Annotated in this window: 62 protein-coding genes and 1 tRNA gene (1 of these 63 only partly in view); 31 read left to right on the top strand and 32 right to left on the bottom strand. The window is 68.3% G+C overall.

What is annotated here, in order from left to right; genetic code table 11:
* Nucleotides 1-23 precede the first annotated feature (23 nt).
* Together C438_RS15615 and C438_RS15610 are read right to left on the bottom strand one after the other, a co-directional pair.
* Nucleotides 24-2,033: a hypothetical protein gene (locus C438_RS15615; RefSeq protein WP_004970627.1), complete on the bottom strand. Its 2,010-nt coding sequence runs from the start codon at nucleotides 2,031-2,033 to the stop codon at nucleotides 24-26.
* Between the two features lie 154 nt (nucleotides 2,034-2,187).
* Nucleotides 2,188-3,021, bottom strand: a complete 834-nt coding sequence (locus tag C438_RS15610; protein ID WP_004970626.1) for an MBL fold metallo-hydrolase — start codon at nucleotides 3,019-3,021, stop codon at nucleotides 2,188-2,190.
* Between the two features lie 266 nt (nucleotides 3,022-3,287).
* Here C438_RS15610 and C438_RS20120 point away from each other — a divergent pair, with 266 nt between their 5' ends.
* Entirely contained in the window at nucleotides 3,288-3,410 is a 123-nt protein-coding gene (locus C438_RS20120) for a hypothetical protein (protein WP_275039886.1), read from the top strand.
* Between the two features lie 190 nt (nucleotides 3,411-3,600).
* Nucleotides 3,601-4,050, top strand: coding sequence for a TIGR00725 family protein (locus C438_RS15605; RefSeq protein ID WP_004970624.1), 450 nt, complete (start codon nucleotides 3,601-3,603; stop codon nucleotides 4,048-4,050).
* A 43-nt stretch (nucleotides 4,051-4,093) separates the two neighbouring features.
* Here the strand turns inward: C438_RS15605 and C438_RS15600 are convergent, their stop codons facing one another.
* From C438_RS15600 to dph2, 3 genes are all read right to left on the bottom strand, one after another.
* On the bottom strand, nucleotides 4,094-5,698 hold the full coding sequence (locus C438_RS15600; protein WP_004970623.1) for a hypothetical protein: 1,605 nt from the start codon (nucleotides 5,696-5,698) through the stop codon (nucleotides 4,094-4,096).
* Nucleotides 5,699-5,777: 79 nt separating this feature from the next.
* Nucleotides 5,778-6,338, bottom strand: coding sequence for a hypothetical protein (locus C438_RS15595; protein WP_004970622.1), 561 nt, complete (start codon nucleotides 6,336-6,338; stop codon nucleotides 5,778-5,780).
* Between the two features lie 159 nt (nucleotides 6,339-6,497).
* On the bottom strand, nucleotides 6,498-7,532 hold the full coding sequence (gene dph2 / locus C438_RS15590) for a diphthamide biosynthesis enzyme Dph2 (protein ID WP_004970621.1): 1,035 nt from the start codon (nucleotides 7,530-7,532) through the stop codon (nucleotides 6,498-6,500).
* A gap of 163 nt (nucleotides 7,533-7,695) precedes the next feature.
* Between dph2 and C438_RS15585 the strand changes: the two genes are divergently transcribed.
* From C438_RS15585 to C438_RS15570, 4 genes are all read left to right on the top strand, one after another.
* On the top strand, nucleotides 7,696-8,349 hold the full coding sequence (locus C438_RS15585) for an alpha/beta hydrolase (protein WP_004970620.1): 654 nt from the start codon (nucleotides 7,696-7,698) through the stop codon (nucleotides 8,347-8,349).
* A 78-nt stretch (nucleotides 8,350-8,427) separates the two neighbouring features.
* Complete coding sequence (locus C438_RS15580) at nucleotides 8,428-8,802, top strand: YlbF family regulator (RefSeq protein ID WP_004970619.1); 375 nt, start codon at nucleotides 8,428-8,430, stop codon at nucleotides 8,800-8,802.
* A 63-nt stretch (nucleotides 8,803-8,865) separates the two neighbouring features.
* Nucleotides 8,866-9,483 carry a MinD/ParA family ATP-binding protein gene (locus C438_RS15575; protein ID WP_004970618.1) on the top strand — a complete coding sequence of 206 codons (618 nt, stop codon included), beginning with the start codon at nucleotides 8,866-8,868 and terminating at the stop codon, nucleotides 9,481-9,483.
* A 26-nt stretch (nucleotides 9,484-9,509) separates the two neighbouring features.
* On the top strand, nucleotides 9,510-10,133 hold the full coding sequence (locus C438_RS15570) for an RAD55 family ATPase (protein ID WP_049918148.1): 624 nt from the start codon (nucleotides 9,510-9,512) through the stop codon (nucleotides 10,131-10,133).
* Between the two features lie 32 nt (nucleotides 10,134-10,165).
* On the opposite strand, the gene C438_RS15565 is transcribed toward C438_RS15570, so the two are convergent.
* Nucleotides 10,166-10,432: a hypothetical protein gene (locus tag C438_RS15565; RefSeq protein WP_004970616.1), complete on the bottom strand. Its 267-nt coding sequence runs from the start codon at nucleotides 10,430-10,432 to the stop codon at nucleotides 10,166-10,168.
* Nucleotides 10,433-10,505: 73 nt separating this feature from the next.
* Complete coding sequence (locus tag C438_RS15560; RefSeq protein WP_004970615.1) at nucleotides 10,506-11,438, bottom strand: FKBP-type peptidyl-prolyl cis-trans isomerase; 933 nt, start codon at nucleotides 11,436-11,438, stop codon at nucleotides 10,506-10,508.
* 155 nt (nucleotides 11,439-11,593) lie between these two features.
* Between C438_RS15560 and C438_RS15555 the strand changes: the two genes are divergently transcribed.
* From C438_RS15555 to C438_RS15540, 4 genes are read left to right on the top strand one after another with little or no spacing between them, the layout of a single operon-like run.
* Nucleotides 11,594-12,073, top strand: coding sequence for a hypothetical protein (locus C438_RS15555; protein ID WP_004970614.1), 480 nt, complete (start codon nucleotides 11,594-11,596; stop codon nucleotides 12,071-12,073).
* A 1-nt stretch (nucleotide 12,074) separates the two neighbouring features.
* Complete coding sequence (locus tag C438_RS15550) at nucleotides 12,075-12,785, top strand: DUF7546 family protein (RefSeq protein WP_004970613.1); 711 nt, start codon at nucleotides 12,075-12,077, stop codon at nucleotides 12,783-12,785.
* Entirely contained in the window at nucleotides 12,782-14,206 is a 1,425-nt protein-coding gene (locus tag C438_RS15545) for a hypothetical protein (RefSeq protein ID WP_004970612.1), read from the top strand. The genes C438_RS15550 and C438_RS15545 overlap by 4 nt, the downstream gene beginning before the upstream one ends.
* 20 nt (nucleotides 14,207-14,226) lie before the next feature.
* Nucleotides 14,227-14,514 carry a DUF7410 domain-containing protein gene (locus tag C438_RS15540; RefSeq protein WP_004970611.1) on the top strand — a complete coding sequence of 96 codons (288 nt, stop codon included), beginning with the start codon at nucleotides 14,227-14,229 and terminating at the stop codon, nucleotides 14,512-14,514.
* 24 nt (nucleotides 14,515-14,538) lie between these two features.
* Here the strand turns inward: C438_RS15540 and C438_RS15535 are convergent, their stop codons facing one another.
* From C438_RS15535 to C438_RS15510, 6 genes are all read right to left on the bottom strand, one after another.
* Entirely contained in the window at nucleotides 14,539-14,751 is a 213-nt protein-coding gene (locus tag C438_RS15535; protein WP_004970610.1) for a hypothetical protein, read from the bottom strand.
* A gap of 71 nt (nucleotides 14,752-14,822) precedes the next feature.
* Nucleotides 14,823-15,056, bottom strand: coding sequence for a hypothetical protein (locus C438_RS15530; protein ID WP_004970609.1), 234 nt, complete (start codon nucleotides 15,054-15,056; stop codon nucleotides 14,823-14,825).
* Complete coding sequence (locus tag C438_RS15525) at nucleotides 15,053-15,313, bottom strand: cytochrome C oxidase subunit IV family protein (RefSeq protein ID WP_004063182.1); 261 nt, start codon at nucleotides 15,311-15,313, stop codon at nucleotides 15,053-15,055. The genes C438_RS15530 and C438_RS15525 overlap by 4 nt, the downstream gene beginning before the upstream one ends.
* Before the next feature lie 10 nt (nucleotides 15,314-15,323).
* Nucleotides 15,324-17,882 carry a cbb3-type cytochrome c oxidase subunit I gene (locus tag C438_RS15520; protein ID WP_004970608.1) on the bottom strand — a complete coding sequence of 853 codons (2,559 nt, stop codon included), beginning with the start codon at nucleotides 17,880-17,882 and terminating at the stop codon, nucleotides 15,324-15,326.
* Nucleotides 17,879-18,670 carry a cytochrome c oxidase subunit II gene (gene coxB, locus C438_RS15515; protein WP_049918147.1) on the bottom strand — a complete coding sequence of 264 codons (792 nt, stop codon included), beginning with the start codon at nucleotides 18,668-18,670 and terminating at the stop codon, nucleotides 17,879-17,881. Before coxB ends, C438_RS15520 begins: the two co-directional genes overlap by 4 nt.
* 193 nt (nucleotides 18,671-18,863) lie before the next feature.
* The gene (locus tag C438_RS15510) at nucleotides 18,864-19,379 is read right to left on the bottom strand and encodes a DUF6789 family protein (RefSeq protein ID WP_004970606.1); all 516 of its coding nucleotides are present in this window, start codon (nucleotides 19,377-19,379) and stop codon (nucleotides 18,864-18,866) included.
* Between the two features lie 114 nt (nucleotides 19,380-19,493).
* Between C438_RS15510 and cyaB the strand changes: the two genes are divergently transcribed.
* Together cyaB and C438_RS15500 are read left to right on the top strand one after the other, a co-directional pair.
* Nucleotides 19,494-20,051 (top strand): class IV adenylate cyclase, encoded by a 558-nt coding sequence (gene cyaB, locus C438_RS15505; protein ID WP_004970605.1) that lies wholly within the window; start codon nucleotides 19,494-19,496, stop codon nucleotides 20,049-20,051.
* Nucleotides 20,052-20,176: 125 nt separating this feature from the next.
* On the top strand, nucleotides 20,177-21,385 hold the full coding sequence (locus tag C438_RS15500) for a methionine adenosyltransferase (protein ID WP_004970604.1): 1,209 nt from the start codon (nucleotides 20,177-20,179) through the stop codon (nucleotides 21,383-21,385).
* Nucleotides 21,386-21,457: 72 nt separating this feature from the next.
* On the opposite strand, the gene ppk1 is transcribed toward C438_RS15500, so the two are convergent.
* On the bottom strand, nucleotides 21,458-23,929 hold the full coding sequence (ppk1, locus tag C438_RS15495) for a polyphosphate kinase 1 (protein ID WP_004970603.1): 2,472 nt from the start codon (nucleotides 23,927-23,929) through the stop codon (nucleotides 21,458-21,460).
* Nucleotides 23,930-24,256: 327 nt separating this feature from the next.
* On the opposite strand from ppk1, the gene thiI reads away from it, so the two are divergent.
* From thiI to C438_RS15480, 3 genes are all read left to right on the top strand, one after another.
* A complete protein-coding gene (gene thiI, locus C438_RS15490) occupies nucleotides 24,257-25,432 on the top strand; it encodes a tRNA uracil 4-sulfurtransferase ThiI (RefSeq protein ID WP_004970602.1) in 1,176 nt (391 codons plus the stop codon).
* A 198-nt stretch (nucleotides 25,433-25,630) separates the two neighbouring features.
* Complete coding sequence (locus C438_RS15485) at nucleotides 25,631-25,885, top strand: hypothetical protein (RefSeq protein WP_004970601.1); 255 nt, start codon at nucleotides 25,631-25,633, stop codon at nucleotides 25,883-25,885.
* 42 nt (nucleotides 25,886-25,927) lie between these two features.
* Nucleotides 25,928-26,380 (top strand): DUF5804 family protein, encoded by a 453-nt coding sequence (locus C438_RS15480; protein WP_004970600.1) that lies wholly within the window; start codon nucleotides 25,928-25,930, stop codon nucleotides 26,378-26,380.
* A gap of 18 nt (nucleotides 26,381-26,398) precedes the next feature.
* Here the strand turns inward: C438_RS15480 and C438_RS15475 are convergent, their stop codons facing one another.
* On the bottom strand, nucleotides 26,399-27,319 hold the full coding sequence (locus C438_RS15475; RefSeq protein ID WP_004970599.1) for a PLP-dependent cysteine synthase family protein: 921 nt from the start codon (nucleotides 27,317-27,319) through the stop codon (nucleotides 26,399-26,401).
* A gap of 145 nt (nucleotides 27,320-27,464) precedes the next feature.
* Between C438_RS15475 and C438_RS15470 the strand changes: the two genes are divergently transcribed.
* On the top strand, nucleotides 27,465-27,845 hold the full coding sequence (locus C438_RS15470) for a thioredoxin family protein (RefSeq protein ID WP_004970597.1): 381 nt from the start codon (nucleotides 27,465-27,467) through the stop codon (nucleotides 27,843-27,845).
* 75 nt (nucleotides 27,846-27,920) lie between these two features.
* Complete coding sequence (locus tag C438_RS15465; RefSeq protein ID WP_049918171.1) at nucleotides 27,921-29,165, top strand: outer membrane protein assembly factor BamB family protein; 1,245 nt, start codon at nucleotides 27,921-27,923, stop codon at nucleotides 29,163-29,165.
* A gap of 54 nt (nucleotides 29,166-29,219) precedes the next feature.
* Here C438_RS15465 and C438_RS15460 read toward each other — a convergent pair whose 3' ends face one another.
* Complete coding sequence (locus tag C438_RS15460; RefSeq protein WP_004970595.1) at nucleotides 29,220-31,331, bottom strand: thioredoxin domain-containing protein; 2,112 nt, start codon at nucleotides 31,329-31,331, stop codon at nucleotides 29,220-29,222.
* Between the two features lie 177 nt (nucleotides 31,332-31,508).
* Between C438_RS15460 and purD the strand changes: the two genes are divergently transcribed.
* Nucleotides 31,509-32,795 carry a phosphoribosylamine--glycine ligase gene (gene purD / locus C438_RS15455; protein ID WP_004970594.1) on the top strand — a complete coding sequence of 429 codons (1,287 nt, stop codon included), beginning with the start codon at nucleotides 31,509-31,511 and terminating at the stop codon, nucleotides 32,793-32,795.
* A gap of 90 nt (nucleotides 32,796-32,885) precedes the next feature.
* Complete coding sequence (locus C438_RS15450; RefSeq protein WP_004970593.1) at nucleotides 32,886-33,428, top strand: acyltransferase; 543 nt, start codon at nucleotides 32,886-32,888, stop codon at nucleotides 33,426-33,428.
* Nucleotides 33,429-33,529: 101 nt separating this feature from the next.
* On the opposite strand, the gene C438_RS15445 is transcribed toward C438_RS15450, so the two are convergent.
* From C438_RS15445 to C438_RS15435, 3 genes are all read right to left on the bottom strand, one after another.
* On the bottom strand, nucleotides 33,530-34,435 hold the full coding sequence (locus C438_RS15445) for a mechanosensitive ion channel family protein (RefSeq protein ID WP_083900030.1): 906 nt from the start codon (nucleotides 34,433-34,435) through the stop codon (nucleotides 33,530-33,532).
* Nucleotide 34,436: 1 nt separating this feature from the next.
* Nucleotides 34,437-35,246 carry a diadenylate cyclase gene (gene dacZ, locus C438_RS15440; protein WP_004970591.1) on the bottom strand — a complete coding sequence of 270 codons (810 nt, stop codon included), beginning with the start codon at nucleotides 35,244-35,246 and terminating at the stop codon, nucleotides 34,437-34,439.
* A 117-nt stretch (nucleotides 35,247-35,363) separates the two neighbouring features.
* Complete coding sequence (locus C438_RS15435) at nucleotides 35,364-35,726, bottom strand: group I truncated hemoglobin (RefSeq protein ID WP_004970590.1); 363 nt, start codon at nucleotides 35,724-35,726, stop codon at nucleotides 35,364-35,366.
* Nucleotides 35,727-35,996: 270 nt separating this feature from the next.
* On the opposite strand from C438_RS15435, the gene C438_RS15430 reads away from it, so the two are divergent.
* Entirely contained in the window at nucleotides 35,997-36,809 is an 813-nt protein-coding gene (locus tag C438_RS15430) for a type II CAAX endopeptidase family protein (RefSeq protein ID WP_049918145.1), read from the top strand.
* Between the two features lie 224 nt (nucleotides 36,810-37,033).
* Here the strand turns inward: C438_RS15430 and C438_RS15425 are convergent.
* A tRNA-Leu gene (locus C438_RS15425) sits at nucleotides 37,034-37,116 on the bottom strand.
* A 106-nt stretch (nucleotides 37,117-37,222) separates the two neighbouring features.
* Between C438_RS15425 and C438_RS15420 the strand changes: the two genes are divergently transcribed.
* A complete protein-coding gene (locus C438_RS15420; protein ID WP_004063163.1) occupies nucleotides 37,223-37,531 on the top strand; it encodes a transcription factor tfiib repeat-containing protein in 309 nt (102 codons plus the stop codon).
* A gap of 4 nt (nucleotides 37,532-37,535) precedes the next feature.
* On the opposite strand, the gene C438_RS15415 is transcribed toward C438_RS15420, so the two are convergent.
* The 6 genes from C438_RS15415 to C438_RS15390 all read right to left on the bottom strand — a co-directional run bounded on the left by C438_RS15415 (nucleotide 37,536) and on the right by C438_RS15390 (nucleotide 41,650).
* Nucleotides 37,536-37,742: a hypothetical protein gene (locus C438_RS15415; RefSeq protein ID WP_004970587.1), complete on the bottom strand. Its 207-nt coding sequence runs from the start codon at nucleotides 37,740-37,742 to the stop codon at nucleotides 37,536-37,538.
* A 29-nt stretch (nucleotides 37,743-37,771) separates the two neighbouring features.
* The gene (locus C438_RS15410; protein ID WP_004970586.1) at nucleotides 37,772-38,272 is read right to left on the bottom strand and encodes a phosphopantetheine adenylyltransferase; all 501 of its coding nucleotides are present in this window, start codon (nucleotides 38,270-38,272) and stop codon (nucleotides 37,772-37,774) included.
* A gap of 117 nt (nucleotides 38,273-38,389) precedes the next feature.
* A complete protein-coding gene (locus C438_RS15405; protein WP_004970585.1) occupies nucleotides 38,390-38,854 on the bottom strand; it encodes a winged helix-turn-helix domain-containing protein in 465 nt (154 codons plus the stop codon).
* A 67-nt stretch (nucleotides 38,855-38,921) separates the two neighbouring features.
* On the bottom strand, nucleotides 38,922-39,998 hold the full coding sequence (locus C438_RS15400; protein WP_004970584.1) for a glutamate--cysteine ligase: 1,077 nt from the start codon (nucleotides 39,996-39,998) through the stop codon (nucleotides 38,922-38,924).
* A gap of 168 nt (nucleotides 39,999-40,166) precedes the next feature.
* Nucleotides 40,167-40,811: a fibrillarin-like rRNA/tRNA 2'-O-methyltransferase gene (locus C438_RS15395; RefSeq protein ID WP_004970583.1), complete on the bottom strand. Its 645-nt coding sequence runs from the start codon at nucleotides 40,809-40,811 to the stop codon at nucleotides 40,167-40,169.
* The gene (locus C438_RS15390) at nucleotides 40,808-41,650 is read right to left on the bottom strand and encodes an NOP5/NOP56 family protein (protein ID WP_004970582.1); all 843 of its coding nucleotides are present in this window, start codon (nucleotides 41,648-41,650) and stop codon (nucleotides 40,808-40,810) included. The genes C438_RS15395 and C438_RS15390 overlap by 4 nt, the downstream gene beginning before the upstream one ends.
* A gap of 112 nt (nucleotides 41,651-41,762) precedes the next feature.
* Between C438_RS15390 and C438_RS20270 the strand changes: the two genes are divergently transcribed.
* The 8 genes from C438_RS20270 (at nucleotide 41,763) to C438_RS15360 (ending at nucleotide 46,136) form a co-directional block, all read left to right on the top strand.
* The gene (locus C438_RS20270) at nucleotides 41,763-41,897 is read left to right on the top strand and encodes a rubrerythrin-like domain-containing protein (protein WP_152420716.1); all 135 of its coding nucleotides are present in this window, start codon (nucleotides 41,763-41,765) and stop codon (nucleotides 41,895-41,897) included.
* Nucleotides 41,894-42,316, top strand: a complete 423-nt coding sequence (locus C438_RS15385; protein WP_004970581.1) for a hypothetical protein — start codon at nucleotides 41,894-41,896, stop codon at nucleotides 42,314-42,316. Before C438_RS20270 ends, C438_RS15385 begins: the two co-directional genes overlap by 4 nt.
* 38 nt (nucleotides 42,317-42,354) lie before the next feature.
* Nucleotides 42,355-42,726: a hypothetical protein gene (locus tag C438_RS15380; protein WP_004970580.1), complete on the top strand. Its 372-nt coding sequence runs from the start codon at nucleotides 42,355-42,357 to the stop codon at nucleotides 42,724-42,726.
* A gap of 118 nt (nucleotides 42,727-42,844) precedes the next feature.
* Nucleotides 42,845-43,471 (top strand): DUF6517 family protein, encoded by a 627-nt coding sequence (locus tag C438_RS15375; protein ID WP_004970579.1) that lies wholly within the window; start codon nucleotides 42,845-42,847, stop codon nucleotides 43,469-43,471.
* A 45-nt stretch (nucleotides 43,472-43,516) separates the two neighbouring features.
* Nucleotides 43,517-43,672, top strand: coding sequence for a hypothetical protein (locus C438_RS19780; protein WP_004970578.1), 156 nt, complete (start codon nucleotides 43,517-43,519; stop codon nucleotides 43,670-43,672).
* Entirely contained in the window at nucleotides 43,669-44,652 is a 984-nt protein-coding gene (gene corA / locus C438_RS15370; protein ID WP_004970577.1) for a magnesium/cobalt transporter CorA, read from the top strand. Before C438_RS19780 ends, corA begins: the two co-directional genes overlap by 4 nt.
* A gap of 220 nt (nucleotides 44,653-44,872) precedes the next feature.
* Complete coding sequence (locus C438_RS15365) at nucleotides 44,873-45,868, top strand: transcription initiation factor IIB (RefSeq protein ID WP_004970576.1); 996 nt, start codon at nucleotides 44,873-44,875, stop codon at nucleotides 45,866-45,868.
* A gap of 88 nt (nucleotides 45,869-45,956) precedes the next feature.
* Complete coding sequence (locus C438_RS15360; protein WP_004970575.1) at nucleotides 45,957-46,136, top strand: DUF7836 family putative zinc-binding protein; 180 nt, start codon at nucleotides 45,957-45,959, stop codon at nucleotides 46,134-46,136.
* Nucleotides 46,137-46,193: 57 nt separating this feature from the next.
* On the opposite strand, the gene C438_RS15355 is transcribed toward C438_RS15360, so the two are convergent.
* Nucleotides 46,194-46,601: a translation initiation factor IF-2 subunit beta gene (locus C438_RS15355; protein WP_004970574.1), complete on the bottom strand. Its 408-nt coding sequence runs from the start codon at nucleotides 46,599-46,601 to the stop codon at nucleotides 46,194-46,196.
* Between the two features lie 267 nt (nucleotides 46,602-46,868).
* Between C438_RS15355 and C438_RS15350 the strand changes: the two genes are divergently transcribed.
* Nucleotides 46,869-47,105: a UPF0058 family protein gene (locus tag C438_RS15350; protein WP_004041569.1), complete on the top strand. Its 237-nt coding sequence runs from the start codon at nucleotides 46,869-46,871 to the stop codon at nucleotides 47,103-47,105.
* A 170-nt stretch (nucleotides 47,106-47,275) separates the two neighbouring features.
* Here C438_RS15350 and C438_RS15345 read toward each other — a convergent pair whose 3' ends face one another.
* From C438_RS15345 to malQ, 4 genes are all read right to left on the bottom strand, one after another.
* Nucleotides 47,276-47,716: a DUF555 domain-containing protein gene (locus C438_RS15345; RefSeq protein ID WP_004970573.1), complete on the bottom strand. Its 441-nt coding sequence runs from the start codon at nucleotides 47,714-47,716 to the stop codon at nucleotides 47,276-47,278.
* A 61-nt stretch (nucleotides 47,717-47,777) separates the two neighbouring features.
* Nucleotides 47,778-48,692 carry a DNA-3-methyladenine glycosylase family protein gene (locus C438_RS15340; RefSeq protein ID WP_004970572.1) on the bottom strand — a complete coding sequence of 305 codons (915 nt, stop codon included), beginning with the start codon at nucleotides 48,690-48,692 and terminating at the stop codon, nucleotides 47,778-47,780.
* Between the two features lie 142 nt (nucleotides 48,693-48,834).
* Entirely contained in the window at nucleotides 48,835-49,779 is a 945-nt protein-coding gene (locus C438_RS15335) for a mechanosensitive ion channel family protein (protein ID WP_004970571.1), read from the bottom strand.
* Between the two features lie 66 nt (nucleotides 49,780-49,845).
* Nucleotides 49,846-51,336, bottom strand: coding sequence for a 4-alpha-glucanotransferase (gene malQ, locus C438_RS15330; protein WP_049918141.1), 1,491 nt, complete (start codon nucleotides 51,334-51,336; stop codon nucleotides 49,846-49,848).
* A gap of 208 nt (nucleotides 51,337-51,544) precedes the next feature.
* Between malQ and thrS the strand changes: the two genes are divergently transcribed.
* Nucleotides 51,545-53,476, top strand: a complete 1,932-nt coding sequence (gene thrS, locus C438_RS15325) for a threonine--tRNA ligase (protein WP_004970569.1) — start codon at nucleotides 51,545-51,547, stop codon at nucleotides 53,474-53,476.
* 14 nt (nucleotides 53,477-53,490) lie between these two features.
* On the opposite strand, the gene C438_RS15320 is transcribed toward thrS, so the two are convergent.
* Nucleotides 53,491-53,744 carry the end of an alpha/beta hydrolase family protein gene (locus C438_RS15320; protein ID WP_004970568.1) on the bottom strand. Its footprint extends 1,204 nt past the window's final position, so only the last 254 of its 1,458 coding nucleotides appear in the window; its start codon lies off the right edge, out of view; it ends in the stop codon at nucleotides 53,491-53,493.

Below are 53,744 nucleotides of genomic sequence, written 5' to 3'. Positions count from 1 at the left end.
TCTCGGGAACGCGGGCGGTCGGGCTACTCCGCGTCGCCGTCGCCGCCGTCGCCGCCGGCGGCCGGGCCGCCGCCCATTCCGGTGCCGAACGCTCCCGCGAGGCGCTCGCGGAAGGTTTCGAGTTCGGCCACGGTGTCGTTCAGCTCCTGGATGTCGTCGCGCAGGGCGTCGATTTCCTCGTCGGCCGCGGCGTCTTCGACCCGCGACTGAACGTCCGCGAGGCGGTCGTCGAGGGACTCGCGCGTCTCCACGATATCCCCGTCGAGTTCGGCGATGTCCTCGCGGATGTCGCCGACTTCGGCGTGGAGCGTCGAGGCCTGCTCGGTCGCTTCGGCGGCGTCGGTTTCGGCTCCTTCGAGCCGGTCGGCGGTCTCGTCCAGCCGACCGGCGATGTCGTCGAGGCGCTCGCGGACCGTCACGAGTTCCTCCTCGCGCTTGGCGAGCGTCTCCTCGACGCTGTCGAGGCGGGCGGAGCCGGCGTCGATGTTGCGCGAGGCGGTTTCGAGCCGCTCGTCGTGGTCGTCGAACCGACCGTCGTGGTCGTCGAGACGGCCCTCGACCGTCTCGAACTGCTCGTTGTGGGATTCGAGCCAGCCGTGGTAGTCGTCGAGCGTGTCGTCCGCGGTTTCGAGGTCGGACGCGAGGCCTTCGAGCCGGCCGTCGTGGTCGTCGAGGCGGCTCTCGGCGTCGGCGACCCGCGTGGCGACGCGGTCGGACCGGTCGTCGACCGTGGCGATGGTCTCTTCGGCCGCGTCGAGCCGGGAGGTCGCGTCGTCGACCGACTCGACCGCGCCGTCGACCATCGAGTCGAGGGCGTCGAGGTCATCGCGGAACGCGGTCATCTCGTCGCGGAACTCGGAGACGAGTTCGCTCCCGGTCCCCTCCTCGTCGACGAACTCCGCGAGCGCGTCGGAGTACGCCGCGAGGTCCTCCATCTGCGACTGGAGGCGGCGGATGCGAACGTCGGTGCTCCGGCGCGTCTCGGCGTCGACCGCCTCGCGGAGGACTTCGATGTCCTCCTCGTCGGCCGCGCCCGACCGAATCTCGGCGGCGAGCGCGCCGACGAGGCCGCCCGCGTCAGGTTCGGGCGCGCTTCCGGCCGGGGTCGCGTCGTCGTCCACGCTCGGTTCGCCGGCCGACGGCTCGGCTTCGGCTTCGATATCGGCGTCTTCGGCGGCTTCAGCCTCGACCTCGGTATCGACATCAGGCTCTTCGAGGTGCGCGGTCACGGCCGGCGCGGTGTCGGTGGCGACCGCGCGCGGGCCGGTCGGTTCGGCGGGGTCGTCGTCGGCCTCCCCGTCGTCGCCGAGCACGTCGGCGTTGGGGGAGGCCGCGGGGACCGACTCGTCGCCGTCGTCGGGCGTCGCGTCGGATTCTCCGTCCTCGTCGTCTCCGCCACTGAAGGCGGCCGCGAGGTCGCCGTCGCTCGGCTCGTCGCCGAGAGCTCCCGCGTCGGCGGTCGCGTCCGTCTCGGCGGCGACGGTGGCTTCGGGCTCAGAATCGGCGTCCGCGGGCGCGTCGAGGACGACTTCCCCTTCGTCCTCCCCGCCCGCGTCGGCGGCGGACGACTCGTCGCGGGGCGGGTCGCGGTTGCCCGCGAGCACGTCCCGGACGATTTGACTGCGGTCTTCGCCGAGGATGTCGTCGATGTCGTCGGGGTCGATGCCGCCGTCGACCGGGATGCGTTCGAGCGTCGGCTCTTCGAGGAAGTCCGTCTGGTCGTGGCCGTCGGTGATGCGGATGCCGTAGACCGTCACGAGCTCCTCGCCGGGGTCGAGCGTCCGCTCGTACTCGACGCGGTGGTCCTTGTAGGCCGTCCAGTTGTCGCTCTCGAAGTCGGGGTGGAACCCGACGCTCTCCATCGGGAACGACTCCGGGATGCGGTCGATGACCCGGATTCGGGTCGCCTCGTCTCGCGTCGAACTGATGACGAACTTGATGGCGGGAACGGGAAACTCGTCGGCGGCGAAGGTCTTTTCGACCGTGACCTCGCCGTCGGAAACCGATGTAACCCCTTCGGACTCGCGGCTCATGGCCGCCACTTTCCCGACATCCATTATAAAACAACCGGGGCCGCGAAGTCGCCTCGCCGCCGTCTCTCGATTCGACGGTTTCGATGCGGCGGCTGTCGGGCGGAGACGGCCGGCACGGAACGGCCGCCCCGCGAAAAACAGCTCGGGAGCGACCTCAGAGGTCGACGCGGTCGCCGATTTCGACGAGTTCGAGCGAGCGCGGGGCCTCGAAGCTCTTGGCGTGGTGGTGCAGTACCTTCGGGTCCGAGGTCATTCCCTTCCACATGTCCCAGTGGGTCGGGACGAGGCGGTCGAGGTCGAGGTCGCTCGCGGCCTCGATAATCTGGTTCTCGTCGTTGTACCACTTCGTGCGGACCGGCTCGCCGGTCTCCTTGTCGGGGATGTTGCCGATGGTCCCGAACGCGAGGATGCCGAGGTCGAGGTCGTAGCGGTCGCCGACGTCGGCGAACTGCTCGGCGGGCTTGGTGTCGCCGCCGTGGATGAACGTGCCCGACTCGTGTTCGAAGACGTAGGCGACCGGATGGCTCGCATCGGGGTCGTAGGCGGGTTCGACGTGGACCGTGAACTCGCCGATGTCGACGCTGTCGCCCTCCGTGACCTCCTCGAACTGGTCGTCAGAGAGGTCGTAGTCGTCGAACCACGCCTCGTCGTCGTAGGCGACCGAAAGCGAGTCGTCGGGGGCGACGAACGTCGCGCCCGTGTTTTCGAGGATGGGTGCCTGACTCGGGCCGTGGACGTGGTCGGTGTGCTCGTGCGTGGCGAGAATCGCGTCCGCCTCGGTCACGTCCTCGGGGTCGAACGGGACGGGAATCATGCGGACCGTCCGCGGCGGGTCGCCGATGCCGACGTACGGGTCGACGAACACCGTCGTCCCCTCGCTACCCTTGATGACGAACCCGTTGCATCCCAGATACCAGATGGCCACCGTCTCGGGGTCGGCCGCCTCGACCGCGCGCGGGAGCCAGTCGCTCCAGTCGCTGACTGTCATAGAGACGTGTCCTCACGCGGGGGGACTAAGCGTTGCGCTCTCCAGTTCGACTCGCCGCGGGCGGTTCCGCACTCGCGCCCTCACGCCCTCCCGCTCTCCGTGCCGTACTCCCACCGAACGGACGGGATCGAACGCAAAATAGACAACAATATCGGGAGATTTGCGATAGAATCGGCCAAGGTTCGAAATAGTTTGAGGACATATGTGGTGTATAAGGTCGTACCCCGGCAAGATATTTAATGTACAAACTCGTGCTATTAGCTACCATGTCAGGAACTCACAAGCAAACGGCGAACTTCTCTTCGATGGCTCGGACGATGCGCGCGTGCGGTGCGTGGGAAGCGGTCTCCCCGCTGGACGACGACTCGCGGCGAACGGACGGGTTCTGACGCGACCGAGCGACACCAGTCCGACTCCGGTCGGGCGACGCGGCCCCGCACTTATCTTCTTCGACGCGGTCCGATATCACATGAGGACGGACGTTAGCCGCGGTACCGACGAACGCCGAGTCGGCACCGACAGCGACACCGACACTGACACCGACACCGACACCCACGAACGCCGAAGAGGGGTCCCACCGTGCGCGTGAGCGTCGTCGGCGGGAGCACCGTCCCCGCCCCGGTCGAGACCATCGCGGAAGACCTGGGTCGCCTGCTCGCCCAGCGCGGCCACACGGTCGTCTGCGGCGGCCTCGGCGGCGTCATGGAGGCGGCCTGTCGCGGCGCGAAGGACGCCGGCGGCACGACCATCGGCGTCCTGCCGGGCGAGGACCGAGACGAGGCGAACCCCTACGTCGACGTGGCCGTCGCGACCGGCCTCGGCCACGCGAGAAACGCGCTCGTCGCGATGAACGGCGACGCCGTCATCGCCGTCGACGGCGGCGGCGGGACGCTCTCCGAAATCGGCTACGCCAGCGTCTTCGACCGCCCGACGGCCGGAATCAGAACCCAACAGGTCGGCTCGCTGGACGGGTTCGAGCCGTGCGACTCGCCGGAGGCCGCCGTCGCGTTCGTCGAAGACGCGGTCTGAGAATTCAGTTCAGTTCAGTTCAGTTCGGTCGCGCTGTTCTGCGCTACGCGTCGGCGACGCCCTCGTCGCGTTCGACGCAGTCGCGGAGCAGGTCGTCGACGACGGTCTCGCGGAACGACTCCCAGTCGGTCGTCGACGCCCACAGCCGGCCCGCGTCCGTCGGTTCGAGCGCGTCGCGGCCGCGCTCGCGCTCGCGTGCCGTGACAAAGCCGTTCGCGGCGAGTCCCTCGACGGCCACGTCGAGCCGCGGGGCGAGCGCGTTCGAGAGCCGCTTTTCGAAGCGGTCACCCGCCACGCTATCGCGAGCGACGCCCACGCAGAACGAATCGAACGCCGACCACGTCTCCTCGTCGCGCGCGCCGGCGACGATACCGTGGTGCTCGGCGCGCTCGCGGAGTTCGGCGGCGACCGCGCGGCGAGTCCGCGGGCGGGAGCGCGGCGGCCCCGTTGCGAGGACGGACAGCACCGCCGCTTCGAGGTCGCCCAGCGGCGAGAGCGCGTGGGCGTCGAGTTCGAGGGCCGACTCGCCGGTCGCCGGGCCGGAGTCGTCGAGTTCGGAGAGGGTCGTCGCGGCCGCCGTGGCCCGCTCGGAGAGGTCGGCCGTCCGCTCGGCGACCGGGCCGGCGGCGGTCGAGAGTTGCGACCGGGTGTCCAGATAGGCGTCGAGGTGCGCCTCGAAGCGGTCGAGCGACTCGAACAGCTCGATGGTCGCCCGGTCTTCGAACTTCCCGAAGCGCGCCTCACAGCTCGTTCGGAAGCGCGCGACCAGTTCGTGGGGGTCGTCTTCGACCGACGCGAGCAGGCGGCTCTCGGCGTCGAGCCACCCGTCGAGCGCGTCGAGGACCGCGTTCGGGTCGCGCGTGTCTTCTGGGTCCGGGCGGGGGGCCTCGGACTCGACGAGGTCGGCCAGCTGTTCGCGGGCGCGGCCGACGTAGGAACTCATCGCGCCCAGCGGCGAGTCACCGCCGGAGCGCGCCCCGCGAGCGCCCGCGGGGCGACGGACGCGAGAGTTCGGACGTGACGGGCGTGACTCGCCGCTGGCCTCGGCGAGCGCGTCGCGCAGGTCCGAAAGCGCGATACGGAGTGGCTGAGCGACGGCCGCGGCCGCGGGGCCGTCGGCGACGCGCCGGAACTCGGCGAACGCGTCGGACGCGGCCTCGACGTCGGCGACGAGCGTCCGGAGGTCGTCGATGGCCGCGAGGTCGGGGCGGCCGGTCGCGGGAACCGTCAGGAGCGAGACGGTCCCGCGGTCGAGGTCGCCGCCGTCGACGAGGGCGGTTCGCGCGGCGTAGAAGGCGGCGGCGACCTGCGGGGGCGCGCCGGCGAGGTTCACCTGCACGTCGCCGTCCGCGGCGGCCTCGCGGAGCAGGTCGGCCGTCGCGGCGTACAGTTCTTCGAAGGAGGCGGTGAAGGGGAGCCGCGCTTCGCTGAGCGTCCCCCGTCCCGCGAGCCGTTCGGAGACGGCTTTCGCGGCGTGGGCGCTCGCGCGCGGCGCGCCGGGCGTACAGTCGTCCGGGTCGCGACCCTGCTCGGGGTCGGCCTCGTCGCGGACCAGACGAACCCAGTCGGCGTCGACGTCGGCGGCTTCGAGCGGGGTGACGACCCGCTGCACGTCGAATCCGAGAACGGGGAGGTGGGTCGTCGGCATCTGTCTGACCAATTCGCTACCTGTACCCTGAATGTTGTGGTGCTCCTGAGAGCCGCCTGTCAGAAGCGGCGACGCGGCGTCAGGACCACGCGCGGTAGAGGTTTCGTCCGACGACGCCGAGGCCGAGCATATCGACGACGAACAGGACGACGCCGCCGAGGACGGGGACGAGCGACAGGACCGCCGCGACGAGCGCGCCGACGACGAGCGAGACGCCCAGCGAGGGCGACCCGCCCGAAGCGACGCCGGTCACGAGCGAGCCGAGGAGGACCGTCGAGACCGCGCCGCCGACGATACTGAGGAGGACGAGCGCGAGGAACCCCGGAATCGCCACGAGGAGGCCGATGATGGTGATTGCGAGGAGGACGAGGACGATGACGCCGCCGATGCCGACGCCGAGGCCCCAGAGGAACGACCCGCCGGGGTCGTCCCGAATCTCGGCGATGGCGTCTCTGGTGTACGCCGGGGCCGCGGCGACGAGGATGCCGCCGACGACGAGGTCGATGAGGAAGCTTCCACCGGCGCGGAACACCGGCGAAATCTGCGGTGCGGATTCGAAGTTCTGCGCGGCGGCGGTTCCCGCGAGCGCGAGGACGCCGAGCAGGCTCAGGAGGGCGGTTCGTGTTCGTGGAGGGACCATACGTGTCCGTGAACGGGCGACCCGTATAGGTATTCTGGAGAGACTGTGAGGAAATCGAACACGTCCGAGACGAGGCGCGACGAGAGAATCGAGACAGGACGTGACACGCGGCGGCGGCGGCGCGCGCGGTCGTTCACCGGCGTCGTGGAGCGTCCCGGCTTACCAGGTACCGTGGAAGGTGTCGAATTCGAGGGAGTCGAGCGGTTCGTCGCCGACGGCGATGCGGTACTCCTGCGGCGTCAGCATCGGCTTGTGGAACCGCGGGCCGTCGTCGGTCGTGATGCGCGGACAGCCGGTGTTGACGAACGCGTCCATGTCGAAGTTGCGGAGGCGGTCCGGCGTCACCTCGTCCATCGTGAGGAGGTAGGCGTTGTCGTTGTCTTCGAGAATCTTCTCGGCGATTTCCATCCGACCTTGGCCGATTTTCGTACAGAAGATGACGCCCCACTTCTCGGCGTCCATCGCCTTGTGGACCGACGCGTAGCGCTGTTTCATGAACTTCCGCGTGTCGGCGATGGTGACGACGTTGTTGACGGGGTCGGCGATGACGACGTTCTTGTCGGGGTGTTCCATCGCGAGGCCGAGCGGGTGGAACTTGCCGCCGCCGACGTAGAGCACGTCGTCGGCCGGGATGTCCGCGGAGGCGTAGTTACAGCCGAGGACCTGTCCCTCGTAGGTGAGGCGGTCGTCGCCCTTGCGGGTCTGGACGGTGTAGCCGCGCTCTTCGAGCCAGTCGCACATCTCCTCGAAGCGGTTCATGTGCTGGGCGGTGGTGACGAGGCCGACCTCGTCGCCCTCGATGTCGTCGAGCGCGTCCTCCATGATGGGGAAGGGGTCGACGTTGGAGAACAGCGGGACGTAGATGATCTTGTCCGACTCCTTCATCGGCGAGTGGCCGAAGTGGACGAACACGTCGGTCCGGCGCATGAGATAGGTGTCGAGGTCGCACGCGCCGTAACACGGCTGACCGGAGAGCATGAACGTCACGTCGTCGTCGCAGAGCTGTCGGAGGTCGTCGGCGACGGCCGGGCCGCGGCGCTTCAGTCCCTCAGGGAACTGGAGGCCGACGCGCTTGGCGTCGCGCTCTTCGACGGCTTCGACGATTCGTTCGAGTTCGTAGTCCCACTCCCGGTCGTGCTTCAGCGACATCCCGGTGTTTCGAAGGTCTCCCTCCGAGGAGGCGTCCTGGCTCATTGCCCCATCGTTGCGGACGGAGCCGTTTAACCACCGCGCTTCCCCACGAATGGGCGTCACACACCCGCACGCGGGTCCGACTCGGTTGGCGTCGGCGACGGGGTCACCCGGTTACCCTCCCGTCACTCGGGGATTCAAGGCTCGCGGCGGCCTACCGCCGTCCATGTCCGACATCCCGCTCGAACACGTCCACGTCGAACCGTCGGAGCCGGGCGACGGACCGGCTCCCGCCGTCGTCTTGCTCCACGGTCGCGGCTCGAACGAACAGGACCTCCTGTCTATCGCACGAGAGTTCCCCGACCACGTCCACGTCGTGAGCCTCCGCGCGCCCGACCGCCTACAGGGCGGCTACACGTGGTACGAACTCGACCTCTCGGAGGGCGGCCTCCACCAGAGCCAGCCGCACGCCGAGCAGTTCGAGCGCTCGCGGAGCCTCGTCCGCGAGGCCGTCGCCGGCGCGGTCGAGGCGTACGACATCGACCCCGACCGAATCGGCCTCCTCGGCTTCAGTCAGGGCGCGATTACCAGCCTCTCGCTCCTCCTCGACGACCCCGACGACTACGCGTGGGTCGTCGCGCTCCACGGCTACCTCGCGGACTCGCACGCCGACCTCGAACCCGAGGGCATCGCCGGCAAGCCGGTGTTCGTCGGCGGCGGGTCGATGGACCAAATCATCCCGGCCTCGCGGGTCGAACGCGCGGCCGAGCGACTCCGCGAACTCGGCGCGGACGTGACCGCGAACGTCTACGGCGCGCCCCACGGCGTCGGCCCGGACGAACTGCAGGACGTGGTCGATTTCGTCGAAGCCCACGTCTGAGCCCTCCGGGGCCGACTGCTCGACGCCTCTCCTTCCCCGTTCGGCAGGTTGAAACCGCTCGCACCCCAACGCGCGGCTATGAGCACGCAGACGACGCGGCTCGAAGAACTCGGGCGCGAACTCGGCGAAGCCATCGCCGACCATCCGAAGTACGAAGCCTACGAGGAGGCGAAGGCCGCCGTCGAAGCCGACGACGACGTGCAGGAACTCATCACCGAGTTCAATCAGCTCCGCGAGGAGTTCAACGTGTCCCGGCAGATGGGCGAAGCGACCCAAGAGGGGCTCCGGAAGGTCCAGGCGGCCCAGGAGGAACTCCACTCCGAACCCGTGATGGAGGAGTACCTCCTCGCGCAGGCCGAACTCGTCGGCGAGTTAGAGAAGATTAACCAGGCCATCTCGGAGCCGCTGTCGGTCGACTTCGGCGGCGAGGCCGGCGGCTGTTGTCACGACTGAGGCCGGCTCGACGGACTCGTTTTCGCCGCAGGTTCAAGTACCAAGCCGGGACCAGCCCCGGCTATGTTGGCAATCGCGGGCGGCAAGGGCGGAAGCGGGAAGACCACCACGACCCTCGGACTGGCGAGCGCGCTCGACGGCCCGGTGCTCGCCGTCGACGCCGACAGGGACATGCCGAACCTCCACGCGATGGCCGGCGTCGAACGCCCGGTGGACGCCGCGCCGGGCGCACCCGTCCGAGAGCCGTCGGTCCGGTCGCATCCGACTGACCCGACCGTCTCGGTGCTACCAGCACCCACCGGGACCGACGACGACGCCTTCGAGCGGTGGCTCCGAACCGCCGCGGACGACGAGCGGCGGGCGGTCGTCGACTGCCCCGCGGGGGCCGGCCCCGACGCCGCCGTCCCGCTCCGCGTCGCCGACGGCGTGGTCGTCGTGTCGCCGCTGTGCGCGCCGGCGCTCCGCGACGCCGCGAAGACGGCCGCGATGGCGCGGGCGCTCGGCACCCCCGTCGTCGGATGTGTCGTCTCGCGGTCACGAATGGCTCCCGAGGCGGTGTCCGACCTCGTGGGCGCACCGGTGCTCGGGACCGTTCCGGAGGAGTCGTCGCCAGTCCTCACTCGCCCGACAGTTCGGGCGGCGTACAGTCGAATAGCCGACAGGATTCCGGGGAAGGAGTAATATGAGTCACCGCCTAACACATGAGCATGTCTCGACTGGCGACGGGAATCGACGTGCTCGACCGCCAACTCGGCGGGGGCATTCCTGCGGGGAGCATCGTCCTCCTCGCCGCCGACCCGGCCAGCCAGTCTGAACTGTTTCTCCACGAGCTGACGACCACGCGGGGGACGCTGTGGCTGACGACGATTCGCTCCGAGCAGGCGGTCACCGACGCGCTGGAGCGAAACCCGGTCCCGACCGGGAACCCCACCGTGCGCGACGTGGGCGGCGACGCCCCGCTGGACGCCGCGAGCAGTCTGGTCCGCGACCTCCCGGAGGGCGCGAACCTCGTCATCGACGTGGTCGACGTGCTCGAACGGAGCGAGCCGCCCCGCTACCGGCGCTTTCTCAACGACCTCCAGACCCACATGGTCAACACACAGGGGCTGACCGTCCTCCACGGCCTGAAAGGCGAGACGATTCCCGACAACCGCGACCTGACCGAGCACATGGCCGACGTGGTGTTCGACCTCGACACGAAGATCGACGGCTCGGAAATCGTCAACCGACTCGCGGTCCCCAAGTTCCGCGGGGGCCGCGCGCTCAACGAGACCATCAAGCTCCGGCTGGCCGAGCGCGTCACCGTCGACACCAGCCGCGACATCGCCTGACCTGAGAGTCGCGTCCGGCCGGCTGGGGTCGCTTAGAACACGAAGAAACCGAACGTGGCGAGCGTGACGGCCGCGGTGAGCGCCATCCACGTCCGAGCGGACAGCGCCGCGCCGCGGGAGAAGACGTAGGCGAAGTACGGTGCGAGCGGGGAGAGGCGGTAGACGAACGGCACCTCGATGCCGACGCCGTATTCGAGCGAGAGGGTCAATGCGACGGTACAGAGCCCGGCGACGAGCGCGACTTTCACGTCAGTGAGGTCGCGGAACTGGTCCGTCGCGGCGTCGTCTGACGAAGCCATAGCTACGAGGCGGTCGGAAGGCGAGTATCAAGAAGCCGCCGATTCGCCGGGAGAGCGAGGGCGGCGGACTCGCTTACTCTTCGTCGGCGTCGAGTTCCGCGGCGAGTTCGTCGGCGTCGATGTCGACGTCCTCGATTGCCTCTTCGATGTCGGCGCCGCCCGCGCCGCCCATCATACCGCCGAGGCCGCCCATGCCGCCCATGCCGCCCTCGATGGTCTCTTGGACGATGACGCGGTCGATGTCCAGCCGCTGCATGATGTCCTGCGCGATCTGTTGCTTGGAGAACATCCACTGCTGGTTCATCGTCATCTGCGGCGTCGCCTCGATGTAGAGCGTGTCCTTCTCGACGGTGACGGTCTCCGTCTCGGGCTCGGCATCTTCATCCTCGTCGTCGTCGGACTCGACGACCTGCTCCTCTTCGACCTCGTCCGTCTGAATCCAGACTTCGGGGGCCTGCTGGAGGTACATGCCGAGGAGGCCGGAGGCCTGCTCCTCGCGGTCGTCGACGAGTTCGAGCACTTCGTACTCGTATTCGAGGTCCTCGCCGGCGAGGGGGTGGTTGAAGTTGACGCGGGCGCGACCGCCGATGATGGTCTCCAGACGGCCCTGGTCGCCGTCGATGGTGACCTGCGCGCCGGGGTAGCGGTCGTCCTCGTCGATCTTGTTGGCGCTGACCGTGCGCACTTCGTCCTCGTCGTACTCGCCGAAGGCGTCGACCGCCGGAATCTCGACGGTACCCTCGTCGCCCGCCTCGGCACCGATGAGGGCCTCGTCGACCTCGGGGAAGACGTGGCCGGCACCGACGATGACGACGCGGGGCTCGAACTCGTAGCCCTCGACGTCTATCTCGGCCTCTTCGGCCACTTCTTTGTCCGTCGTGTCGACGACGTCGCCGTCCTCGATCGTTCGCACCGTGTACGCGAGGCGGACGAAGTCGCCGTCCTGAATACCGGACTCGACCTCTTCATCGACCTGCTCGGCCTCCGCCTGCTGTTCGTCGCTCATACACGCTACGTGACTCGTGCGACCCTTAAGAATCACGTTTCGCCGTCGCGACGCGTTCGAGGCGGCCGACCGCCGGGAACTCGACCCCGAGGGCCGCTGTGTGGTCGAATCGCTTATATCATTGTCAATAGTTATAGAAAACGAGGCGTGTTCACATGGCACAGACTGGCTTGTTCCTCGGGTTCGTCCTCGGCGTCGTACTGCTGGCGCTCACCGTGTTTCTGACCGGTCGCGGTTGGCGACAGTACTCCGTCACGAGCGTGCCGATGCCGACCGGTGGCGGCTCGTCGGGGCGCGCGGGCGGAAGCGATACCGAGAGCGGAGCCGCCGCTGGCCGCTGGGCCGACGACCCGACGGTCCTGTCGCTCGTCTTCGTCCTCGCGGCGCTCGGGTTCGGCGCGGTGGCGGTGCTTTTCGTCGGCGGAAGCGCAATCCCCGAGGGCGTGTCGAACGCCGCGGGGCCGGTCCTCGTCGCCGGGACGCTCACCGTCGTCGTCGCGTACCTCTTCTACGGGACGTACCACGCCGCGCGGGGGCGCGGACTGACGCGGTCGCAGGCGACGCTCCTCGGGTCGTGGGTGCTCGGCCTGCTGTCCGTCGTCGGCATCGTGCTCAGGTTGGTGGGATTCCTCTGAGATGGCGACCTCGTACGCGGGGCGGCTCGACCCCCGACACGCGCCGCGGCTGTGGTGGCTCGCGGCGCTCTGCTGGGTCGAGGCGCTCGCCGTCGGGGCGTATCTCTCCGCCGCGCCGGAGCGCGTCGAGAGCCTCCGATACCTGTTGTACCCGCTCGTCTGGATAACCGTCGGCGCGGCGGCCGTCCTCTGGACCGACCCGCCGCGGGCGAGCGGCCGGGCGCGACTCGTCGCCGGCGCGGTCGCAGTCGCGTACTTCGTCGTCCTCGCGTCGCTGGCCGGGTTGGTGTCCGTGGACCTCGGCGCGCTTTTCGGCGGGAGCCACGGTCACGTCGCCGCCGCGCACCACCCGCTCGGCTGGCAGTTCTCGCTCGCCGCGCCGGGATGGGGGCCGCGAGTGGGCTACGCCGGCGAAGTCGTCTCCGCGACGTTCGTCCCGTACCGCGTCGCCGGCTACCTCGCGCTCGCGTACCTCGTCTACGCCGCCGTCCTCGACGCGGCGAAGCGCGCGCTCTCGGGGGCGCTCGGACTCGTCTCGTGCGTCGGCTGTACCGTCCCGCTCGTCGGCGGGCTCACCGCGGGGGCGGCCGGCGGCACCGGCGTCGTGAGCGCGCTCCGGGCGCTCTCGGTCGACATCTCGACGCTGGTGTTCGTCGTCGCCGTCGCCCTGCTCGCGTTCGGGCCGGCGCTGGCGGAGCGGGCGCGGCGATGAGCCGACGCGCCGCGGGGGCGGTCCGCGCCGGAGGTCGACGCGGCGCAGTCTGGACCGCGGCGCTCGCGGTCGCCTCGGTCGCTTTTTCGACTCCGGCGCTCGCGCACGCCGGCTCGCTGGCCGGGTCGCTCCGCTCCGTTCCGGCCCCGTTCTGGCTCGTCGTCGTCTCCGGCGGCGGCGTCGTCTGCGTCTCGTTCCTGCTTTCGGCGTTCGTCACCGACGACGAGACGCTCGACGCCTTCGGGCGCGCGGGCGTCCGAATCGGAGGACTCGCCGGGGGCGTCGCGACCGCGGCGGCCGCGCTCAGGCTCCTCGGCGTCGCCGCGCTCGTCCTCGTCGTCGCCTTCGGGCTGTTCGGGCCGCCCGTGGGCATCGCCAACCTCGGCGTCCTGCTCGTCTGGGTCGGCTGGTGGGCCGGGTTCACGATGGTCACCTACCTCGTCGGGAACGCGTGGCCGCTCGTGAACCCGTGGCGGACGCTCGGCGCGGCGCTTCGGGGTCGGCTCGGGAGCGACTGGGGGCTGTCGCGGCCGTACCCCGACCGACTCGGGTCGTGGCCGAGCGTCGCCGGTCTGCTCGGACTCGTCTGGCTGGAGGTCGTCAGCCCGCTCGCGGCGGACCCGCGCGCGCTCGCAGTCGTGGTCGTCGCGTACAGCCTCGGCACCATCGGCGGCGCGGTCGTCTACGGCGACGCATGGTTCCGCCGCGCCGACCCCGTGGCGCGGGTGTTCCGGCTGTACGGCCTGCTCGCGCCGGTCCGGCGGGGCGACGACGGCGGCCTCTCGATTTCGGTTCCCGGCGCGGGACTGGCGCGCACCCGCGAGCGACTCGGTGCCGACGACGTGGCGTTCGTCGTCGCGCTCCTCTGGGTGACGACGTTCGACGGCCTCGTCGTCACCGTCGCGTGGGGCCGCGTCCTCGACGCCGCGGCTCCGGTCCCCGCGTGGCTCGTGAACCTCGTCGGAATCGTCGCGGGCTTTCTCGTCTTCCTCGGCGGCTACCGACTGGCCGCGCGGGTCGCCCGCGGAACCGCCGACACGTACGTGACCGTCGGCTTCGTCGCCGGCTGGTTCGCGCCCGCGTTGGTCCCCATCGCCGCCGGCTACCACCTCGCGCACTTCCTCGGCTACGTCGTCGGCCTCGCGCCCGCGCTGGTCGCGGTCGCGGCCTCGCCCTTGTCCCCGCCCGCGAACCCCTCGGTGCTGGCCGCGCCGGCGTGGTTCGGCGGCCTCCAGTTGGCGTTCGTCGTCCTCGGCCACCTGCTTTCGGTGTGGGTCGCCCACGCCCGCGCGTTCGACCTCTTTCCGGGTCGCCTGCAACCGCTCCGAAGCGAGTACCCCTTCGTCGCCGTCACGGTCTGCTACACGATGGCGAGCCTGTGGGTCGTCGCCCAACCGACGGTCGGAGGTGTCGCGGGATGAGTCGCGAAGTGAGTCACGGGATGGGCCGCGAAGAATCGGTCGTCGTCCCCGAAACCGCCGTCCCCGACGGCGAGACCGCGGCGGCGACGTGTCCCTACTGCGACCGCCCGTTCCGCCGGGAGCGCCTCCGAGACCTCCACGTCGGCGACGCCCACGAGAGCCAGAGCGACGGCGAAACCGCGGCGTACGAGGCGGCGGTCGAGGCCGAGGCCGAAGACCTGTTCGTCTATCACCTGAAGGTCGCCGGCGCGCTCGGCGTGGTGTTCACGGCGCTGTTCCTGCTCGCGGTCGTCGGCTTCAGCCTGTAAATCGCCGTTCTCGTGGCGAGTCGGTCAGGCGTGGTCGCCGCCGCCGTGTTCCCCCTCTGCGGGGTCCGGCAGGCGCATCACGACGGCGGTGAGGACGCCGACCCCCGCCAGCGCGACGCCGCCGCCGACCACGACGAGCGATTCGCTCGCGCCGACGGCCTCCGAGACGAGGAGGACCGCGAGTCCGAGGACGACGGCTCCGAACGCGGCCGCGAGGGCGACGGTTGTTCTGTTCATGCATATTGTTACCACGCCGAGGTCAAAGAAGGTACGTGCGAGTGCGGGCCGGACAGAAGCGAGACCGTCGGTCAGGCCGCGTTCTCGCCGGTCGTCGCGGCGGCGACGACGAGCGCGAAGACGGCCACCGCGAGGACGATGCCGGGGCCGACGACGAGCGGGTCGGTGAGCCGGCCGGGGGCGACGCGGGTCATCATGACGGTCACGCCGACGCCGACGGGGACCGAAAACAGCAGGGCGTAGCCGACCGCGACGAGCGTTTCGCGGGAGCGCCAGCGAGATTGGGAGTCGGCTCGCACGGTCACAGGAGCGAGTACGACGCCGCGAGCGTGAGCGCCAGCGCGGCCGCGAGGCCGATGCCGACCAGATACGTCAGCGACCGCGGTTCGAACCGGAGGTGCTGGAAGTACGCCGCGACCAGCACCGCCTTCGCGGCCGACAGGACCATGATGACGCCGAAGGCCAGCCAGTAGCTCAGTCCGGCGAACTCGACCAGCACCTGGACGGTCGCCGAGACGAACAACACCGCGTAAATCGCCGTATAGAGTTTCGTTGACACCATTTCTGTCACCTCACAGGATGTAGAACAGCGGGAACAGGAACAGCCAGACGATGTCGACGAAGTGCCAGTAGAGGCCGAAGTACTCCACCGAGCGGCTGTCTTCGAGGTACGCGCCCCGCCAGGCGCGCGCGGTCAGGTACAGTGCGACGACGAGCCCCGCGATGACGTGGGCGGCGTGCAGGCCGGTCGTGAGGAAGAACGTCGAGGCGCGGACGTTCGTCGAGAGCCACAGCCCCTCGTGGAACAGGTGTTGCCACTCCAGTCCCTTGTTGACGAGGAAGCCGATGCCGAGGACGAACGTCGCCCCGAGGCTCGTCACGACGCCCCACTTGTGTCGCTTTTCGGCCGCGACGAGCGCGAGCACGACCGTGAAACTACTCGTGAGCAGGATGTAGGTGTTCACGAGCCCCGGAATCGGGTCCGGCGGAATCGGCTCCCAACCGGTCCATCCGAAGGCGACGCGGGTGAACACGTAGGCGCCGATGAAGCCGCCGAACAGCACCACGTCGGACGCGAGGAATATCCACATCCCGACCTTGCCGTTGTCGATGCCGGCGAAGGGCCACGCCTCGCCCTCCTCGAAGACCGGGCCGTGGAACGGTTCGAGCCCCATGGCGACGAGCGACCCGAGGGTGACGACGCCGCCCGCGACCGTCGTGGTCGCGTAGGCGGCTCCGACCATCCCCTCGGGGAACGCGGCGTCTTGGAGCGGCGAGAGGCCGAGGAGGACGAGGAACGCGCCGGCGGAGAGGACGAACGGCCAGATGCTCGCGTGGCTCGGCCCCTCGACTTCGGTCGCTTCGGCCGTCGAGAGCGCAGAGGAGACGGTCGCCGTCGCCGAGGCCGTCACGCCGCCGTCGGAGACGGCCGCGCCGGTCGGCCCGCTCGCGCGGCCCTCGCTCGGCGTGACCTCGCCGATGTCGAGGAATTCGAGGCGTCCGTTTCGGTAGGTCGGCGTCCCGTCGAAGTTCTCCAGCGGCGGCGGCGACGAGACGGCCCACTCGGCCGTCGTCGCGTACTCCCACGGGTTGTCGGGCGCGGGGTCGCCGGCGAAGGCGCTCTTGAACAGGTTGTAGAACATGATGAGAAACGACAGTCCGAGGACGAACCCGCCGACGGTGGCGAGCTGGTGCCACGGCGCGAGTTCGGGCGCGTAGTCGAACACGCGGCGGGGCGTCTCCCACGCGACGAAAAGCGGGAAGTACAGCAGATTGAAGCCGACGAAGTAGACGGCGAAGTGGAGTTTACCGAGGAACTCGTCGTACATCCGGCCGGTCATCTTCGGGAACCAGTAGTAGAGGCCGCCGACGAGCGCCGTCACCCCGCCTACCATCACGTAGTGGAAGTGGGCGACGACCCAGTAGGTGCCGCGGAACTCGTAGTCGAGGACGACCGCGCCGAGGAACACGCCGGTGATGCCGCCGATGATGAACAACAGGAGCGCCCCGAAGACGAACAGGAAGGGCGTCGTGAAGCGTATCTTCCCCTTGAGCATCGTGTAGATGAGCGCGAACACCATCAGGTCGAACGGCAGGGAGATGCCGATGGTGGTTATCATGAACAGCGTCTTCACCTGGAGGTTGATGCTCGTCAGGAACATGTGGTGCATCCAGACGGCGAAGCTCTGGATGGCGACGAGCACCATCGCGAGGATGAACCACTTGCGGCCGACGATGCGGCGGCCGGTGAACGTCTGGAACACCTCGGCCATGACGCCGAGCGCCGGGAAGAAGACGATGTACACCTCGGGGTGGCCGAAGAACCAAAACAGGTGGGTCCACAGGAGCGCCCCCGCCGGCGACTCCATGGCGAAGTAGGTCGTCCCGAGCAGGCGGTCCGACGACAGCACCAACAGCGCCGCCAGAAGCGCCGCGAAGGCGAACAGCATCATCCACGCGGTCAGGAGAATCGTCCAGCTAAACAGCGGGAGGTTCCGGAGCGTCAGCCCCTCGGCGCGCATCCGGTGCATCGTCGTCAGGAAGTTGACCGACGAGACGGTGACGGAGGCGACGAACAGCACGAGCGCCAAGACCGCCGTCGACGCCCCCACGTCCGGCGTGAACGTCGGGACGCTCAGCGGGGCGTACATCGTCCACCCGCCGGAGAACGTCCCCCCTTGGAAGAACGAGACGCCGAACAGGATTCCCGAAAAGAGATACAGCCAGTACGACAGGGCGTTGAGCCGCGGGAACGCGAGGTCTTTCGCGCCGAGTTGGAGCGGGACGACGTAGTTGGCGAAGCCGAACGCGAACGGCGAGAGGAACCAAAACACCATCAACAGCCCGTGGGCCGAGACGGCTTGGTTGTACGCGACGGGCGAGAGAATCCCCTCGCCGAGCGCCCGCGGGGCGAGCAGTTGGACGCGCATCAGCCACGCGAGGACGCCGCCGAGCACGAGGAAGAAAAGCGACGTGACGACGTAGAGGACGCCAACGTCCTTGTGGTTCGTCGTGACGAACCAGCGTTTGATGCTCCCCGTGCCGGGGAAGTCGTGGCCGTGGTCGTCGCCGTGGGCGACCTCGTGGCCGCCGTCGACCGCGGCGTCCCGCTCGGGAGACGCGTCGGTCATGGGACCACCGCCGGTCGGAGGTTCGATTGCGCGGCGACAGACGCGTCGGCGCTCGACTCGTTCGCGGTCGCGTTATCGGCGGTCGCGTTCTCCGCGGTCGCGTTCGCGTACCACGCCTCGTACTCGTCGGGCGGCATCACGATGACCTCGGCGGACATGTAGGAGTGGCCGGCCCCACAGAGTTCGTAACACTGCGCGGTGTAGGTCCCCGGTTCGTCGGCGGTGAACCACGTCTCCGTCTCCTGTCCGGGGATGGCGTCGGACTTGACGCGTAACTCCGTGACGCCGAAGTTGTGGAACACGTCCGCCGTGGTAATCGTCAGTTGGACGGGCCGGTCTGCGGGGACCCGGAGCACGCCGTCGGTCGTGTGGCCGTTCGGGTAGGTAAAGCGCCAGCCGAACTGGTAGCCCTCGACCTCGACGTCGAGCGACTCGTCGTCGGCGGGTCCCTCCTCGACGTACAGGAGCGTCAGGTACGTCCACGACACCAGCGAAACGACGATGACCATGCTCATGAAAAACGAGGTGAACAGCTTTCGGCCCCCGCCGCTCCCCGACGGGAGTTCCCCGAGGACGAGGCGGTTTCCCTCGTCGACGTGGCCCTTTCCGGAGCCGGAGCGATACTTGTACGCGTTGTAGAGCATGTACCCAACGACGACGACCCCGACGAGCGTCCCCAAAAGCAGGAACACCTCGAAGATGCGTTCGAAGACGAACGCGCGCGTCCCTCGCGGGACCAACCCCGACTGGAGCGGGAACGCGGCCGTCAGTACGAGTTCCGTGACCATTGATAACACCACCCAAATAAGATAATTAACGTTCGTGATGATTATTGTTTCGGAGAAGCCGGGGCAGATGGTGTCGAGCGGCCGGTTCCGGTCGTCCACGGCGACGGTCGAACAGAGAAGAGACGCGGGCGGGGCGAAGAGCGCGGACGACAGTGGGGGCGGCCAACAACGGCGACCGCGCCCGCGGTGACGCTCAGACCTCGTGTTGCGGGATATCCGCGAACAGGTCGAGCACGTAGCCGAGCGAGAGGCCGTACACCCAGTGAGCCAGAAGCGAGAACACGAGGAACGAGGCGATGACGAACGCGTCCGCGGGCGGCCAGAACGCCGGCACGAACCCGACCCAGTAGAGCGTCGCGAACGACACGCCCCGGAGGTACTTCGGCGACTCCGGCGGGAGGAACGCGCCGACGACGACGAACGTCACCGGGAGGACGACCACCCCGCCGATACCGAAGAGGAACGCCCCGAGCGCGAACGTCGGTTCGTAGCCGAAGAACGCCGCCATCCCGGCGAACCGCGTAATCGGCTCGGTCGTGAACAGACCGAGGAGTTCGGGGATGCCGACGAGGACGGGGAGCATCAACACCGTCCCGACGAAGCCGCCGGCCATCGCGGTGAGGATGACGTTCCCCGTGATTTCGTAGTCGGCTGTCTCGCCGACGTGCTGTTCTACCGCGGTGGCCGGGTTCGGCGTCTCTTGGCTCATACTCCCGTCATACTACGGGTTCATTCATGATAAAAGGTAACAAATGCCGTGGTTCCGAGGGGTCGCCGACGCGAGTCACCGAGGTTTTTGCCCTCCGAACGCGCCCGTGAGAGCATGTACGAAGTCGAGGTCAAGGTCCGCGCGGACCACGGCGCGGTTCGCGAGCGACTCGACGCGGCCGGGGCCGAACAGGAAAACCGCGTCGCCCAGACGGACACCTACTACGACGCCCCGCACAGGGACTTCGCCGAGACCGACGAGGCGCTCCGCCTCCGGCGAGAGTCGCGCTACGAGGGCGGCGAACTCGCCGACGAGGAGACGGTCGTCACCTACAAGGGACCGCTCGTCGACGAGTCGTCGAAGACCCGCCGGGAGTACGAGACCGGCGTCGAAGACGGCGAGACGATGGACGCCATCTGCGAGGCGGTCGGCTTCGAACCCGCCGCGACCGTCGAGAAAGACCGCGAGCGGTTCGCCCTCGACGGCTACACCGTCTCGCTCGATTCGGTGTCGGGCCTCGGCGAGTTCGTGGAGGTCGAAGTCGAGGTCGAATCCGGCGTTGACGACGCCCGCGAAGGGGCGTTCGCCGTCCTCCGGGACCTCGGTCTCGACCCCGACGACCAGATTCGGACCTCCTACCTCGGGATGTTGCTCGGCGCGCCCGAGGAGTAGGCGGCCTCCCGGCCCGCGGGCGTCGGTTCTCTCGGCAGATACTGCCCGAGCATACTCTCAAGTAATACGACGGTGGCCAAAGGTTTCCGCAAGTTATAGAACCGCCCGCCGGGTACGTCCCGCCAATGAGCGACCGAAATATCCGCCTCGAATCCGCCGACAAGCGCGCGGTCGAGGACCAGGAGGTCGAAATCGTCGAGCGAAAGGGTATCGGGCACCCTGACTCCATCTCCGACGGCATCGCCGAGAGCGTCTCCCGCGCGCTCTCGAACCTCTATCTCGACCGCGTCGGCAAGGTGCTTCACTACAACACCGACGAGACCCAGCTCGTCGCCGGCACGGCCGCGCCCGCCTTCGGCGGCGGCGAGGTCATCGAGCCCATCTATCTCCTCATCGTCGGCCGCGCGACCAAGGAGTACGACGGCGAGAAGATTCCCGTCGACTCGACGGCGCTCCGGGCCGCCCGCGAGTACCTCAACGAGAACATCCCCGGACTCGACGTGGGCACGGACATCATCGTCGACGTGAAGCTCGGCGAGGGGTCCGGCGACCTTCAGGACGTGTTCGGCGAGGAGACCCAGCAGGTCCCGATGGCCAACGACACGAGCTTCGGCGTCGGCCACGCCCCCCTGACCGAGACGGAGCGCATCGTCCTCGAAGCCGAGCGCGCCCTCAACGGCGCGGCCTACGGCGACGACCACCCCGAACTCGGACAGGACATCAAGCTCATGGGCAAACGCGAGGGCGACGTCATCGACGTGACCGTCGCCGCCGCGATGGTCGACAAGCACCTCGACGACATCGACGACTACGTCGCCGCCGTCGACGACGTGCGCGAGTTCGTCACCGACCTCGCCACCGACTACACCGACCGCGAGGTCAACGTCGAGGTCAACACCGCCGACGACTACGAGGAGGGCTCCATCTACCTCACGACGACCGGCACGTCCGCCGAGCAGGGCGACGACGGCTCGGTCGGCCGCGGTAACCGCGCCAACGGCCTCATCACGCCGAACCGCCCGATGAGCATGGAAGCCACCTCCGGCAAGAACCCCGTCAACCACATCGGGAAGATTTACAACCTGCTTTCGACCCACATCGCCGAGACGGTCGTCGCCGAGGTCGACGGCATCCGCGACCTGCAGGTCCGCCTGCTCTCGCAGATCGGCCGCCCCATCGACGAACCCCACGTCGCCGACGCGAAGGTCATCACCGACGACGGCGTCACCGTCGCCGACATCGAAGACGAGGTCATCGCCATCATCGACCGCGAACTCGCCAACGTGACCGACATCACCCGTCGGACCATCGAGGGCGAACTCAGCACGTTCTGAGGCGTCGCCTCGCGGGGTCTCGAAACCAGAGACAGAACGCGAACGCCGCGTCGCCCGCGCGGGCGACGACGACTACTCCTCGCCGTAGTACTTCTCGACCAGTCGCGCGGCCGCCTCGGCCGTCTTCCGGTAGTCGCGGTCGCCGTCCGGCGTCCGAACCGCGTACTCGTAGTGGCGACTGCTCGGCACGTACCACTTCTCGGGGAAGTCGTCGAGGACGTGCCGCGGGTCACCGTTCTTCGGTGCGCCCGCGCCCGCCTCGACGGCGGGTTCGGTGCTCTCGTCCTCGTCACCATCCTGTGTCTCTGCGCCGTCTCGGGGAGCCATCACGGACGGGTCGGACTCGACGAGGAGCGTCTCGGGGACGTCCGGGTGCGACGCCGAGATACCGCGGTGGACGCCGGGCGTGTTCGACGCCGCGAGCGTCTGGTCCATCAGAATCTTCTGCATGCTAATCTCGTGGTCGTCGCCGGGGGCGCGCTGGTCGTAGGTGCCGTCGGCGTGCATCTCCCACGCCTTCCGGTTGTCGGCGAAGCCGAGTTCGAGGACGAACCGCAACTGCTCGCGGATGTCGGGGTCCTCGACGGGCGCGACGGCCTCCACGCGCTTGTCGAGGTTGCGGGTCATCCAGTCGGCGGAGCCGACGTAGTAGTCGGGGTCGCCCGCGTTCTCGAAGTAGAAGATGCGGGAGTGTTCGAGGAAGCGGTCCACGACGCTCCGGACCGTGACGGTCTCCGAGACGCCCTCCAGCCCGGGGCGGAGCCGACAGATGTCGCGGACGAGCAGGTCGATGTCGACGCCGGCCATCGACGCCTCGTACAGTTCCTCGACGATGCCGGGGTCTTCGAGCGCGTTCATCTTGGCGACGATGCGGGCGTCGCGGCCGGCGCGGGCGTGTTCGGCTTCCCGGCGGATGCATTTCGTGAACTCGTTTCGCATCGTCACGGGCGCGATGAGGAGCTTCCGGAACTCCTCGTCCAGCGAGGGCCCGGTGAAGAAGTTGAACACCTTCACGAGGTCCTGACCGATGTCGCGGTCGGCGGTGAGGACGCCGAGGTCGACGTAGCCCTTCGCGGTCCCGGAGTGGTAGTTGCCGGTGGCGACGTGGGAGTAGAGGCGGACGCCGTCTTCCTCCTCGCGGACGACGAGCGCGGTCTTCGTGTGCGTCTTCAGGCCGATGGTGCCGTAGGCGACGTGGATGCCCTCCTCTTCGAGGCGACGGACCCATTCGAGGTTGTTCTGCTCGTCGAACCGCGCTTTGAGTTCGACCATCGCCGCGACCTGCTTGCCGTTGTCGGCCGCGTCGATGAGCGCCTCGATGACCTTCGAGTCCGAGGCCGTCCGGTAGATTGCGGCCTTGATAGCCAGCACGTCGGGGTCGTTTGCGGCCGCGTCGAGGAACTGCTGGACGGTGTCGCCGAAGGAGTGGTACGGGTGGTGCAACAGCACGTCCTTGCGGCGAATTTCGTCGAAGATGGTATCGCCGTCGTCGCCGGCCGCCTCGGGGGAGGACGCGCTCGACCCGATTCCCGCGTCGCCCGCGTCGAGGTCCGAAAACCGCGGGTGCGGCTGGGGCGTCCACGACGCCAGCGAGAGGTCCGGGCGGTCGAGGTCCGTGAGGTCCATCAGCTCGCGGTAGTCGAGCGGCCCGCGGAGTTCGAACACCTCGCGGTCGTCGAGGTCCAACTGGTCGACGAGGAGGTCCCGCGCGGCCTCGGGCGCGTCGGCCTCGATTTCGAGGCGGACGACGGTCGCGAAGCGGCGCTGTTCGAGCACCTCCTCAATCATGTCGATGAGGTCCTCCGCGACCTCCTCGTTTCGGCGGACCTCCGCGTTCCGCGTCAGCTTGAACACCGCGGTGTCGACGACTTCGACGTTCGGGAACAGCAGGTCGAGGTTGGCGCGGATGACCTCCTCCAAGAGGACGTATCGGACCTCGTCGTCGCCGGTGTCGACCTCGACGAGCCGCGGGCGGTTCTGCGGAATCTTCACCCGAGTGAACGTCTGGTCGCCGTCGTCGTCGCGGGTGACGACCGCGAGCGACAGCGAGAGGTTCGAGATGAACGGGAACGGGTGCGCCGGGTCGAACGACAGCGGGGTGAGCGTCGGCAACACCGAGAGTTCGAAGTAGTCGCGCATCTCCGCCCGCTGGTCGGGCGTCAGGTCGTCGTAGTCGCAGATGCGGATGCCCTCCTCGGCGAGCGCCGGGCGAATCTCCTCGCGGTAGCACGCGGCCTGTCGCTCGAACATGGGGCGGGCCTTGTCGATGGCCTCCTCCCACTGCTCGCGGGGCGTCCGGCCGTCGGTCGTTCGCTCGGTCACGCCGGCGTCTATCTGCTGTTTCAGCCCGCCGACGCGCTTCATGAAGAACTCGTCTAAGTTCTTCGTGAAGATGGACAGAAAGCGGACCCGTTCGAGAAGCGGGTTCCGGTCGTCGAGGGCTTCGTTGAGCACGCGAGACTGGAACTCCAGTTCGCTCAGCTCGCGGTTGAGGTAGTACTGCGGGTCGGCGAGGTCGACGTCGGCTGGCAACTCGTCGGTCATTGGCATCGAGTGGGCGTCAAGTGGGCGTCAAGTGGGCGTCGGGTTCGGGTCGGGCGCGGGTCGGATGTGGGTCGGGCGAGCATCGACCGGGCGTCGAGCGAGCGAGATGGACTCGAATCGCCTGCGGGCCGTTCGGCGGTCGTACGAGACAGAGACGGGGTGAAATCTATTAAGCGGTTTATATTGTTTCGCCGTCTGTCTACGGTTCAGTAAATTGTACTATTTACAGATATATAACACTAATAGTGATTGGGGGAGCCGTGTCGCGCCGGGCGCGAGCGCCCCGCGAAACGAGACGCTGAAGGGTGCCCGCGGAGAACGTCGACCGTGAATCAGACGGCGCACGTCGTCCTCGTCGGCTACGGCGAGGTGGGCACGAAGAGTTCGAGCGTCCGGGCGAAGATGGAGGCGAGACTGCGGACGAACCTCCAAGCGGTCCTCGACGACCGCTCGCTCTCGGGCCGCGTCGAGCGGGAGTGGTCCCGCCTGCTCGTCCGCGACGTGGCCGACGCCGACGCCGTCGCGGCCGCCTGCGCCGAGGTGCCGGGCGTCGTCTGGGCGCGCCCCTGCGTCGCCTGCGACCCCGTCCTCGACGACATCGTCGCGGTCTGCCGCGGCCTCGCGTCCGACCATCCCGACGGGGCGGCGTTCGCCGTCGACGCCGACCGCGTCGGCGACGCCGACCAACACGCGTTCACGAGTTCCGACCTCGAACGCGAGGCCGGGAGCGCCGTCGTCGAGGCGACCGGCGCACCCGTGGACCTCGACGACCCCGACCGAACCTACCGAATCGAGTGCCGCGAGGAGACGGCGTATCTCTCCGTCCGGCGGTTCGACGGCCCGGGCGGACTCCCGCTCGGGACGCAGGGGCGGGCCGTCTCGCTCGTCTCCGGCGGCATCGACTCGCCGGTGGCGACGTGGGAGCTGATGCGCCGCGGCTGTGAAATCGTCCCCGTCTACGTCGACTTGGGCGACTACGGCGGCGCGGACCACCGCGCGCGGGCCATCGAGACGGTTCGGACCATCGCCCGCCGCGCCCCGAACGCGGACATGCGAGTGCACGTCGTCCCGGCCGGCGACGCGGTCGAGCGACTGATGGAGACCGTCGATGACACCCGGATGCTCTCGCTTCGGCGCGCCATGCTCGCCATCGCCGCCGAGGTCGCCACCGACGAACACGCCCACTCGCTCGTGACCGGCGAATCGCTCGGCCAGAAGTCGAGTCAGACCGGCGAGAACCTCGCCGTCACCGAGGCCGCCGTCGACTACCCCGTCCACCGCCCGCTTTTGACCCGCGACAAGACCGACATCGTCGCGGCCGCCCGCGACCTCGGCACCTACGACGACTCGACGCTCCCCGTCGGGTGCGAGCGCGTCGCACCGAGTTTCCCCGAGACGAACGCCTCGCTGTCGGCCGTCGAGGCCGCGGAGCCCGACGACCTGTTCGACCTCGCGGTCGAGGCCGCCCGGGAGCGGGTGGTCGTCTCGCCGGACGGCGAGTGAGCGTGGAAGCGCGAGACGGGGGTCGCCGACGAGGGACCCGAGGACGGTCGCCGCCCGACCCATCGAGGTGCGGTACCGGAGCACACACGAACCATGCAAACGACAACCATAGTCACGAATCGGCGACCGTTTAGATTCGTTTCGAATGAACAATTGCACAAAAATGGCTTTATTTACCGTGAGCGCTAGGGTTCTCCCATGTCGAAAACATCGCGTCCCGGTCGCGGACACCCCGGCCCCGAGTGGCGCGTCAGCCACCGAGCGTCGCGGACCGACTGGAGCGACACCGTCGAGCGGTGTGCGGCGTGCCACGCCCGCGTCGACCTGAGCGAGCCCCACTTTCAGCTCCTCCTCGAACGGGACATCGACAAGCCCGGCAAGATAACCCTCGAACGCGAGCGCGTCGTCTTCTGCGACGAGTCCTGCGCCGCCGAGTGGGAATCGACCGCCTGAGTACCGGAACCGCTTTACCGAGTCCGGCCCCTCCCTCTCGACGTGACGCAGGTCTGTATCGTCGGCGCGGAGGACGCCCACCTCCAGTACGAACTGCTGTCGCGCGACACCGCGCGCGCGGCGCTCTCGACCTACGACATCTCCGAACCGTTCGACAACTCGCTTTCGGTCGACACGGTGAGCCTCGGCGCGGCCGTCTCGCTTCTCAACGACCTCAACTGGTATCTCGTCCGGTTCGCCGACTTCTCGCTGGTCCGCGAGCCCTCCGTCTCGCCCGACGAGTGGCTCTCCCGCGACCTCGCCCGACAGATTCGAGACGGGAAGGTCCAGCCCGAAGACACCGGCGACCACCTCGCCATCTACGGCGTCGAAGACGGCCGCCTCGTCGAGCCGATGTACGTGACGCGCGTCGACGGCTCGGTCCCCGACTACGACCTCAGAGACGTGGAGCGAACGCTCGTCGTCAGAGTCGCGGAAGACGAGTTCGGTCGGTGAAAACAGGCCGCCGAGCGACTATTCGTCGGCGTCGAACATCCCGGTCGACATGTAGCGCTCGCCGGAGTCCCAGAAGACCGTCACGACGAGCGGTTGGTCCGCCTCGTCCGCGTCGGGGTCGGCGAGTCGCTCGGCGACGCGCTTGGCCGCGAGGAGCGACGCGCCGGACGACTGGCCGACGAGGACGCCCTCCTCGCGGGCGAGGCGGCGACACTCGGCCTCGGCGTCGGCGAGTTCGACGATTTCCACGTCGTCGAGGAGGTCGGTGTCGAGGTTGGGGCTGACGAAGCCCGGCCCCATCCCCTGGAAGTCGTTGTTTCCGACCTCGTGGCCCGAGAGGACGGCGCTCTCGGCGGGTTCGACGCCGACGACGCGCATCGAGGGGAACTCCTCGACGAGGCGGCGGCCGTTGCCCGAAATCGTGCCGCCGGTGCCGATGCCGGCGACGAAGGCGTCGATGCGGCGGTCGCCCACCTGTTCGAGAATCTCCTCGGCGGTCGTCCGGTAGTGCGCCTCCGGGTTCGCGGGGTTCTCGAACTGCCGGAGCTGGTACATGCCCTCGGCTTCGAGTTCGTCCGCGCGGTCTTTCGCGGCGGAGATGTCGCCGTCGACGAGCTCGATAGTCGCCCCGTACGCGCGCATGATTTCGCGGCGCTCGGGCGACATCGAGTCCGGCATGACGATTGTGAGGTCGTAGCCTTTCGCCGCCGCGACGACGGCGAGTCCGATACCGGTGTTCCCGGACGTGGGTTCGACGAGGTGGTCGCCCGGCGAGATGTCGCCCGCCTCCTCGGCCGCCTCGACCATCGCCAGCGCGGGGCGGTCCTTCGCCGACCCGCCCGGGTTCTTCGACTCTATCTTCGCCGCGACCGTCGACCCCTCGGGGGAGTCGACGCGGACCAGCGGCGACCCGATAGCGTCGAGGATACTGTCGTCCATCGACCCTCCGTTGACGGCGCGACACTAAACGACTGGCGGAGGCGGACGATACGGCCACCGTCTCGGGGGGAGACAGCGACGAGCGCGGGTGGCGAGCACCGCCGCGAGCGCACCCGTTAAATCCGCGCGGCCGGTACGCCCTCCCATGGCCGAAGCCGAGACGCTCGAAACGATGCAACCGAACCCCGCGTGGGACGCGGCGTCCCACCCCGACGTAGTGGACGCCCTCGCGGCCGCAGACTACACGTTCAAGGTCTGGGGCGGCGACTGGTGCGGCGACTGCCGCGGTCAGCTCCCCGACTTCGCGGCGGCGCTCGACGCCGCCGGCGTCCCCGCCGAGCGAATCGACCACTACCCCGTCGAGAAGGCCGACGACGGCTCGAAGGTCGGCCCGCTCGTCGAGGAGTACGACATCGAACTCATCCCCACGGTCGTCGTCGAACGCGACGGCGACGAGGTCGCCCGCTTCGTGGAAGAGGAAGACGTTCCGATTGCGGTCTACCTCGCGGACCAGCTCTCGAACTGAGCGCGGTTCGGTCGCCTTCTCGCGGTGTGCGCTGTGCCGGTGGACTGATTGGACACGACCGAGTACGACGACGTGATGAGACGTCGACAGGTCCTCGCGTCCCTCGGTGCCGCCGCCCTCGCTGGCTGTAGCACCTCGAACCTCGGTGTCCCGCGCGCCGTAAACCCCCTCCCCGGAGAAGACGACGCCTCCGCGTGGGCCCAACAGGGCCCCACTCCCGCCAACCGTCGCCACGCCGCTCACGTCTCGGTGACCGACCCGACCGAGGCGTGGCGCGTCGAGAACGACGGCCCGGTGTCGACCCCCGCAGTCGTCGGCGAGACGGTGTACCTCGCGGCGGGCGTCCCCGACGAAGGTGACAGAAAGTACCACATCGGGGCGCTCCTCGCCGTCGACCGCGAGACGGGAACAGAACGCTGGCGAACCGTCTTCGACAGTCACGGCGGTGGGTACGCGGGCTGTTCCCCCATCGTCTACGACGGGACCGTCTACGTCGGCGACGCCGGGCGGCACGGCCTCTACGCCGTCGACGCCCGGACCGGAGACGTACGGTGGACGGCGGACCTCGGCGGGTCGGTGAACCGACCAGTCGTCGCCGCGGACGGCGTGGTCTGTCTCGCTCAACAGGAGTACATCGTCGCGTTCGACACGGCAGGCGAAGAACAGTGGCGCTACAGCAAACTGAACCACACCTTCCTGACGACGCCCACGGTGGTCGACGGGACGGTCTACGTCGGGTCGGTTTTCACCGGCGACGAGAGCGAGTCGGTCGACGACGAATCGTCGGTCGTCGCGGCCCTCGACCTCCAGACCGGCGAGGTGGTTTGGGAGGCCGCTCGCGGCGAGAACTTCGCCACCGTCAGCGCCGCCGACGGCCGCCTCTACCTCGCGGGGAAACAGACGGTTCAGGCGCTCGACTCGGCGGACGGGAGTCGGGTCTGGAGCCACCGGGTCGACTCGCGGTTCGGTCGACTCGCGGTCGGTGACGACGCCGTGTTCGCCACCGATGGACGGCGGGCGGTCGCGCTCGGGCGAGAAGACGGGGGCCGCCGATGGGAGTTCGAGGCCGACACCCACCTCCGGACGCACCCGACGGTGACCGGGGAGTCGGTCGTCGTTTCGACCGACAACCCGCGGGTCGACGACCACGCGGTCACCTACGCCCTCGACGTCGACTCCGGCGACCCGCGGTGGACCCTGGAACTCGACGGGAAGATGGGGTACGCCGCGGCGGTCGGTGAAGACCGCGTGTATCTACCGTCGCACCAGACGGGCGAGTCAGGCGTCGTGGTCGGCGTCGAGTCGGCGAACCCGGAGTGAGAGTGAGAGTAGGATAGAGGTAGAGGTGAAACTCAGAGGTGGGAAACGCCCGTTTCAGGCGTCGCTACCGGCCGTGAACCACGCCAGCGCCTCGTCGAGGTCGTGGGTCGGCGCGGAGCAGGTGAAGTTCTCGCAGGCGTAGACGGTCGGTTCGCCGTCGGCCGCCTCGCGGCCGGCCCAGATTGGCGGGGCCTCGTCTAATCCGAGTTCGTCCAGCCATGCGTCGAGTTCCTCGTCGGTGCCGGGGCGACGGGAGACGACGAGGCCGGGGAGGTACCGCGAGGCGAGCGTCTCGCGCCACTCGTCGGGCACCTCGTCGGCGGCGACGGTGAGTTCGGGGACGCCGCTGGCGGCCTTCTCGGCGGCGAGCGCGAGCGAGACGTGTTCGAGCGGACTGCCGCGGACGCGGTTGGCGAACGAGCCGAGGACCGCGTCCGCGACATCGCCGAAGCCGTCCTCGGGCGCGAACTGTTCGAGGTCCAAGAACAGCGACGTGGCGACGCCGAGGCTCGACGGCGTCGACTGGTCGGTCGGCTCCTGCGGGCGGGTGACGAGCGACTCGCCGCTCTCGGGGGTGAAGTAGAGCGTGCCCGCGTCGGCGTCGTAGAACTCGCGGCGGGTCGCCCGCGCGAGGTCGAGCGCGAACGAGAGCGGCGCGAGGTCGCCGGTCGCCTGATAGAGGTCGAACGCGCCGCGCGCGAGGAAGGCGTAGTCTTCGAGGTAGCCGTCGCCTTTCACCTCGCCGTTCATCACGCGCCGCGAGAGCGTCTCGGTCTCGTCGTCCCAGAGGCGCTCGCGCACGAAGTCGAGGGCGCGACGGGCGTCGTCGGCGAGCGAGTCGTCTTCGAGGACGACCGACCCCTGCGCGAACGCCGAAATCATCAGGCCGTTCCAGCCGGCGAGCACCTTCTCGTCGCGGGCGGGCCGATCGCGTCCCTCGCGGGCGGCGAACAGCGCTTTCCGGGCCTTTTCGAGTCGGGCTTCCACCTCGGACTCGGCGAGGTCGTACTCCTCCGCGAGGTCGGCGGTCGTCGCCGAGACGTTCAGAACGGTCGTCTTGTTCTCGAAGTTGCCGCCGGGCGTGACGCCGTAGCGGTCGCAGAAGAGGTCGGCGTCGAGTTCGGGGAGGAGCTCGCGCACGTCGTCGGGGGTCCAGACGTAGAAGGTTCCCTCCTCGCCGCCGGACTGGGCGTCGAGGGTGGCGAAGAAGCCGCCGTCGTCGTGGGTGAGTTCGCGGCGGACGAACGCGAACGTCTCGGCGGCGACCGTCGCATAGGACTCGTTGCCGGTGAGTCGGGCGGCGTCGAGATAGCGAGCGGCGAGGCCGGCCTGGTCGTACAGCATCTTCTCGAAGTGCGGGACGGTCCACTCGCGGTCGACGCAGTAGCGGTGGAAGCCGCCGCCGAGGTGGTCGCGGAGGCCGCCGTTGGCCATCGCGTCGAGGCTCTGTCGCGCCACGTCGAGCGCCTCGCGGCGGCCGGAGACGGCGTAGCCGCGGAGCAGGGCGTCGATGCGACCGGGTTGGGGGAACTTCGGCCCGTCGCCGCCGAAGCCGCCGTGGTCGCGGTCAGCCCCGCGGAGCGCGGCCTGCACGGTGGTGTCGAGCACTTCCGAACCGGGGGCTTCGCCGGCCACGTCGGGCGTCTCCTCCAGTCGGTCGGTGATGGCGCTCGTCCACTGCTCGGCGCGGTTTTCTATCTCCTCGCGGTCGGTCCGCCACGACTCGGCGAAGCTCTCGACGAGGTCGCGGAAGCCGGGCGCGCCGCGGCGCGGTTCGGGTGGGAAGTACGTGCCGACGAAGAAGGGCTTGCCCTCTGGGGTGAGCCAGACCGAAAGCGGCCAGCCGCCGCCGCCGGTGACGAGTTGGCAGATGGTCTGGTAGATGCGGTCGAGGTCCGGGCGCTCCTCGCGGTCGACTTTCACCGGGACGAAGTGCTCGTTGAGGACCTCGGCGATATCGGGGTCCGAGAAGCTCTCGTCGGCCATGACGTGACACCAGTGGCACGCCGAGTAGCCGACCGAGAGGAAGATGGGCTTGTCCGCCTCGCGGGCGGCGTCGAGCGCCGTCTCGTCCCACGGTTGCCAGTTGACCGGGTTGTCGGCGTGCTGGCGGAGGTACGGGCTCTGCTCGTCGTCGAGTCGGTTGCGTCCCACCGGGTCGGACATGCGTCGGAGTCGGCGCTCCGGCAACTAAAGCGGCGTGGAGACAGCCGTCGTGACCGGCGCGGCACGTGGGTGGGACAGCGAGTCGCCCTCGTTTCCGACCGAACATAACCACAATCGTGCCTATTTCGCCGCCGATAAAGAGCAATCTTTACACTCCCGTGCGCAGGGTATGCGACCATGAGCGAGACCGTCCTTCTCGTCGGCGGCGGCGGCCGCGAGCACGCGATTGCCCGCGCGCTGGCCCCCGACTGCGACCTGTACGCCTGCGCCAGCAACCGAAACCCCGGCATCGCCGCCCTCGCCGAGGGCTTCGAGACGATTTCGGAGACCGCCGCCGAGGACATCGTCGCCTACGCCGAGTCCGTCGACGCGACGCTCGCAATCGTCGGTCCCGAGTCCGGACTCGCGGCTGGCGTCGCCGACGCCCTCGACGAGGCGGGAATCTACACCTTCGGCCCGCAGGCCGCCGAGGCCCGCATCGAGACGGACAAGGCGTTCCAGCGGCAGTTCATGCGCGACGAAGAGATTCCGGGCAACCCCGACTTCGCCACCTTCGACGACATGGAGGCCGCCTGCGACTACATCGACGACTACGACGGCGACCTCGCGGTCAAGCCCGCGGGCCTCACCGGCGGCAAGGGCGTGAAGGTCATCGGCGACCAGGTGACGCCCGAGGAGGCGAAGGCGTACCTCCGCGACTCGGACTACGAGCGGGTCGTCCTCGAAGAGCGCCTCGTCGGCGAGGAGTTCACGATTCAGGCGTTCGTCGCCGACGGCGAGTTCCGCGTCAGCCCCGCCGTGCAGGACCACAAGCGCGCCTACGAGGGCGACGAGGGGCCGAACACCGGCGGCATGGGCAGTTACACCGACGTGACGCCCTCCCTGCCGTTCATGGCCGACGGCGACTACGAGGCCGCCGTCGAGGTCATCGAGGCCGTCGTGGAGGCGCTCCCGGAGTACAAGGGCATCCTCTACGGCCAGTTCATGCTCACGACCGAGGGGCCGAAGGTCATCGAGTTCAACGCCCGCTTCGGCGACCCCGAGGCGATGAACACGCTCCCGGTCCTCGAAACGCCCTTCATCGACGTGCTCACGGCCGCCCGCGAGGGCGAGTCGCTCCCCGACCTCGACTTCGCCGAGGCCGCCACGGTCTGTAAGTACGCCGTCCCCGAGGGCTACCCGACGGACCCCGAGGCCGGCGCGGAAATCACGGTCGAGGTGGACGAGGACGCCGACGCCCTGCTGTTCTACGCCAGCGTCGACGACCGCGAGGACGGCCTCTACACGACGACCTCCCGGTCGTTCGCGGTAGTCGGCGTCGCCGACAGCATCGCCGAGGCTGAGGAACTCGCCGAGGACGCGCTCGCCGACGCCGGCGAGGGCTTCCACATCCGCCACGACATCGGCACGGCGGCGCTCGTCCAGCGCCGCATCGACCACATGGCCGAACTCCGCGGCGAGTAAGCGAGACGCGGTTCCGCGGGACCGGTTTTCTAGTTCTCTCGTCGCCCCCGCGCCGGGGGCGCTTTTACCCCCGCGGTCCAATCGACTGCCGTGACCGACGACGATGCCGCACCGGCGGACGCAGAGGGCCGCCGACACGACCGAATCCAGCACCACCCGACGCCCGGCCCGCGGAACTCGCTCCAGTACTGGACCGACGCCAAGCCCGTCTGGCGCGTGATGCTCAACTACGTGTTCGTCCTCGTCGCCCGCATCGCGCCGTCGCTCCGAGTCAGAAACTGGGCGCTCCGGCGCATCGGCGTCACCGTCGGAAGGGGCGTCTCGTGGGGCCTCGAAGCGACGCCCGACGTGTTCTGGCCGGAACTCGTCACCATCGAGGACGACGCCATCATCGGCTACGACGCGGTCATCCTCTGTCACGAGTTCCTGCAGGACGAGTACCGGACCGGCGAGGTCGTCGTCGGCGAGCGCGCCATGATCGGCGCGAAGGCGACCGTCCTCCCGGGCGTCCGCATCGGCGAGGGCGCGCAGGTCGCGGCGAACTCCCTCGTCACGCGCGACGTGCCCGCGGGCGAGACGGTCGCCGGCGTGCCCGCGAGACCCATGTCCGGCGGCGAAGCCGACGGGGAGTGACCGACTCACCGCCGCCGTCAGGTCGTCGCTAGGTCGCCGTCAGGCCGAACGAGCGACTTCTCGCGGGGCGGTGGGCGTTCGGGGTCGGGGTCGGGTTCGGGTTACCTGCGGACGCGCCCGACGCCCTTGTTGAGGACGCGCGCGTTCGGCACGACGAACTCCGTCTCCTCGGCTTCGACGTGGGTGACGAACATGTCGAACTCCTGTACCACGCCGCGGACGTCGCCGACGACGATTTCGTCGCCGATGCTGTACGGTTGGGTGAAAAGGAGGTACGTCCCCGCCGCGCCCGAGCGAAGCAGGTCGCGGAACGCCACGGCGCTGAACACGATGAGGCCGAGCAGGTACGCTCCGAGGAGGACGATGAGCGCGAGCGTGGCGACGCCGACCTGCGAGAGCGCGACCAGCGTGGCGAGAAAGAAGACGGTGTACTTGGCGAGCGCGGGGAGGAGGTTCACCTGCGGGAGTTTGACCGCGCGGAACCGTTCGGCGACGAGGAGTTCGACCTTGTCGCCGACGACGACGCCGATGATGAGAACGAGAATGGCGATGAACAGTTGCGGGAGGATGGCGATGACGAGGCCCCAAAACCGGTCGGCGTAGTTGACGCCGGCAAAGGAGAGCGCGGCGAAGAGGCTGATGCCGAGGACGAAGTACCGCGTCAGCCACGACAGGATTTCGACCGTCGAGGTCTCGAAGTCGCGGGCGGTCCGCTCGAAGGCCGTGCCCTCGATGGCCTCCGGAACGCCGACGCTGACGAGGAGCCGGTGGACGAGCGTCCCCGTGACGTACGCGAGCAGTATCCCGAAAAGCAGGATGGCGAGCACGCCGAGAAACCGAACGCCGGCGATTCGAACGATGTCGTCGACGACGCCGCCGACCGTCTGGAGCGGGACGGCGGACGCGGATGCAAACGTGGACACGGATGTTGACGCGGACGCGGCTGTGGGCGCTGGTGCGGAACCGACCGACGAGTAGATGAGGGACGCCGAAGCGAACCCCGTCATCTCAGTACGCCTCCGGGTCGATTTCGAGAATCATCTTGCCGCCCTTGAACGCCCGGACGAGCCCGTCGGACTCCGAGAGGACGATGGCCGTGGCGTTGGTGTCGCGGGTGATAGCGCCGCCGGCCATGTGGCGCGCGCCCAGCCCTTTCGGGATGTCGACGCCCTCCGCCGAGGGTTCGAGGTAGCGGTACGCCGAGACGATTTTCCCCGAGTCGGAGATGACGAACGCGCCGTCGAGCCGCGAGAACTCCTTGAGCATCACGTTGACGATGGGGTCGCCGACGTAGACGTGGGACTTCTCGAAGGGGTTGTACGAAAGCGGCCGGGACTTGTTCATCACCTTGCCCGCGTCGCCGACGATGAACAGCGCGCCGACTGGTTCGCCCTTCTGGCCCTTCTTGCCCAGTTCGATGGCCACCTCGAACACGTCGCGGATGACGCCGGGGTCCGCCCGGGAGTTCGCAAAGAGGTCGTAGATGCCCGACCGCATGTTCTCCTCGACGCGGACGCGGACGAGCGTGTCGGGGTCGCCCCCGAAGACCCCGACGTTGCAGGCGATAGTGTCGCCGGCCTCGACGATGCTCTGTTCCATCGCGCCCTCGACGCCGAAGCGGATGCGGTCTTTGACGTTCTGGAACTGCAGGGGCAGTTCCACGAACGTCTCGGCTTCGACCGTGTTCTCCGGCGCGATAACCACCGTCGGAACGTCCGTCTCGGCGAACTGCTCGTAGTGGGAGTGGCTCGGCGTGAACAGAAACAGCCCATCGACGTCCGCCACGAGGTCGCCCAATAATTCGGATAACGCCACCATTGGTGGAGAGAGACACCGGGTGAGAAAAAGGGTTGTGTCGCGTCTGACGCGTGGCGTGCGCGGTTCGGCCGGTCGGAACCGGCGACTGATGCTCCCCGAAAGGGGGTCGAACGGAACTTACGTCCCCAGAATCGGCGCTCTGAGCGCGGCGACCTCGTCGAGAATCGCATCGGCGTCCTCCGGGGCGACGCCGTTTTCGTCGAGCGCGGCCGCGAGGTGCTCGGCGATGGCGTCGAAGTCCTCGCCCGAGAGGTCGAGGTGGTCGTGCGCGTCCCGCATGTCGGCCCCGTCGTACTCGACGGGACCGCCGGCGACGGCGCTGATGAACTTGACCTGATGGGCGCGCTGTTCGACCATGTCGATGTCGTCGAAGTAGTGCGCGACCGAGTCGTCGGCGAGGACGCGGTCGTAGAAGTCCGAGACGACTGCTTCGACGGCCTCCCGGCCGCCGAGGCGAGCGTAGAGTGACTGCGCTGGCATTCGTCGGGGTGTTGGACGGCGCGACGGTAAGGCTTCCTCCGAACGTATTCGGGGTGTTTAAGCGTTGGTTGGGTGAGGACCACAGAAGTGAAGCTAGCTGTGTCAGCGGGCGTTCGTCCGTTACCGGGCCCGGTTCTCTGTTCTCAGGAAGTATAGCGCTGGACTATGAGGTTGCTCGACAGATAGTACCGCGAGATGGTCGTACCGAACCCACAACTGAGGACCGAAAAGAGAGCCGCAGACACCTCCGGGCTCGTCGGACGTTGGTGGGTGTATCTCGCCGTCGCCGTGGGTGGGACGTGGGCCTTCTGGCTCCCAGCTATCGCGCTGGGGGTGCGGTTCGACAGCGCTGTCGGGCTGTTGTTGCTTCTCGTTGGCCTCGCGGTCCCCGGCGTGAGCGGCATCGCGTTCGTCTCTCTCGTCTACGACGAACGCGGGCGGAGCGACTTCTGGAACCGCGTGCGTAACCCCCGTCGAGTCGGCGTCAGATGGCTCCTCGTCATTCTCCTCGTCCCCCTCGGCGTCGGCGTTCTCGCCGGTGCCCTCGACTTGCTACTCGGTGGACCCGGGCCGACGTGGGGCGAAGCCGTCACGGAGTTCGGCGTGAACCCGCTGGCCGTGCTTCCCACGCTGTTCTTTGCGACTCTCCCCCCGATTCTCGAAGAGTTAGGGTGGCGGGGATACGCGCTCGACCGACTCCAACTGAAGCGGTCGGCCGCGAGCGCGAGCCTGATTCTGGGCGTCGTCTGGGCGCTCTGGCACCTCCCCCTGTTCTTCATCGAGGGGTCGTTCCAACACGACTCGGTCGGGTTCGCGACCACGGGGTTTTGGCTGTTCATGGCCGGCATCGTCGCGCTCTCGTTCGCGTTCACGTGGGTGTACAACAACACGGCGCGGAGCATCCTCGGCATCATCGTCCTCCACGGCTGGGTGAACTTCACCGCCGAAGTCATCGTGGTACCCGACCCCGCGTACTACGGCCTCTGGTTCGTGCTCGCCGGCGCAATCGTCGCACTCTGGGGCGCGAAAACGATGACCGCCGACGACGACGTTCCCCATCCGCCGGTCCAATCGCCGCGATAACGAGGTGGTTCCATCTTCCGGCGGGATCACTCATCCAATCTCGGTTTTCGAGAGGAAGTGCCGCAGAGACACGGGGACAGGGTTCGAACGAGTCTGCTCCCTCGCTCACATCACCCGCTTGGTGCGCGGGACAGGGTTCGAACCACGGTCGCAACGCTCCGCGTTGCTCCCTGATTCGAACCCTTCGGCTTGCATACACGTCTCTCACGGTGTTCGAGACGGTATGCGCGGGACAGGGTTCGAACCTGCGAAGGTCTACACCACAGCGTCCTAAGCGCTGCGCCTTTGGCCACTTGGCTACCCGCGCGCGGTCGGGCGACGCTCGCCCTTCGACCGCACATTTCCCGCACCGCCATATAAACGTCACGAGCGCCCGCCGCGGGGATTATGCCCCCGCGGCCGCAACGAGGACCATGTACAGCGCCCGAGACCAGCGAGACAACCGGGAGTGGCTGGCCCGCATCGACGCCGCCGCCGACGGCCTCGAACTCGGTAGCGAGGCCCGCTCGTACGCCTCGGACATGTTTCTCACGCAGTTGCCCGACGAGGAGCGCTCGAAGAAGGCCGTCGCCGCCGCCAGCCTCTACGCCGGCGCGCTCATCGCCGGCGAGGAGCGCTCGCAGACCGCCGTCGCCGAGTCGATGGACGTGTCACGGCTCAGCATCCAACAGCGCTGGAAGGACCTCCTCCGGGAGGCCGGCTTCCGACCGCCGAGTTGGTAGGCGCTCACTCCGAGGCGTTCGACGGTGCCATCCGGCGAGTCAACACCGCATAGGTTACCGCGATGGCGAGGACGCCGGCGACGAGTCCGGCCGGGATACCGACGAAAAGCGAGAAGAAGACCCACCGAGCGGCCACCTCGGTGACGGCGACGCCGACGAGGACCGCGGCGACGACGCCGACGGCGAAGCTGGCGAAAAGCGGGTGTCGCATGGGCGACAGTACGACCGTGAGCGTGAAAACTATTCGTCGCTCGGCGGCGTCCGGCCGCGGCCCTCGCGGTCGGGCGTGAGGTTGCCGTGGCGGTCTATCTCCCCGGAGACGATGCGCGTCGAGGAGATGCGCTCGCCGTCCTCGGCGGGGACGTGCTCGACGACCTCGATACGGAGGGGCTTGAGGCCCTTCTCCTCGCGAATCTCGTTGACGCGCTCGCCGCCGCCCCGCGTCTCGGGCGAGACGATGAGCACGTCGAAGCCTTCTTCGGTCGCGATGCCGGTCGGTTTGTCGAGTTCGCGGATTTCGAACTCGCGGCCGTGTTCCTCGGCGAGCGGCCGGAGTTCGGCTTCGAGGTCCGCCTTGCGGTCGTCGAAAGGCCGGACGTAGCGGTCGACGTGTCGCGTCTTCGGCGCGAGTTCGTCGCTCGTGAGTCCGACCGTGACAGCACCCAATTCGAACGCCCGCTCGAACAGCGCGAGATGTCCATCGTGGACAGGGTCGAACGTCCCGCCCAACGCGACGTGCATACTCTCGGGGTGGGTACGGCGCGACTTAAGCGGGTCGGGTTAGCCCAATGGGCCGACGGACGAGCGAGCAAGGGGCTAGAGAACGTGCGAGTTCGCAGAAGCCGACAGACCGCCGGGCTACTCCTCGCGGACCGTAATCGTGACCGGTTCGGTCTCGTCGGTGCGGTCGGTGCCGAGGTGTCGGTCGAGGTTGAACACGGCGTTCAACTGCGCCTGCACCTGTCCGGAGACGCCCTTCACGAGGTCGCTCGGCGCGATGGCGACGTACTCGTAGGGGTTGTTGCCCGCGCCGGAACTCTTCCGCTTGCGGCGCTCGACCGTCTCGTCGTCGGCGAGTTCGGCCAGCGCCTCCCGAACCGTACTCGGGTAGAGGCCGGTCCCCTCGGCGACTTCCTCGCTCGTCGAGTGAGGGTGCTGTCGGAGGTGGACATAGATTCGCGCGCGCGTCTCGGTGTCGAGAATCCACGCGAGCAGGTCCACCAACCCGTCGTCGAACTCGGAGACGGCGCAGTCGGCCGCGCCGCCCGAGTGGTCTTCGTCCGTCGACTCCGCGCTCCCCTCTGTGCTCTGGTCCGCAGACATTTGTGCTACGGCAAAGGTCAAAACTGGGGCGCTAAAAAATGTTTCCTGTCGCGCGTCGGCGTGCGACTCAGTCCAGCGTCAGGTGTTCGCACAGGGCGTCGAGCCCGGATTCCTCGTGAATCCGTCGCTGGACGGCGGTGCCGGATTCGGCGTCGAGAAGCGACCGGAGGCCGTCGACGCCGAGGCGGTCGGACTCGGTTTCGACGAACGTTTCGAGGCTCACGACGCCCTCGGAGTCGGGGGCGATGAAGTCCGTGTCTCGCCCGTAGCGCGTCGCGCGCCACTTGTTCTCGTCGAGGAGTTCCCGTCGGACCGACGTTCCCGACTCGCCGGACTCGTAGCGGTCGGCGAGGTCCAACACGAGCGCGTGGACGTACTCGACGAAGTCGGCGACGCGCTCGGGGTCGGTCTGGGCGTCGGGGGTGCGGATTTCGACCGTCCCGTGGCCGGTGTGGGGGCGCACGTCGTACCAGAGTTCGCCCCGGTCGTCTATCGAGCCGTACTCGACCATCCGGCGCTCGAAGCGCTGGAACTCCTCGAAGTCGTCGAAGGCGGTCGGCATGCCGGTGTTCGGGAGGTTCTCGAACACCTTGGCGCGGGCGGAGGCGAGGCCGGTGTCGAAGCCGTTCCAGAAGGGAGAGTTCGCGGAGAGCGCGAGCAGGGGGGCGAGATACCAGCGGAGTTCGTTGGCGACCCAGACGGCCTTGTCCGCGTCGTCGACGCCGACGTGGACGTGGAGGCCGGCGGTCGTGTTCCGGTGTTGTGGGTACTGAATTCGGTCGAGTTGCGCCTGATATCGGGGTTTCGTCGCGTGGTCGAGTTCGCGCCACTTGGCGGCGGGGTGGAGCCCGGCCGCGGCGATGCGGTAGCCGTGGTCCGCGGCGTGGTCGACGAGCGCCTCGCGGACCGTCGAAATAGCCGCACCGGCCTCGTCGGGGTCCTCGATGAGCGGCGTCTGCGTCTCGATAGTGAACTGGAACAGCTCGTGGTCGAGCCGTCCCGCGAGCGGTTCCGGTGGCTCCGGTCCGTAGACTAAGTCGTCGATACCCGAGGTGGGGCGGCCGTCGGCATCGACGATGTAGAATTCCTCTTCGACGCCGAGCGTCCCCATTCGGTCGAAGGCATCCGCCGACCCTAGTTCCATCGCAACGGCGTAAGTTGCGCCGAATTAAAAACACCGTGGGAGCCGGCGAACGCGTCGCACGACCGCCGCCGGTCGAATCCGACGACGTGACAGCGACCGAATGGTTCCGCGGACGCCCAACACCGGCGGCGGCCCGCGCGAATCGCGGTGCCAGCCGGCGGCGACGACCTACTTCGGCCGGGCGACGATACCGAGGTGGTCCGCGTGGAAGCGGTCGAGACGGGCGGTTTCGAGGAGTTCGTAGGCCGAGTCGAGTTCGGCGACCACGCCGTCGAACACGTCGTCCGGGTCGGCGGTCACGTCCTCGCTCCGCGCCTTGACGGCCATCAGGAGTCGGCCGTCGTCGGCGAGGAACTGCCGGTTGCGGACGGCGACGGTCGCCTGCCCGCGGGTCGCCACGTCCATGACGAGGCAATCGATGCCGGCTTCGACGACGTGCGCGTAGGATTCGGGGTCGCGCGCGTCCTTCAGAAGCGGAAAGAGGTTGTCGCGGTCCTCGGCGACGCCGACGAGGTCGCGGACGGGCCGCGGCGCGAACTCCACGGCGTAGGTCGGCCCGGCGAAGTCGGCGACGTGCGAGACGGTCGTCCCCGAGGCGGCCCCGAGGTAGAGCACCGACTCGCCGCCGACGAGGCCGGTGTCCATGCCGAGTTCGAGCATCGCGCCGAGCTTCGAGCGCCCGGCGTCCCACGCGCGCCAGCCGTCGGCGTCGACGGGTTCGCCGTAGACCTGTGCTCCCCGCGTCGAGAGGCGCTCGCGGCCGCCGAACGTCCGGCGTTCGACGCCGTCGGGGAGGCCACTGTCGTCGCTCATTCGTCCGCCCCCTCGTCGGCGCGGGCGCGAATCGTCTCCATCCGGTCGGCGAGTTCGGCGTGCAGTTCGGGCCGGTAGTCGCCCGAGTAGTGGTCGATGCGCGCGGCGATAGAGAGCTTCCCGGCGAACGCGCGGGCGGCCGACCCGCGGTCCTGCGGGCGCGTCCCGCGGACGTACTCGTGAGTGAAGATGACGCCGTGTTTGGGCGACGTGGCGCGGCCCTTCAGGTGCGCGAACAGGGCGTCTTCCGCCCCGAGCACTTGGACCGTGCCGCTCGGTTTCTTGGCGAGGGGTTCGAGGCCGCCCGCCAGCGCGATGAGCCGCGCCGCGAGGACCGGCCCGGCCATCTCGGCGAGGTTCGGCGCGGCCGTGGGCGCGCGCTCCTCGATGAACGACCGGAGGTCGTCGCGCTCGTCGAGCAGGTCCACCGCGCGGGTGGCGTAGGAGACGACGCGCTCCTCGGCGGCGGTCTTCGGGTCGCGGGCGGCGATGTCGCGGACGCCGTCGAGGCCGCGCGGAACGTCCCCGTAGAGCGTGCCGGCCCACTCGACGACCCGCTCGGCGAGTTCGTTCGCGGTCCGCTCGGCGTCGTCCATCGCCCGCACGGCGTGGGCGAGTTGCACGTCGTCGGCGCGCTCGCGCTCCGCGACGGCCTCGCTGGCGGCGGCGAGCGTCGCCGAGCGGAGTTTGGCGTAGTAGTCGGTCTCGTCGGCGGCGAACCCGGCGTCGACGGCCTCGGCCGGCCAGTCGGCGGGGGCGGGGGCGCGGCCCGTTCGGACTCGCGTCGCCCCGGATTCGGGGTCGTCGGGGTCCGCGCCGGCGAACCATGCGTCTGTCATACTGGCGGATTGCGCCCCGTCCGGGTAAAAGGACACGGACCCGCGGGCGCGAGTCGGCGCTCGCGGTATCCCGTGGTAAGTTTTAACACACCATGTATCGTACGAATGCTCGATGGAACGCGCTTCGTACGTCTGTCGTGAGTGTCAAACGACCGTGAGCGCCGCATCGTACCGGTCGACCTGCCCCGAGTGCAGTGGCGAACTGCGGCCCACGTCGGTGACGAACCGCCGGCGCGTCGGAGATTGAGCGGCGCGCGCGGGTCGTCCGACCCGGACGCCATCCGCTCGCTCGCAGTCACGACCGACGACCTCGTGACCGCGCTCGAAGCGAACCGCCGAGGCGACGACCCCGTCGTCCTCCGCGTCACCCCACCGTTCTACGGGCGGATGCGAGCGCGGATTCACCGCACCGGCGGCGAGGCGTCGGACTACGCCGCCCCCGAACCGATACACCTCGACCCGCGGGTCTTCGTCGCCGACGACGCCCCCGCGTATCCGGAGCCCGACGAGACGCGGCCGGACCCGTACGAGGTCGAGACCCACCACGAGCGCCACACGGAGGCGGTTCGAGCGTGGCGCTCGGCGGTCCGCGAGCACCTCCGCGACGCGGTGGCGCTCCCGACAGATGCCGGCCCGCACGAGGTCGAGGTCAAGTACCTCGGCTGAGCGAACCACTTTTTCCCCGCGGGCCACACCGTAGCGACATGAGCACCGACGAGTACCGCCGCGGGACGGCGGTCGAGCGCGAGCGCCAGCGGAAACAGCGCCCGGCCCGCGGCCGCTACCGCGGGGTGCTACCGGTCATCTACGCCATCGGGTTCGTCATGTTCACCGCCGTCTCGCTGTACATCGGACCCGAACCGGCGTTCGCGGTCTACCTCGTCACGCACGTCTTCTACGCGGGGCTGATTCGCGCCGACATCAGGTCGCTCCGCGGGCAGGGCATCGACTGGGGCGCGTCGCGGCATCTCTGGTTCGGTGCGGCGTTCGCGCTCCCGTTCGTCGCGCCCGCTTACTACGTCTACAGCGGTCGCGTGATTCGCCGCGAGAACGAGTCGCGCGACCTCGACGACTGACGCGGAACCGACGAACCGCTCGGTTCGGGGCGCGCCGAGTCGGTCGCCGCGGCGGCCACCGAACTTATGCCCGGAGCGGGGAAATGGCGGGGCAATGAGTTCCAGACGCGTAGTCGCGGTGCTCGCGCTCGCCGCGCTCGTGCTCACCAGCGGCTGTATCGGCTTTCTGACGGGCGAGGAGACGCTGAGATTCGAGTCGGAGCCCGCCACGGCTGACGCGACGGTCGCCGCGAACGCCGGCTACGAGACCAACGGGACCGAGGCGTTCGCGGTGAACCGGACGCTCTCGTTCGGCGGACAGGAGCGCAAAATCGCCGCCAGCAACCACATCACGACCTACGAGAAGACGCTGGACCTCGGCTTCTTCGGCGAGGCCAGGCTCGGCTCGTTCAGCGTCATCTCGACGCCCGCGGTCGAGGTCGCCGGCCAGCCGCGGAACCCCATCGGCGACTACTCGAACGACGACCTCATCCGCCTCGTCGACAACCGGTATCAGGGCCTCAGCGACGTCGAGCCCGTCAGTTCGCGGAACGTCCAGATGCTCGGCCAGACGACCAACGTCACGAAGTACAGCGCCACCGCGCGGTTCGGCGGGCAGGAAGTCGACGTGTACGTCCACGTGACGAAGGTCCAGCACGACGAGGACTTCATCGTCGCGATGGGGCTGTACCCACAGCAACTCGACGGCGAGGAGGAGAACGTCCTCGAACTGATTCGGTCGGTCGAACACCCGTCCGAAGCGTAACCGTCGGGGGGTGGCTTTTTCTCGTCGCCGCGGGTCGGTGAGTCCATGAGTCGCGTACGGACCGCAGGCATCGCGGTGACGGCGCTCGGCGTCGTCGGCTACGGCCTCGGGACGCTCGTCGTCTATCCGGGGCGAGCGTTCTCGGTGACGGCCGTCATGGTCGGCATCACGCTGTGGGCCATCGGGGGTGACGTGCGGTGATTTCGGCGCTCGTCTACCGCGACGACGGCGCGTCGGCCTACGAGGAGACCGCGCTGGACGCGGCGCGCGACGCCGACGGGACGACGTGGGTTCGCGCGACGACCGGCGAGGAGTTCGACCGCGTCGCCGAGGCGTTCGGCATCCACTCGCTTTCGGTCGAAGACGTGCGGAACGACGCCCGCCCGAAGACCGAGGAGTACGACGAGTACACGTTCGTCCTCGTCCGAATGGCGACGCTCCGCGTCGGCGAACAGGTGTTCGAAGAGGAGGTCCAGACCAGACCCGTGGGACTCTGCTTCGGCGAGGACTGGCTCGTGACGCTGACGCGCCGGGAGTTGGAGCCGATAAACCACGTGTGGCACGCCATCGAGCGCGAGGAGCCGCGAATGCTCCGGTTCGGGCCGGACTACGTGGCCTACCGCGTCGTCGACCGCATCGTCGACGAGTACTTCGGGCTGTTGGACGAGGTCGGCGAGGAAATCGAACTCATCGAAGACAGCATCTTCGAGGGGCCGGACCCGGAGGTGCTCGAAGGGCTGAACGCGGTCCGGCGCGACCTGCTTTCGTTCCGAAAGACGGTGTGGCCGACTCGCGAGGCCATCGGGGTGCTCGCCCGCGGCGACCCCGACTACGTCCGCGAGGCGACCGAGAAGTACTACCGCGACGTGTACGACCACCTCGTCGAGTTGGTCGACCTGACGGAGACGTACCGCGACCTCGCGCGCGGCGCGCGGGACATCTACCTCAACACCCTCTCGCAGTCGACGAACGAGGTGATGAAGACGCTCACCGTCGTCGCGACCATCATCCTCCCGCTGACGCTCGTCGTCGGCATCTACGGCATGAACTTCGACCCCGGCGCGTCGGCGTTCAACATGCCCGAACTCGGCTGGGCCTACGGCTACCCCGCGACGATGCTCGGGATGGCGCTCGTCTCCGTGGTCCTGCTCGTCTACTTCCGCCGGGAGCACTGGCTCTGAGCGACGAAAGAGCTATACTACCCGATTAATCACACCGACGCTCGATTCTCGTCGACTCAGTGACGACAAAGCGCCTACATCGTGCGATTCACCCGCACAGAATCGGCGAAAACTTTATAAGGTTTTCGAACTTACTGTTGGTAAGGCCAGTCCAAGCCGGATTATTCTTTCGTCTTCTGTGGTCTTCCCGGCCGAGACGTATCCGCGCCTTCCACCCACCATGAGCGACACCATAACCACCCGAACCTACAGCGCCGACGCAAAGACCCGGGACGTCCGTTCCCGCGAGTCCGAGCGAGACGAAAAACAGCGAGACGAGACGCAGGTCTGCCCCGAGTGTAGCGGCCACCTCGTCACCGACGAGGAACACGGCGAGACCATCTGCGAAGAGTGCGGTCTCGTCGTCGAGGACACCGTCGTCGACCGCGGCCCGGAGTGGCGCGCGTTCGACTCCGCCGAGCGCGACAGCAAGTCCCGCGTCGGCGCGCCGACGACCAAGATGATGCACGACAAGGGGCTGTCGACCAACATCGGCTGGCAGAACAAAGACGCCTACGGCAAGTCCCTCTCGCCGCGCCAGCGCGAGCAGATGCAACGGCTTCGCACGTGGAACGAGCGGTTCCGCACCCGCGACTCGAAAGAGCGCAACCTCAAGCAGGCGCTCGGCGAAATCGACCGCATGGCCTCGGCGCTCGGCCTGCCCGAGAACGTCCGCGAGACGGCCTCGGTCATCTACCGCCGCGCGCTCAACGACGACCTGCTCCCCGGCCGCTCCATCGAGGGCGTCGCCACCGCGGCGCTGTACGCGTCGGCCCGGATGGCGAGCACTCCCCGCTCGCTCGACGAGCTCGAAAAAGTCTCGCGCGTCGATAAGATGGAGCTCACCCGGACGTACCGCTACATCGTCCGCGAGCTGAAGCTCGAAATCAAGCCCGCCGACCCCGAGCAGTACGTCCCGCGGTTCGCCAGCGAGCTCGGCCTCTCCGACGAGTCCGAGCGGCAGGCCCGCCAGCTCCTCCGCGACGCGAAGGAGACGGGCGTCCACTCCGGCAAGTCGCCGGTCGGCCTCGCCGCCGCCGCCGTCTACGCCGCCGCCCTCCTCACCAACGAGAAGGTGACCCAAAGCGAAGTCTCGACGGTCGCAGACATCTCCGAAGTCACCATCCGCAACCGCTACAAAGAACTGCTCGAAGTCCAAGACGGCCTGTTCGCGTAAGCGCTCTGTGGGTCGGTGGCCCGTACTTTTTCTCGCCCGTGCCAGCCCGTAACAACATTTATCCGCGCTCCCGGAGCATATACGGGGTATGGTTGAAGCGTTCGTCCGACTCTTGTGCCCCGAATGTGGAAAGGACTGGGAGACGAATCCGAACGAACTCCCCGCTCACCGCGACAACTACTCGTGTCAGGGCTGTGGCGCGACGCGGCGCACGGCCGAGTTCATGCGGACGGAGCGCGACCTCCAGACGCTCAAGCAGTTCGAGTAGCGAGGAAAGAGACAGCCCGTCTCCCGGTCGGGGGAGACCCCGCCGGACGCTCGTTTTTTAGATGTCGGGAATCGCCGAGAGCGCGCCGCACGCGTCGCACTTCAGCACCTTCGCACCCTGTTCCGTGACGAGTTTCGTGTCGGGCGACCCGCATTCGCTACAGCGCACGAACGACTCGACGTACTCGTCGAGCGCGTCGGCGATGCGGCGCTGTCGGAACTCGCCGGTAAAGCGCGCGCGGCCGCGGTCGTCGATTTGGGCGCTCGTGCCCAGTTCCGTCTGGAAGAACTTCAGGACGTGCGTCGCCTCGCGCGCGAGCCGGTCGTGGGTCGCCGCGAAGTTCTCGTAGACCGTGACGTTCCCCTCCTGTCGGACCGTCGGCTCCGGGACGCTGAAGCGGTCGCCGCCCTCCGCGACGTCCGACGACTCCGAGAGCGCGCGGTCCAGTTGGTCGTCGTAGTCCATGCGCGACAGTACGCGCGCGCCGGCGTAAAATTCTCACGACCCCCGGCGCGCGCAACCGGCGCTCGATGCGCGGGCTACATAGCTATATAAACTGCTCGTGAGATTCCGCCGAGGATATCTATCGACGGGGCGAAACAACAAACGAATTGAAAACGTTCGAACACGAAATTTCCCTTGAGACCCCCATAATCGCCGGTTTAAGGGAGTCGGATGCTAACGTGACTCAAGATAATACTATATCCCTCCGGTCTCAAGCCGTGGTTGCTCATGAAGAAGCAGGAACTCATCCACCTGCACGGTCTGCTCGCAGAAGTCCACACCCAGATTGAGGCCTGGGAGGACGAGGAAATCAGTCTCGTCGAGTACAACGAACTCGGCGTACGACCGACATCCATCCACAAGTCCAAGACGGACCACAAAGCAGCCGTGTTTAAACTGGCGAAAGGAATCACCGGAGCGATGCGCGAGGCCGAACCAGAGCCGCTCGCACCGCAAGCCGACTGAACCGAGAAAAGAAACGCGTTCTCCTCTGCGACCCTACACCCGAGAGCGACCGCGCCGTGCTCTCGTGGACGACGACGCTTCCGAGCGACTGCCGCGTCGGAGCGGTGGATGAGTTCCGCGCAGGCAGAAACAGCGGGCGGGACTGAGGCGGCGACGCGACGCCGGCGGCTTCAGCGGTCGTCGACGAGGTCGTCGTAGTCGACGAGCGTCCCGTCGGCCTCCGACGGGCCGGTCTCGGCGCGGGTGTCGCCCTCGCCGTCGGTCTCGACCGACTCGTCGTCGACGCGGTCGACCGACAGCACCTTCAGCGGGATGTTTTCGAGGCGTTGGCCGATCTCCTTGCGGGCGATGCGCGAGGCGTGTTCCTCCCGTTCGACGTTGAACACCGTCATCTCCAGTTCGAGGGCGACGAGCGCCTCGTCCGCGGCGATGAACGCGGGAGGAAGCTCCTCGCCGCCGGGCGAGGTCCGAGCGCCCATGCTAATCTCGACGTACTTCAGGTCGGGATTGAGCATCTCGCCCGTCTTCGAGATGGCGATGCGAATCGCCTCGTCGACGGTCTCCACGTCGTACACCGGGACCGCGGCCTCGACGACGACTCTGCAGTCCATGGGTACGATGAGGTAGTGTGCCGAAGGCTATCAACCTTCTTGCCACGCCGTCACGCGTCGCTCACTCCCCGCCGGAGCGGAGGTAGTGAAACACGTACGTCTGGGTGTAGCCGGCGTAGCGACCGCCGAGGCGCTCGCGGATGGCCCGCGAGGTGTCGGCGTAGTTCCCCCGGTCGCAGTCGGGGTAGTGCTCCTCGATGGCCGACCGAATCCACGTGTCGAGCGGGACGGCTTCGAGGTAGTCGAGCGAGAACAGGAGGACGCAGTCGGCGACCTTGTCGCCGACGCCGACGAACGTCGTCAGGAAGTCGCGGGCGTCCTCGTAGTCGCGGCCGCGGGCCTCGTCGGGGGTCGCCTCACCGGTGGCGACCATCTCGGCCGTCCGCCGGACGTAGGGGGCGCGGTAGCCGAGGCTGAGGTCGCGCAGTTCCTCCTCGGTGGCCTCGGCCAGTCGCTCGGGCGTGGGGTACGCGAAGTACGTCTCGCCGTCGAACTCGACGCGCTCGCCGTAGGTCTCTCTGAGCCGCGACTGCATCCCGAAGATTCGGGAGACGCGCATCTGCGCCGAGCAGATAAAGGAGACGAGACAGCCGAACGGCGGGTCGCGGACGAGTCGCATGCCCGGATACGCCTCGTAGGCCCGCCGGACCAGCGGTTCGTCGGGCATCGCCGAGACGATGGCGTCGAGGTCGTCGTCGAGGCGGAGCAGGTGAGTGAGAAGCGGGACGGCGTCGAGGTTCGACTCCCACTCCAGCGCGCCGTCGGTCTGGCGGACCCTGACGACGGCCGACTCGTCGGAGACGCCGTCGAGCGGCGGGACGACCGTCTGGTACCACGCGTCGCCGCCGTGGGCCGCGTCGCGCTCGTACATCCGGCCGTCGGGCCGGTCCCAGAGGTACGACTGGCCGCTCTCCAGCGTCGATTGGAGGTCGAACGCTCCGTCGAGGCTCGCGAGGTCGATGACACCCGTCTCCATCGCTTCGACGTTGGGCGCGGGGGATTTGCGGGTTTCGATGCCGGCGGGCGAGGCGGTGGTGGCGAGCCGAGACGGCGGGGCGGGCGGTCGAGGCGGTGGCGGCACGGCGACCCGCGGTGCGCCGCGTCGGGGCGCGCCGCGCTCAGCGGTTGCGACTCACCGGGAAGCTGACGCGGTCCGGGTGGTCGCCCAGTCGGTCGAGAATGCGCTCGTACAGCCGGTTTTTGACGCGCTGAGCGCGGGTCGGCGGGACGAGCACGCGGAGTCGGAAGACCACCCACGACTCCTCTTGTGCGACGTTGACGGTCGGGCCGTCGGCCACGTCGAGGTCCAGCGGCGACTCGGCGAGTCTGTCCCGGTAGCGTCTCATCGCGGCGTCCATGTCGTCGCCGACTTCCTCGTCGGCCACGTCCAAGAGGAGTTGGCGGACGAACGGGAGGTCGGTCTCGTAGGACACCTGCACCGGCACCTCGGTCCAGACGCGGTCGAACAGCGCGCCGTAGTTGACGACCTCGGAGGAGAGGACCAGCGAGTTCGGGACGGTGACGGTCCGGCCGGTCGGCTGGTTCGACGCGAGGGGGCCGCCGGTCTCCCAGAGCGTCGTGACGAGGAAATCGACCTCCGCCACGTCGCCGGAGACCGAGCCGATGTTGACGCGGTCGCCGACCGCGTACGGCCGCTTGACGAGGATGTAGAACCAGCCGATAAAGGAGAGAATCGGCTGTTGGAGCGCGAAGGTGATGGCGAAGCCGATGACGCCGAACGAGACCAACACGCCGAGCCACTGCTCGGTGAACGCGCCGAGGACGCCGACGAGCGCGACGCCGCCGACCCCGAGTCGCAGGACGTTCCGAACGTCGTGGGCGCGGCGGCGGTCCGCGATGCGCGCGACGAGGAACGCGGCGAGAAAGCGGTAGACGCCGTAGGCGACGAGCGCGACCGCGGCGGCCGACAGCCCGGTCGAGAGAAGCAGGTCGGCGTTGGGCACGTCGAAGTCGGAGAGGGGGGTCGTCGCGCGGACGAGCGCCGAGAGGACCGCGGCGAGGAGCCCGGCGGCGAACGCGCCGAGACCGAGGCGGCGAGACATACCGTTGCCGTCGGGTGGGCGACCCAAAAAGGTGTAGTCGAACCGATGCGAGGGGCGGCGGCGACCTCAGTTGCGGATGTGGAGGTCCGTGAGGGTCGCGAGGCGGTCGGCGACGCCGTCGTCGAGGCCCTCGCGGGTGACGCGCCACTCCCAGTTGCCGGTCTGCGTGCCGGGCGTGTTGAAGCGGGTGTCGGAGCCGAGGCCGAGGAGGTCCTGCGTCGTCGTGAACGCGAGGACGGACGCGGAGTTCCAGACGGCGTCGATGATAGACCAGTGAATCTCCGAGCCGTCCGCGCCGATGTTGTAGTGGAGGCAGTCGCGGGTGCGGTCGTCGAGGTCGCGGTAGTAGCCGACGAACGTGTCGGTGTCGTGCGTCGAGGTGTAGGCGACGGAGCTCTCGGGGTAGTGCATCGGCTGGTACATGTCGCCCTCACGGCACCAGTCGGCGTACTGCGGGACGCGCATGCCGGGGAAGGCGAACCGGTCGCGGAGGTCGACGAGCGAGGCGTCGAGGAAGCCGAGGTCCTCGACGATGAAGGGGAGGTCGCCCAGTTCGCGCTCGACCGTCTCGAAGAAGTCGTGGCCGGGCGCGTCGCGCCACTCGCCGTCGCCGGGGTCGTCGGAGTCGGCGTCGATGGCCCAGAACTCGTCGAACCCCTTGAAGTGGTCGATGCGGGTCACGTCCACGAGGTCGAACAGCCGGCGGAGGCGGTCGAGCCACCAGCCGTAACCGTCCTCGCGGAGCGTCTCCCAGTCGTACAGCGGGTTGCCCCACCGCTGGCCGGAGTCGTTCGGGTTCGGGGGGACGCCGGCGACCACGGCCGGCTCGTTCGACTCCGTGAGGTCGAACGCCTCGGGGGCGGCCCACACGTCGGCGCTGTCGAGCGCGACGTAGATGGGGAGGTCGCCGACGAGGGTGATTCCCTTCTCGTCGGCGTAGTCGGCGAGCGCGCGCCACTGCTCGTCGAAGCAGAACTGGACGAACTCGCGGTAGCGAATCTCGTCGGCGTACTCCGCGCGGGCGTCGGCGAGCGCGTCGGGGTCGCGGGTCTTCAGCTCGGTCGGCCAGTCTATCCACGCCCGCCGGAACTCGTCTTTCAGGGCGGCGAACAGCGCGTAGTCGTCGAGCCAGCCGGCCTCGCGCTCGCGGAAGGCGTCGAAGGCGGCGCGGTCGTCATCCGTGGCCTCGGCGTCGAAGCGGTCGAAGGCGACGCGGAGCCGGGAGCGCTTGTACTCGCCGACGCGCTCGTAGTCGACCGCGTGAGGGTCGAAGTCGGGGACGGGTCCGAGGTCGTCGTCGGTGAGCCACCCGCGCTCCGCGAGGTCGGTGAGGTCGATGAGAAGCGGGTTACCGGCGAACGAGGAGGTCGACTGGTACGGCGAGTTCGCCATGGCGGGTTCGGTCGGCCCGAGGGGGCAGAACTGCCACATCGACTGTTCGGCGTCGGCGAGGAAGTCCACGAAGGCGCGCGCGCCGTCGCCGAGATCGCCGATGCCGTGGGGCCCCGGGACCGAGGTGACGTGCATGAACACCCCGCTCTGTCGAGAAAGTCGCATACTCACAGGGTCCGCGGGCGACCCAATTGGTACTTTGGGTCGAAACAGCGAGCCGACGACGACGGCGCGACCGCAGGGATGGGGACGGTCCCACACCGCCGCCCGCCGCCGAAGTTGTGCTAGCAAATCGCACGAAATCGGCCGCGAGCGGGCATGGCTCGCGCCCGTCTCAACAACACTTATTCTCCCCCGTCCGTTCCGTGCGCGTATGAGTGATATCGCTGTCATCCTCCCCGACGGGACGGAACTCTCCGTCGAGGAGGGTGCGACGGTGCGAGACGCCGCGTTCGCAATCGGCCCCGGCCTCGGCAAGGACACCGTCGCCGGCGTCGTCGATGGCGAGCTCGTGGACAAGGAGACGCCGCTCCACGACGGCGCGGACCTCGTCATCGTCACCGACCAGTCCGACGAGTATCTGGACGTGCTCCGCCACTCGGCGGCCCACGTCTTCGCGCAGGCCCTCCAGCGGCTCCACCCCGAGGCCAAGCTGACCATCGGCCCGTGGACGGACGACGGCTTCTACTACGACGTGACGAGCGTCGACCTCGAACAGGAGGACCTCGAAGCCATCGAAGACGAGATGCGCGACATCATCGAGGAGGACCTCGACATCGAGCGCGTCCTCGTCGACCGCGAGGAGGCCCTCGAAAAGTACGCCGACAACCCCTACAAGCGCGACATCCTCGAAGACGAGGCCGCCGGCGACGACGAGCTGTCGTTCTACCAGCAGGGCGAGTTCGAGGACCTCTGTAAGGGCCCGCACGTCGAATCGACGGGCGAAATCGGCGCGGTCAAGCTCCTGAATATCTCCGCGGCCTACTGGCGCGGCGACGAGGAAAACGACACGCTGACGCGCGTCTACGGCACGGCCTTCGAGTCCGAGTCCGACCTCGAAGAGTTCCTCGACATGCGCGAGGAGGCCAAGGAGCGCGACCACCGGAAGCTCGGCCAGGAGCTGAACCTGTTCGCCATCGACGAGACGACGGGGCCGGGCCTGCCGCTGTACCAGCCGAACGGCAAGCGCATCCTCGACGAGCTCGCGGACTACGCGAAACAGCTCAATCTCGACGCGGGCTACGACCCCGTCGAGACGCCCCACCTGTTCCGGACGGAGCTGTGGAAGAAGTCGGGCCACTACGAGAACTACGTCGACGACATGTTCCTCCTCGACGTGAACGACGAGGAGTACGGCCTGAAGCCGATGAACTGCCCCGGTCACGCGACCATCTTCGACCAGCAGTCGTGGTCGTACCGCGACCTGCCGGTGCGCTACTTCGAAGACGGGAAGGTGTACCGGAAGGAACAGCGCGGCGAGCTGTCGGGCCTCTCGCGCGTCTGGTCTTTCACCATCGACGACGGCCACCTGTTCGTCCGCCCCGACCAGATTGAAGACGAAATCAACCTCATCATCGACAACATCTTGTCGGTGTTCGACACGTTCGGGCTGGACGCCGAAGTCGCGCTCGCCACGCGCCCCGAGAAGTCCGTCGGGAGCGACGAAATCTGGGAGCAGGCGGAGACGCAACTCCGCGCGGTGCTCGACGACAGCGGCATCGACTACGGCATCGAGGCCGGCGACGGCGCGTTCTACGGCCCGAAAATCGACTTCGCGTTCAAGGACGCCCTCGGTCGCAAGTGGGACGGCCCGACGGTCCAACTCGACTTCAACATGCCCGACCGCTTCGACCTCACCTACACGGGCGAGGACAACGAGGACCACCAGCCGGTGATGATTCACCGCGCGCTCTACGGCAGTTACGAGCGCTTCTTCATGGTCCTCATCGAGCACTTCAACGGCAAGTTCCCGTTCTGGCTCGCGCCCGAGCAGGTCCGCATCCTGCCCATCTCGGACGACCAGATGGGGTACGCGAAGAAGCTCCAGTACGAACTCGGCGACTTCCGCGTCGACATCGAGGACCGCTCGTGGACGCTCGGCCGGAAGATTCGCGAGGCCCAGACCGACCGCGTCCCGTACATGGTCATCGTCGGCGGCGACGAGGAGGAGGCCGGAACCATCTCCGTCCGCGACCGCAAAGAGCGGGAGGCCAAGGACGTGAGCGTCGAGACGTTCCGTGACCACCTCCACAGCGAATACGACGAAAAGCGCCCCGAGCCCGACTTCCTCGCCGACGAGGAGTGAGGCTCTCGGTCCGCTTAGACCGCGACTGATTCTCTGTTTCGGCGGTTCCGCGCCGCCGCGTCCAACTCTCGCCGGACCGTCGTTCGGAACGACTCGTCTCTGATGAGGTTCGCGAGCACGCCGAAGTGTCCGCAGTCCCACTCGCGGCGGTTCGGCCTCGGGACGCCCCACTCGTCGAGGAGCGCGCGCGCCGTCGAGGTGGGTGCCATCTCGTCGCGGGTCCCGATGAACGGGAAGACGCGTTCGGGCGCGAGACACGGCTCTTTCG

Source organism: Haloferax denitrificans ATCC 35960, assembly GCF_000337795.1.
GTDB lineage: Archaea > Halobacteriota > Halobacteria > Halobacteriales > Haloferacaceae > Haloferax > Haloferax denitrificans.
Note: the sequence above shows the minus strand (reverse complement) of the source record. Positions and strands in the feature narration are given on the sequence as shown.

Bases quoted from the DNA above. Each gene is read 5' to 3' on its own strand.
- C438_RS15615 (WP_004970627.1), bottom strand. From the start codon at position 2,033: ATGAGCCGCGAGTCCGAAGGGGTTACATCGGTTTCCGACGGCGAGGTC.
- C438_RS15610 (WP_004970626.1), bottom strand. From the start codon at position 3,021: ATGACAGTCAGCGACTGGAGCGACTGGCTCCCGCGCGCGGTCGAGGCG.
- C438_RS20120 (WP_275039886.1), top strand. From the start codon at position 3,288: ATGTCAGGAACTCACAAGCAAACGGCGAACTTCTCTTCGATGGCTCGG.
- C438_RS15600 (WP_004970623.1), bottom strand. From the start codon at position 5,698: ATGCCGACGACCCACCTCCCCGTTCTCGGATTCGACGTGCAGCGGGTC.
- C438_RS15595 (WP_004970622.1), bottom strand. From the start codon at position 6,338: ATGGTCCCTCCACGAACACGAACCGCCCTCCTGAGCCTGCTCGGCGTC.
- dph2 (WP_004970621.1), bottom strand. From the start codon at position 7,532: ATGAGCCAGGACGCCTCCTCGGAGGGAGACCTTCGAAACACCGGGATG.
- C438_RS15585 (WP_004970620.1), top strand. From the start codon at position 7,696: ATGTCCGACATCCCGCTCGAACACGTCCACGTCGAACCGTCGGAGCCG.
- C438_RS15580 (WP_004970619.1), top strand. From the start codon at position 8,428: ATGAGCACGCAGACGACGCGGCTCGAAGAACTCGGGCGCGAACTCGGC.
- C438_RS15575 (WP_004970618.1), top strand. From the start codon at position 8,866: ATGTTGGCAATCGCGGGCGGCAAGGGCGGAAGCGGGAAGACCACCACG.
- C438_RS15570 (WP_049918148.1), top strand. From the start codon at position 9,510: ATGTCTCGACTGGCGACGGGAATCGACGTGCTCGACCGCCAACTCGGC.
- C438_RS15565 (WP_004970616.1), bottom strand. From the start codon at position 10,432: ATGGCTTCGTCAGACGACGCCGCGACGGACCAGTTCCGCGACCTCACT.
- C438_RS15560 (WP_004970615.1), bottom strand. From the start codon at position 11,438: ATGAGCGACGAACAGCAGGCGGAGGCCGAGCAGGTCGATGAAGAGGTC.
- C438_RS15555 (WP_004970614.1), top strand. From the start codon at position 11,594: ATGGCACAGACTGGCTTGTTCCTCGGGTTCGTCCTCGGCGTCGTACTG.
- C438_RS15550 (WP_004970613.1), top strand. From the start codon at position 12,075: ATGGCGACCTCGTACGCGGGGCGGCTCGACCCCCGACACGCGCCGCGG.
- C438_RS15545 (WP_004970612.1), top strand. From the start codon at position 12,782: ATGAGCCGACGCGCCGCGGGGGCGGTCCGCGCCGGAGGTCGACGCGGC.
- C438_RS15540 (WP_004970611.1), top strand. From the start codon at position 14,227: ATGGGCCGCGAAGAATCGGTCGTCGTCCCCGAAACCGCCGTCCCCGAC.
- C438_RS15535 (WP_004970610.1), bottom strand. From the start codon at position 14,751: ATGAACAGAACAACCGTCGCCCTCGCGGCCGCGTTCGGAGCCGTCGTC.
- C438_RS15525 (WP_004063182.1), bottom strand. From the start codon at position 15,313: ATGGTGTCAACGAAACTCTATACGGCGATTTACGCGGTGTTGTTCGTC.
- C438_RS15520 (WP_004970608.1), bottom strand. From the start codon at position 17,882: ATGACCGACGCGTCTCCCGAGCGGGACGCCGCGGTCGACGGCGGCCAC.
- coxB (WP_049918147.1), bottom strand. From the start codon at position 18,670: ATGGTCACGGAACTCGTACTGACGGCCGCGTTCCCGCTCCAGTCGGGG.
- C438_RS15510 (WP_004970606.1), bottom strand. From the start codon at position 19,379: ATGAGCCAAGAGACGCCGAACCCGGCCACCGCGGTAGAACAGCACGTC.
- cyaB (WP_004970605.1), top strand. From the start codon at position 19,494: ATGTACGAAGTCGAGGTCAAGGTCCGCGCGGACCACGGCGCGGTTCGC.
- C438_RS15500 (WP_004970604.1), top strand. From the start codon at position 20,177: ATGAGCGACCGAAATATCCGCCTCGAATCCGCCGACAAGCGCGCGGTC.
- ppk1 (WP_004970603.1), bottom strand. From the start codon at position 23,929: ATGACCGACGAGTTGCCAGCCGACGTCGACCTCGCCGACCCGCAGTAC.
- C438_RS15485 (WP_004970601.1), top strand. From the start codon at position 25,631: ATGTCGAAAACATCGCGTCCCGGTCGCGGACACCCCGGCCCCGAGTGG.
- C438_RS15475 (WP_004970599.1), bottom strand. From the start codon at position 27,319: ATGGACGACAGTATCCTCGACGCTATCGGGTCGCCGCTGGTCCGCGTC.
- C438_RS15470 (WP_004970597.1), top strand. From the start codon at position 27,465: ATGGCCGAAGCCGAGACGCTCGAAACGATGCAACCGAACCCCGCGTGG.
- C438_RS15465 (WP_049918171.1), top strand. From the start codon at position 27,921: ATGAGACGTCGACAGGTCCTCGCGTCCCTCGGTGCCGCCGCCCTCGCT.
- C438_RS15460 (WP_004970595.1), bottom strand. From the start codon at position 31,331: ATGTCCGACCCGGTGGGACGCAACCGACTCGACGACGAGCAGAGCCCG.
- purD (WP_004970594.1), top strand. From the start codon at position 31,509: ATGAGCGAGACCGTCCTTCTCGTCGGCGGCGGCGGCCGCGAGCACGCG.
- C438_RS15445 (WP_083900030.1), bottom strand. From the start codon at position 34,435: ATGACGGGGTTCGCTTCGGCGTCCCTCATCTACTCGTCGGTCGGTTCC.
- dacZ (WP_004970591.1), bottom strand. From the start codon at position 35,246: ATGGTGGCGTTATCCGAATTATTGGGCGACCTCGTGGCGGACGTCGAT.
- C438_RS15435 (WP_004970590.1), bottom strand. From the start codon at position 35,726: ATGCCAGCGCAGTCACTCTACGCTCGCCTCGGCGGCCGGGAGGCCGTC.
- C438_RS15420 (WP_004063163.1), top strand. From the start codon at position 37,223: ATGTACAGCGCCCGAGACCAGCGAGACAACCGGGAGTGGCTGGCCCGC.
- C438_RS15415 (WP_004970587.1), bottom strand. From the start codon at position 37,742: ATGCGACACCCGCTTTTCGCCAGCTTCGCCGTCGGCGTCGTCGCCGCG.
- C438_RS15410 (WP_004970586.1), bottom strand. From the start codon at position 38,272: ATGCACGTCGCGTTGGGCGGGACGTTCGACCCTGTCCACGATGGACAT.
- C438_RS15405 (WP_004970585.1), bottom strand. From the start codon at position 38,854: ATGTCTGCGGACCAGAGCACAGAGGGGAGCGCGGAGTCGACGGACGAA.
- C438_RS15400 (WP_004970584.1), bottom strand. From the start codon at position 39,998: ATGGAACTAGGGTCGGCGGATGCCTTCGACCGAATGGGGACGCTCGGC.
- C438_RS15395 (WP_004970583.1), bottom strand. From the start codon at position 40,811: ATGAGCGACGACAGTGGCCTCCCCGACGGCGTCGAACGCCGGACGTTC.
- C438_RS15390 (WP_004970582.1), bottom strand. From the start codon at position 41,650: ATGACAGACGCATGGTTCGCCGGCGCGGACCCCGACGACCCCGAATCC.
- C438_RS20270 (WP_152420716.1), top strand. From the start codon at position 41,763: ATGGAACGCGCTTCGTACGTCTGTCGTGAGTGTCAAACGACCGTGAGC.
- C438_RS15380 (WP_004970580.1), top strand. From the start codon at position 42,355: ATGAGCACCGACGAGTACCGCCGCGGGACGGCGGTCGAGCGCGAGCGC.
- C438_RS19780 (WP_004970578.1), top strand. From the start codon at position 43,517: ATGAGTCGCGTACGGACCGCAGGCATCGCGGTGACGGCGCTCGGCGTC.
- C438_RS15365 (WP_004970576.1), top strand. From the start codon at position 44,873: ATGAGCGACACCATAACCACCCGAACCTACAGCGCCGACGCAAAGACC.
- C438_RS15360 (WP_004970575.1), top strand. From the start codon at position 45,957: ATGGTTGAAGCGTTCGTCCGACTCTTGTGCCCCGAATGTGGAAAGGAC.
- C438_RS15355 (WP_004970574.1), bottom strand. From the start codon at position 46,601: ATGGACTACGACGACCAACTGGACCGCGCGCTCTCGGAGTCGTCGGAC.
- C438_RS15350 (WP_004041569.1), top strand. From the start codon at position 46,869: ATGAAGAAGCAGGAACTCATCCACCTGCACGGTCTGCTCGCAGAAGTC.
- C438_RS15345 (WP_004970573.1), bottom strand. From the start codon at position 47,716: ATGGACTGCAGAGTCGTCGTCGAGGCCGCGGTCCCGGTGTACGACGTG.
- C438_RS15340 (WP_004970572.1), bottom strand. From the start codon at position 48,692: ATGGAGACGGGTGTCATCGACCTCGCGAGCCTCGACGGAGCGTTCGAC.
- C438_RS15335 (WP_004970571.1), bottom strand. From the start codon at position 49,779: ATGTCTCGCCGCCTCGGTCTCGGCGCGTTCGCCGCCGGGCTCCTCGCC.
- malQ (WP_049918141.1), bottom strand. From the start codon at position 51,336: ATGCGACTTTCTCGACAGAGCGGGGTGTTCATGCACGTCACCTCGGTC.
- thrS (WP_004970569.1), top strand. From the start codon at position 51,545: ATGAGTGATATCGCTGTCATCCTCCCCGACGGGACGGAACTCTCCGTC.